Genomic DNA, 47816 nt, shown 5'->3' with positions numbered 1-47816 from the left:
TCATAATTCAGGTCAATTTAAACTATTAAGTCAAATTTATGAAATTTCTTACCCTGTATTTGGGTTGCCAGAAATCTATCCTAATTTAGATCTTAGCAGTTTACCTGCTTTTACTTGCAATTTTGTAGGTAGGCTCCCACCAGACTATCATACAGATTTCCTTACGTTGCGAACTTTGCTTTTGTCTCAGCCAAAAGTAAAAGAAATGGTTAGTACCACCTACAGAAAAATATTGTATGGAACTGGGGATGGAGTGAATCACAAAAAAGTGGCAGAAATAACTAACACTACTAATGGAATCGTTTTATTTCTTTGGTTGCCAACAGCAGTTAGTAAAAACATCAAAACACCGGTTACTCGATTTGGATTTGTTTTGAAAAAAGGAAGCCACCCTTTTTCGGAAAATTCTTCCATAGAATGGGTCGTCTGTACAAAAGATACTATCAACTTAAAAGAGCAACCTCAACCTAATACATTTTCAGGAATGACTAGGCATGGAATGTTAAAATGGTGTAAACCTAATATGTACTTGACGCAAGCTGCACTAGGTTATAATCATAATACTTTTTTCTTACTTTTGTATCTCCTTAAAGGAATTACTCCACCTATTGATAGCACTACTAGGGAATGGTGGGAAATTTACCAAAAGGAGACAGACTTTAATTTAGGATGGTTTATAGATTTAGCTATCAAAACCTGGAATTATCGCCTCAAGTAGAATTTTTATATACGGAGACATTCAGCAGCAAACAAAAAACAGCCCGCAATCCTTCAGGTGTTAGCATTTTCAATTATTCTCTAGTTTGAGCGATAATTTCTAGTAACTCTGGATTAGCTATGGATGACACTAACTGGGAATCCGCAGCAGCCAAAGCCGCGCGCAACTTTTCTGAAGTGAGTGCGGGATATTTCTCTAACACCTGCTGTTCCGTCCATCCCGCAGCAAAGAGCCCCAGCAAAAATTCTACAGACAATCGAGTTTCTGGCGCTGCTGGTTGACTTGTTGAAGCTTTTGGGTTTGGATGAATGAGCTTTCGCCAGTCCATTGTTTTACTTAAACGATTTGGGAAGATTCCGCCGATTATACTGCATTTGGACACAGTAGAAACACGGGCATCGTTGACTGACTTTGTAACAGTGCCACCGCAGGTCATACCATTTTAGATTTCAGATTTTAGATTTTAGATTGAGAATCACTGATGACTTAAGGGTTTGGAGTTTGGCTAGAGTCCCATTTTTTTTTGAACTGGTGTCATTTCCCGATTTTGCGATTAAATTGTTATTACGATCGCAGTACAGCACTTTCTTATAGACTAGAGTAATGGGGTAGCGAGGGGGCGATCGCCCTTTTGCTTCAGTCCGTTTCTATACCAAACCGCGTTAGCGAAGCCCTCGAAGAGGATCGCATTAAATCTCAACCCACTGTGCAACCCACTGTGCAACGGACAATACAACTACTTTAACTTCTTAAAACTATGGGAAAAAAGTCGAAAGCCAAAAAATCCCAGGTCAAAAAATCCAGTTTGCTCTCCCAGCGACTCCAAGAAGCTCTCGATCGAGGCAGCAAAGTTTGGATTAAAACAAATAATAGCAGTTTCGGCGGCATCCCGATTAATCTGTTCGGGGAGTTTGCGGAACTTTTGGTGATAGTTCCCCCTAACGAACAGGCGGAAAATATCGATGCTTACGGACAAGTTACGTGGCTGATTCGACTCTCTGATATTATTGCACTAGCTTATCCTACTGAATACTGGTCTAAAGATAGATTAGAAAGTTTGCTGCCACCCGATGCAGTTACTTCCGAAGTAGGAGATTAACTGTAAGGTGCGCAGTGCGCACCCTACTTTTAGCCGATTGGTATTCAGTAAGGTGCGCCCAGCGCACCTTAAACTTACTATTTTCTAACCTGTTTTACAAGCGGAAATATCCACCGATCCGACTAATTTTTATCAATTTAATTAGTTGTTGCAAGCTGAAAGTTGGACTTTACAGTTGCCGCCATCTAGTTCGCTGCAACCGGCGAGAGCTTGGGCTTCTGCTGCTGCTTTATCGTCGCCCCAGCCCGCACCTGCTCCTCCTTTCCCTACGGCGATCGCTCCACAATTATTACTATTAGATGTCAGGGGTTCGCAGTCGTTCGCACCTCCGCTTTGTTCATTGCAGACGGCTACTGCTGCGTTTAGTGCTTCTTTCTCTGTAGCATGATCCCAACTAATACCAGTGGCGTCAGAAGTCGCAGAATAAGCAGTAGCTCCATAGGTGTTCTGAGCTTTAGCTACCTGGACTGAGCCAAAAATAGGAAGTGTCAAAGCTGTGACTACAACCCACTTAGAAAAAAGCTTTTGCAGCATATTTACTTAAGATATTTACAATGTTAAGTTGCGAGGTTCGCTCAATATTAGATTAGGATATTGATTCGCGTCAACAGTATTTATAAATCTTTATATTTATTTGATTTAAAAGTGTGTTAGGTAAAAAAAAATTAAGATTACGGAGGTCAATTCAGTGGCAGATATCCGCAAAATCCTCAGCCAACTCGCGGCCCAAGAAGCGCACCTACTCGATACCCAATTCCTGGCTCCTTGCGTGCCCGGGGGAAGCGTGCGGATAAGGATTAGCTCAATGGTTTATACTTTTCAACCGCAGCCGCGCAACTTTGAAGGATGGGCTATTTTTGGGCCGATTAATAAGAAAATTGCTGCGGTAATTGAGGAGCCGAGTTTGCCGCAAGTGGCAGAGTATTTGCAACTGCTCGTACCCGTTCGCTTGCAGTTGGCTTGCCTGCTGCAAGGGCAAACTTGGCTGGCTTATCCTGTGAACGAATCTGACGCTAAACAGCGCACTGGTGTTGCCAAACCCGTACCAGTTCATTTAGTAACAGAAGGTTCGCAGTTTGAGCCGATTGTTGCGCGGTGGGACGGTCATTGTTTGTGGTTTGAAGAGATTGACAGGCGCGCCGATCCGCTGCCCACTGAGGAATTGAAAGCAGCTTTAAAAAAGTTGATTTTGCCTCAAGAAGTTCGCTTTAAAGGGATGACGCCGGAAATGCGAACTGTTTACGAATTGGTGTCCCGAAATATTAAAGATTTCGATCCGAAAGTGCGGGAGGAACAGCGTTTGCAGCGGGCGTTGAAGATGGGCGGCGGTGAATTGCGGGATTTTTTCGATCGCCAAAATTATTGGCTGGTTGAATGGACTAGCGGGAGTGGAGAACATCACACTTCTGCGATCGCCAAAAATGATTTGACAGTGATGAGTGCTGGCATTTGTCTCAGCGGATTGGACAAAGACTTCGACTTGCATTCATTGGTTGGAGTAGTCGAAAATCGATAATTCTTGATTACCATGAGTATATTTTTTCACGAACAACTTTACAGAAGTGCCGCAGTGATGTCGCTGATAAAAAATTTCCCGGTAACGGTGTGCGGCGCGGGCGCTTTGGGTGCGAATATAACAGAAAGTCTGGCGCGATCGGGCTTTGGCAATTTAAAAGTCATCGATCGCGATCGCATTGAGGAACGCAACCTTTCCACTCAACCCTATTATCGATCGGACATCGGGGCATTCAAAGCCAAAATTCTCGCCAACAACCTCTACCGCGCTTTGTCCGTCAGCATTGACGCGCACTCAAAAGAATTGACACCCGCAAATGCCGATCGGCTGCTGGCCAACAGCGCCACAGTCATCGATACTTTTGATAACAGTGTAGCGCGGCAAGCAGTCAAGGATTACTGTGCCAGTGTCTCCCTTCCCTGCGTACACGTCGGATTAGCTGCCGATTACTCGGAAATAATTTGGAACCAACACTATCGGGTTCCTTCAGCGGCGAATGACGACGTTTGCGATTACCCGCTGGCGCGAAACTTGGTAATGCTGACGGTTGCAGTTGCTTGCGAAGTAATTGTTACCTTTGCTGCTACCAAACAGCAACAAAATTTAACTTGCACGATCGGAGATTTTGCAGTTAAGCCACTTATATTGTAGAATGTCGGTTGACTGTTGCCAGAAACCCGGTCAAGATTGGATGCCTCCATCCCAGAAACCCGGTTTCTCACTCTCAAACAATCGTCAAACTTGCAAAAAACGCTTTAGAAAATTAACAGGGAAAGTATGTCCGAACAAGTTTGTACTGGTACTATTTCACTAGAATGCAAGCCAAAACCGACCCCTCCCCCGCCTCCGCCTCCGCCTCCGCCTAAGAAGAAGCCGGAGTCGCCTTTTTTGATTTTACTAGCAGTTCTACTTCTATTGATTTTGACTGGCATCGGTGGCGGAGCATATACTGCTTCATCAAGTGACGCAATTTGCGCGCCGCACGATGATTGCAACGAACCAGAAAGGAGACCCCATAAAAGGATTTTAAAACACGGATCGAGAGGGGCAGATGTGAAGAAACTGCAAAAGTTGTTGAACGCGCGGGGCTTGTCCCCACACCCGATCGCAATTGATGGCGTGTTCGGCCCGACAACTCTCACAGCAGTGAAGAAATTTCAGCGGCAAGCTCATATTCCTGTAGACGGAGTTGTGGGAGGCAAAACTTGGGACAGACTGTTTGCTAATTCGTAAATTTAAGCACCCGACAGCAAAAGTTCCTAAGTCATCATTTGAAAAATTAACAGGGAAAATATGGCCGGATCACAGACTTTTTATTTTTTACTAGGAGTTCTCGCCCTATTAGTTTTGACGGGCACAAGTAGAGCCAACTATGCAGCGGGTTCCGCAGTTTGCTACACTGATGATTGCCATCAACCAGCAGTGAGACACCATAAAAGGATTTTAAAATGCGGCTCGAAAGGGCACGATGTGAAGAAACTGCAAAAGTTGTTGAACGCGCGGGGCTTGTCCGCACACGCGATCGTAATTGATGGCGTTTTCGGTCCGACAACCGAAGATGCAGTGAAAAGATTTCAGCGGCAAGCTCATATTCCTGTAGACGGAGTTGTGGGAGGCAAAACTTGGGACAGACTGTTTGCTAGTTTGTAACTTTAAGCACCGGACAACAAAGGTTCCTAAGTCATCATTGCTAATCATTAATCGCTGCGGTTTGTAGTTGGACAGATAGCGCATTTTGTGCAACTACAGACACAGAAGCTTTAATCAACAATCAATCGCATACTAGATTGCTAATGAATGAAGTTTTAGATTTTTGGTTTGGTCGATCGCACTCTCCAGAGTTTGGCAAAGTCCAAAAGAAATGGTTTGAAAAAGATGCGGATTTTGATGCAGAAGTGCGATCGCGCTTTTTGCCGACATACGAACTAGCCGCCTCCGGTCAACTCGACTCATGGCAAGATTCCCCCGAAAACTGCCTAGCATTAATTCTACTGCTCGATCAATTTCCGCGCAATATGTTTCGCGCGACACCTCAAGCATTCGCTACAGACAGCAAAGCTTTAGCCACCGCCGAATACGCTGTTAATCATAACTTAGATGGCGAATTGCTGACTGTACAAAAATCGTTTATTTATCTCCCTTTTCAACACAGCGAAAACTTAGAAAACCAGCAAAAATCTGTCGAACTATTTAGCAAACTCAGCGGCGAACCTGACAGCGATTCACTCATTGAATACGCGCAGCAGCATTTGAAAATAATCGAGCGTTTTGGGAGATTTCCCCACCGCAATCAAATTCTCGGCCGCGAAACAACCCCCGAAGAAACAGAGTTTCTGAGACAACCCGGTTCGGGATTTTAAAGCGCGATCGCCAAACCTCGATCGTTCTGATATATTCGAGGCTTGTAGAGGCATTTTTAGCCGGCAATCACAACCAACAGCAGACAATCTCTGTAGGAAACCCGCCCCAACCCAGCAACTATCAAAATTGAATAGTGAAATTAGAAAAGAAGATAAATTGTTGATTCAACAAAAAGTATACGAGGGTGAAGAATTTATCGATCGCCCAATCCTCAGCCGCGATACTGCACTCGATAAATCCGGTTATTCGCTTCCTCAGTAAACAGCAAACTCCCGTCAGGTAAAACCAGCAAACCAACCGGCCGCCCCCAAGTTTTCGGGCCCGACGGATCTGTCAGAAAACCGGTCAGAAAATCCTCATAATAACCTTGAGGGCGTCCGTTCGCCGCATTAAAAGGTACAAACACGATTTTATAACCAGTTCCAGCGTTCCGGTTCCAACTGCCGCGAAACGCCACAAATGCCCCGTTCAGGAATCTTTTGGGAAACGTTTTCCCGTCGTAAAACTGAAGTCCCAAAGCTGCCGAATGCGCCTGAAACAGCACGTCCGGCATTAATGTTTTAGCCGCTAAATCAGGTCGATCGCTATTGCCGTTTCTGGCGTGGCGCGGGTCGAGCAAATTCGGCTTAAAATAAGCGTAAGGCCAGCCGTAAAACTCGCCTTGACGAATTCTTGTCAAGTAATCCGGCACCAAATCATCTCCCAAACCGTCGCGTTCGTTGACTGTCGCGTAGAGTTGATTGGTTTTTGGGTGAAAATCCAATCCCACCGGATTTCGCAAACCGGAAGCAAAAATTTGCTTGTTCTGGCCGTCCAAATTCATCACTTGAACAGACGCCCTCGGCAGCGGTTCGACATCGGCATTAGACTGCGATCCAACTGATACGAAAAGCTTGCTATTGTCAGGAGAAACGACAACATTTCGCGTCCAGTGTTGGTTGTAGCCCCCGCCCGGTAAATCGGCAATTTTTTGACCGGTACCTGTCAATTGTTCCTGCCCTTTTGTGTAGGGAAATCGGCGGACTTCAGCGGTATTTCCGAGGAAAAAATAGCGATCTGCAAAAGCCATACCAAAGGGAATATTTAACCCGTTTTGGGCATTTGCAAAAGTTTTGCGAACTTCAGCAACGCCGTCGCGGTTGGTATCTCGCAACAGCGTAATCCGATTCTGCCGCGTTTCTGTTACCAAAACATCGCCTGTGGGCGTCAAAGCCAGCCATCGAGGAGCGTCTAAATTGTCAGCAAAAACGTTGACGACAAAGCCAGGAGGCACTCGCAGCACTGGCGATGCGGGAATCGGTACTACTTGAGGAGGCTTTGAGGCGCTGTCGCTGGCTCCTGGCTGCGGCAAAGAAGTTGCCACAATGCGGATTGGCTGCGGCGAAAGCGTTTTGGTCGGTACAATTTGATTTGTCCCAACTTTTGTCAGCGGTGCAGGGGATGGAATTTGCGACAGGGGGCCGTTGTCGCCAACAGCAGGCGCGATCGCATCTGTAGCTCGATCGCACGCCATCACCGGCAACAGCAGAATTAGCAGCAAGAAACGCAGGTAATACATAGCAGCGATTTCTCAACAATTGCTGGACAATGCTATTATTCTAACTGCTAGTGAAATACCTAACACTAACCTTGCGGTGAGCGTGTAGGCTTCGTGTCTCATTTGCCGTTGCTCTGTTGGGTATCCCATTACTGGGTATTCGTCACCTAAGACGATCCGAGTCTTACACAGCATCTCTGGGTTTTTACACCCTTTATCCCCAACGCATGAGGAACCCACGCAGTCGCCCTGTTTCCCAAGGCAAAAAACTGTTTTCGTACAACAAACATGGTTTATTTTTTACGGCAGGGCGTTACCTTACCAACCAGCGGTCTGTTCTTTCCTCCTTTCTCTCGCAGTTTCCCGGTAAGCATATTACTGCTACTATGACCGTTCCGTATTGCAGCCGAGTGAGTGGGTCGCAACCAATTATATTATACAGGTTTCTGTTAGAAAATCCGCGAATTGTAGATTTCTTTATAGACCTTGCTCGGCTTATATCCCCGCGCTAAACGGAGTACCGTTATAGCGGGGGACTTACGCCGATTGAGTTAAACAGCTAAGCCACCGCCGGCGCGGTGGCTTAATTCCATTTACTGATACCAGTTGCAAACAAGAATGCAAGTGTAGGCCAGTGTTCCAAACCTTGAGCTCGATCGGTCAATCGATTTTAGATTTTAGATTTTAGATTTTAGATTGAAGAAAGCGACCCCACTGATAACTCCGAGGGCTTGCGATCCGGATTCGAGCTTTTTTCTCGCTCCACGAATGAATCACGCCGCTGGTGACCGCATTGCTTTTGGTCATTCCCATCGAAAATCAAAAATCAAAAATCGAAAATAGTATAACCTAGCTCTACCAAAGTCCTCTCACAGGAGCCGGACGGGGAGTCGGAGCCGGAATTGGACGGGGAGCCGGAATCGGAGCCGGAGCCGGAGCCGGACGAGGAGCCGGACGCGGTGGCGGTTCTGGGGCCGGACGAGGAGCCGGTGCTGGGGTTGGGGGACGAACAACCGTTGTCTCTACCACCTTATAATCCGGGATCACAACGATGTTTTCCACCTGAGAGCCGGCTATGGTGGCTCTGACTTTCATTCCCGGTACGAGACCAATAATTTTCAGGACGCATTTTTGAATCCTGAGAGTCCTGTACGGCGCGTTTTCTTCGCGAATAGTTACTACGTCGCCGACAATACTTTTGACAAAACCAACAATAGTTCGTGTGTTGGCTGTTGTGGTGGTCTGCGTTTGGGCTATTTGAGTTGCAGGGTTAGCCATCGCAGGATGTACTGAGACCACCGAAATTAGTACCGACAGGGTTGCACCTGTCAATAATTTTATGTTCTGAAGACGCATTGAAACCTCACATTAACTGCTATTGAGGGTCGGGTTTGCTTCCGCTGCGCGAAAGTCCCAACCTCTATACATAATCCAGTTTAATCCCCAGAGTAGGAAATTTATGACAATCTCAAAAAAAGATTATCGAACAAGTATTGAAAGACTAAATTTTACATCATAAGTTCCCGATTTACAACAAGTTCAGCAGTTCGTATCTCTCTCCGTGGAGGCGTGATATATTGAGTTTGTTCGATATACCGTTGCAGCTTTTTTCAGCCAACCTAACTGTTGCTGGCGGGAACTCTACCCAAAGACAGATTGTGCTTGCCTGATGCAGCAGCGCCATAGTTTCAATTCTCGATCGCCAGCCGGCCACTGCTAAAAAATCAAATTAGTCGGAGGTAAAATTTAATCATTTTCTTGCAAGATTTACGCATAAACCGGTTTTTTTCACGACAATCTATTGCGTAACTCCACTGATGCGCGTATAAAAACCTGGTTTTTTTGGTATTATTAGCTAAGCTTTGTGTTGAGTTACAAGTTATCAGTGGTGGAATTTAAACTAAAAACTGCGCAGCGCAGTTGCCGTCAAAAAGCCATCTCACAACTTTGCAGATCGGGTGCGGTTTGCGGATAATTAGATAGGAACTTTGTAGGAACTGCTGGTTAGGAGTTTAGCGAACAAAACAATGGTGAACAGCAAATTTTTATTTAACAAGTTAATTGTACTGAGCTTGAGTGCAGCGGCGCTGTCGCTCGCCCTACAGCAGCAGGCGGCTGCCGAACTGGTAGCTAATTCAAGTAATAGTGCGATCGCCGCGCAGGGGCCCACATCCGAGGCAAAATTGCCGAATCTCGCAGCCCCAGAATTACCGCCCTTGGGAGAACCATTTCTGTATATTCCCCAGGAACCAAAACCTCCGGTAAATCCAATTGAAGAAGTGCGTTTAGTGCTGAAATTGCGAGAACGCCGCGTCTATGTTTACCGACAAAATAAGGTGCAAGCCAGTTTCCCGGTTGCTGTGGGAAAAGGCGGCTGGGAAACTCCTACAGGCAATTTTAAAGTTATGCAAATGATCAAAGATCCAGTTTGGCAAAATCCTTGGACGGGAGAACTTATTCCTGCTGGGCCTGACAATCCATTAGGGAGTAGGTGGATGGGGTTTTGGACGGATGGCAAGAATGTGATTGGTTTTCACGGTACTCCGAATCCAGAGTCGATCGGGGGGGCGGCTTCTCACGGCTGCGTGAGAATGTTTGATAAAGACGCACAGGCTTTATTTGAGAAAGTCGCAGTTGGAACGCCGGTGATAGTTGAGCATTAATTATTCGGAGGTTGAGGTGAACAACAACATCATCTCAGCATAAAAACACCAATTACCGGCGATTTCAAGAGACTGTTGGCGAATGAAAAAAGGGTGGAAATCAAACATCCCACAATCATCGCCAGAGAACTGCGATCCGGCACAGGTAAAAAGAGCAGAAAAACTAGAGACACCGGTCAAACCAATCGGAATGTTGCGCCCTATTGCCCAGATTCTAGATAGATTCATCGCAGCAGCAGTCCCTATGTTGTAGAGGAGTTTTGGCAACACCCATGTAACGAGCGTCATGCAAACCAAAAACACGAGTTAAACAGAGAAAGCGAGCTCTCAATACCAGCCCGTAGGGCATAACGCTAAGAGGTTGAGGTTTCAGAGTCAGAACACCGGCTGAGGCAGGCGAACGAGTAAATTGAGAGCGAACAGGACAAGTGGCACAATCGGGCCGAGGTTTATCGCACTTGAATTACCTGATTGTCATAGCGATCCGAACGTGGTTCCCAGGATGGGCTGATGTGGCAAGGCGGACAAGTAGCACGATCGTCCTCTCAATCGACAGTAAAACCAGAAAGTTCAAAGCCAAGCTGGGCTTTTTCTTGCCTCGCACAAAAGATTAATCGCCCTGCGATAATCAGCTTTGAGATATCAAATACTACAAATCACACCTTGTCTGAATTGCCCTTAACTCCCGTGCCCGTATCCCCAGAACCCGATCGCCCAAACCTCCCTCACTGGCTAAACTCGTTGGATAGCTGTCCGAGTACCAACAGTTGGGCGATCGCCCGCGCGGCCCAACTCCACCACGGAGATGCAGTATTTACCAAGCGACAAACCAGCGGGCGCGGCCAACACGGGCGCACCTGGCACGCCCCAACCGGTGTCTTGACTGTTAGTTTTGTACTCGACAACCTAAACCCCAATCTGTTGCCGGGACTCAGTTTAGCAGCGGGTTTAGCCGTGATTTACGCGATCGAAGATTTGGTTCCCGACTGTCGCGATATGCTGCGCCTGAAATGGCCAAACGATGTCTGGATACATCGCCACAAATTAGCCGGAATTCTCTGCGAAGCTACTTCCGGCAATGTTTTGGGCAAAACTCGCGCCGTTGTCGGAATTGGACTCAACCGCTGCGTAGATTTCGCGGCTGCGGGATTGGATGAAAGGGATCTCGGCAATGCGGTAAGCTTGCATTCTATTGCTAGTACAGTACCAGATGAACTGTGTTTGGTCGATCGACTGCGCCACTATTTACTCGAACTAGCGGATATGTTTTCTACCACAGACAAGCCAGCCTCCAAGTCAGGTTTAGCGCTGCTTTTGCCGGAATTGCGCCGCCGCGATGCGTTGATTGGCTGCCCGGTGGCGATCGAACTTTCCTCCGAAACCATCTGCGGAGAAGCCGCCGGCATTGACGGAAGCGGCCGCTTGTTAGTATGCTTGGCGGGCGATCGAATACAAGCCTTTACCTCTGGGCGAGTTCGATTAATTTAAGAGTCAGTTGTCAGTGGGCAGTTGTCAGTTGTCATCACTCAACGCCGTCAACAGTCAACAGTCAACAGTCAACAATTCCCAATTCCCAATTCCCAATTTTAATTTATCACCTCAAATACTACCAATCTGCTCAGCCACAGCGGTTGATTGGCCTCCACACCTTCGGGACTACCCTTAGTAGAAGCAACTTGTATTCTGTTGCCATTTATCCCTTGTCTAACCAAAATATTTTTCACATTTGTCGCCCTTTCCAGTGCCAACTTTTGATTTTCTACCGGAGTGCTTTTAAAATCGCTGTAGCCCACTATCCTTAAATTCTTCGTGCGATTTTTCTCCATATATTCCTTGACTTTGCTAAGCTTTTGTGCTACGTCTTTCGCCTCCAAACTTGCCGAACCTGCACCGAAATACACCCGAACTGGCATTATTATCTTTGGCGGCGGTGGAGTTCCTATTATCACTGTATTTGTTACAGACTTCACCCCCGGAATTTTCTCAAAAGCTTGAGTTATTTTCTGAGCATCTGGCACTTTGCTTACGCTGCCTGCAACGGCTACTTTTCCCTCTGCATAGCGAGCTGAGATATCAATGCTTTCTACTTTATTCAAAAGAGCTGCCGTCCGCTTGACATCGGCTTCTACTAAAACCGGATCGGGAGGTACTTCAACGGCTATAATTTTATTTTCAATTCTTAATTTGGGAGCCGCTTGCTGAGCGATGTTTTCCGCTTTCGAGCGCAGCTTTTGATTGGGCACTCGTCCCGAAATCTCCAATAATTTATCTTTAACATCTGCCGCGATACGATAAACCGATAACTCAGGAGCAGATTGTAAAGCTAAATTCGTATTTGCTTCTAAGCTGGCTTCAACTCCGCTGCGGTATTGATGAATTCCCCAAGGTACGCCAATTAAACCTAACGCTGCCAAACCGATAATGGGTAAAATTGGAAGTTTAGGAGATTTGGCTTTTACCTCTGTATCAATTAATTTTTGCAATTTCGAGTTGACTTCGGGTGGCACAGTTGCTGGATCGCCGTTAAATGACTGAATTTGAGTTCCATATTCTTGAACAATATTGTTGAATATCGATCGCATTTTATACTTAAACCACTGGCGGGTTTCTCCTTGCATCACTACTGCTAGATAACAGGATCCCGCTACTTCCAATACGATCGTAGATGTGCCGTATTCTATAGCATCAATCTCTGCAATATTTCCCGACTGAGAGATGCAATCGTTGACAAAAGCACGAATAGCAGTCAGCATCCCCGCTACCATCTCGGATTCTAGCTGTTCGCGTTCAGACTGCTGCACTGCTGAAATTACTAAGCCCGATTGTGCTTGAATTAAAAAGACAGCTTTAACACTCAGTGGTGTTGTTTCTTTCATCAGCAATTCTGCTTCAGAAATTCCCTGCAATTTGGCTTTAATTTTACGACTAATTCCCTCGGGACTCAAAGATGATTCGAGTTTTTCATTAATCTCCCGCATCATCTCGGCGATGTATTTTAAAATCGTGCTGCCGATAATCGGATAAAGTGCATCCGACATTGCTTCTCGCTTGAGATGAATTTGCTGTTTGATCGCGGCGGCCATTTCCGGCGCGATCGCCATTGCAATTTCATCGGGCGATTCACTGACTCTGTGGCTGATTCCCACAGGAATAGCCGGGGATATGGCTACTCCCATTGATTGCCTGTTTTCTCGGGTTTTGGTATTAATTACTTCATCAATTATCGGGGCTATTGTTTCAGTAAATGATTTTTTTGACTCATTAATTGTTTGAAGCATCATTTCGGGAAAGAGGATTTTAATTCTGGCAACTAATTCTTCCCGATCGCCTCCCCATTCAGCATCAGTAATTTTGCGCTCTAGTTCCCCTACTTTATCGTTGAGCCGGTAATTATAATTTACGACTTCATCTAACAATGGTAAAATAGACTCGATGACCGACTTTTGCAGTTGAGCGTGATGGCTAACCATCAGCTCGTCAATCAAAGGTTTGAGTAAATCGGTAAACAAGTCTGTCGATTCATAAATCCGATGTTCGATCGCCACAATCTTTTGTTCGATAGTCCCGAGTCTTTGATCGATCCTTTTATTCTGAATGATTGCATCGACAGTCGGGGCGATCGCCGATTCTATCTCTAGCTTTGCTTCCCCGATGTTTCGGGACAGCATTTCTACAATCACTGGCATTATTCTTGCCATCAACCCTTCTATCTCGGCTAAAACTTGCTGCTGAACTTCAACAATCTTAGTTTCATTATTTAATATTTGTGCTGCAATACCGCTGTTTTGGATAGCCGTGTTGACACCGGGCGCGATCGCCTCTCTCACCTCTAACTTGGTTTCCTCGATTTTCCGGTTCAGCGACTCAATCATTAACGGCATTAACCTTGCCATTATATCTTCCGGCTGAGTTTTTTGCTGTCGCTGAAGATTATTTAGTCTACTTTCTACGTCGCTCAATTTTCCTGGAACTTCTCTTTGAAGAATTGCTGATTGTATCAAAGGTTCAATCGTCGCAGCTACTTGTAATTTTGATTCATCGATTTTCTGATTCAGCAAATCAGTTATTGCCGGCATTAGCATCGCCATTATCTCTTCTGGCTTCTGAGTTGGCGACTGTTGCGTAGCCAGTCGGCGTTCGATGATGCTCAATACTTTTTCTTCTATTTCTACCCAAGCTATTCTTACCTGTACTGAGGGGGTAACAGCTTCTACAACCTCTGATTTTAATTCACTAATTTTGCGGGTTAGCAATTCGCTAACTACTGGTACTAGCTGCTTGATTAAATCTTCCGGTTGCTGCTGGTAACGCTGCTGAATATTCGCAACTTTATCTTCAATCCTTACTACCTGTTCTTCAAGTCCGTTTTGATTGTGAATTACTTGATTGACTCTCGGTGCGATCGCCGAAGCTACCTCTAACTTAGACTCCTCTACCTTACGGTTGAGCAGATCGCCCACCACTGGCATCAGTCGTTGGATTAAGTGCTCTGTATTCGGCAGTGGCTGCTGGTTCAAGTTAGCAATCTGATTTTCCCAATCTGCTAATTTTGCCTCCAACTCGATGCGATTAATTTTATTATTGCGCGCGAGGTCGCTCGCCTTTTTTAATTCCGACTTCAACCCCTCTAATTCTTCTCTCACTAACTCAGGAATTAACGGCCTCAGTAAAGTCATCAACTCTTGAGGTTCAGACATCAACTTCTCAAAATTTTCTAACCTTTGTTCCACGCTCAAAACATTACTGTAAAATTCCGGTAAATCCCTTTCAAACAGTAATTGTTGCAACCGCTTAAACTCCTCTACTGCTTGTTCTAATTCTTCCTCCGACGGCCGAGTTTTTTTAGCTACCTTCCCGGCTATAGATAAATCGGGTTCCTCATTATTATTTTCTCGTCTTTGAGATGGGATCTCTTCTTCGTTACTTAATACTTCCGGTACAATACTCGGTGATTCGATCAGGAAAGACAATTGTTTGCGCCGATTTTCCTCATCCTCTAATCGCTGAACTGACTTTTCCGAAAGCGGTAATTTTACCTCGCTTGGCTCTTTTTTTGATTTCTTCAACAACTGAAATTCAGTCAGTATGGTTAGCAATTCCTGAAGTTGCTCTCCAGCTTTAGAACTTGCCAGATTTGCATCAGAAACCTCTTTTTCTGACTGATATATTTTGCCTGAATTATCATTAGATGCTGCCATACTGCGCTACCAAAAGTTGATTTTAATCGACCGAAGGAAATTACCAGCTTGCTTGCCGCCTCACCCCAGCGAAAATCAATAGGAATGACACAATTTTTCCAAGCGTCAGGCGTACTAAACCTATCGCCCTATTTTAACTGCTGTTCTGCGACTAGCCAACTGGGCCGCCAACTGCACTGCTGCCTTCATGCTGGAGGCATCGGCAATCCCTTGACCTACAATATCAAAAGCTGTGCCGTGATCCGGAGATGTGCGGACAAAAGGCAAGCCAATTGTAGTGTTGACTGCTCGATCGAAAGCCATCAATTTTACTGGAATCAACCCCTGGTCGTGGTACATTGCCAAGTAACCGTCGTGAGCTTCCTTGGCTAAACCGTACCAAACTTTAGCCGGTTTTACCCACAGGGTATCAGGGGGGACTGGCCCGTCTAACTGCACTTGAGGAAAGCGATCGCGCTGCGTTTCCAACCAAGGTATCATCCAGTCTTGCTCTTCATTTCCCAGCTTGCCGTTTTCGCCGCTGTGAGGATTTAAGCCAGAAATCGCAATTTTCGGTCTTTCTAGCCCAAAATCTTCCCGCAAACAGTCTATCAGTAATTCTAGTTTTTCACTCAGTAATTCGGGACTCAACGCATCTGGGACTTGACGCAGGGAAATATGTGTGGTAGCGAGTAAAGTTACGAGCGTCCAGCCACTGTGTGGAGATGTGGCGGCAAACAGCATTCCGAATCGCTGCGATTTTGCTCTTTCTGCGAGGAGTTCTGTTTGTCCGGGATAATTGTAACCGGCCGCCTGCCAGCAAGTTTTGGAAATCGGGCCGGTCACGATGGCGGAGAATTCGCCGGCGATGGTACGGTCGATCGCACTTTCCATGTAAGCAAAGCTAGCCGCCCCGCTAGCTGCACTCCCGACGCCGGGGACAATTTCGCCCCACTTGCTGTCTGGTTCAATATTAATAATGTTTAATGTTTCGGGATTTGCCGCTTGTGCTGCAGGATTGCTCGATCGCAACTTATCGTAAGTTTGCTGCAAAACTCTCCTAGAACCTATAACCGTTGCCCTCAAACCAGCAGCGGAATCTGCCAAGGCCTTGAGAATCACTTCCGGGCCAATTCCCGCCGGATCTCCCAGAGTTACAGCTAATTGTGATTCCCGATCGAGACTCAAGGCAGTTTTCTCCAACAAAATACAGCAATTTCGGCACTGAAATTTTAGCATTCATCTACCTGGTTGCCCCAAATTATATTATCTTTATTTAATGCGAGCGCCCAATTAGACATATCAAACCATGAATCCTGAAATTTTCAATGCAGCCTTTTTGTCCTTTTCCCTAATTTTCGTGGGTATAGGTGGAGGCTTCCTCCTCCTCAAACTGCAAGGCGGCGAAGAATAAGTTTTTTTCAACCAATCCTTCAGAAGCCTTCTACCTTCTGCCTTCTAGAGTCTACTTGCTGCCGAAAGCCAGCCTTCTGCCAAAGATCTCAAGCCTAAAATGAGAAAAATTCAGGTTTTTGTTAAGTTTTTATAAAAAACTTAACAAAAACCTGATACCATCTTATTGAAAGTTTAAGATTCATAATTAATCCCTAGATGACTTTATTGATTTTAGGTGCCACCGGCACTCTCGGTCGCCAAATAGCCCGCCGCGCCCTAGACGAGGGCTACCAGGTGCGCTGTTTAGTCAGAAGTTACAGAAAAGCTGCATTTTTGAAAGAATGGGGCGCTGAACTCGTACCGGGGAACCTTTGCCAGCCAGACAGTCTGCCTCCTGCCCTAGAAGGTGTCAGTGCTATTATCGATGCAGCAACAGCCAGTGCAGCCGATTCTGTCAGCATCAAAAGAGTAGACTGGGACGGAAAAGTATCGCTGATCCAAGCAGCAGCAGCAGCAGGCATCAAGCGTTACATATTCTTTTCCTTTCTAGACGCTGAGAAATATCCCCAAGTCCCCTTGTTGGAAATCAAGCGCTGTACCGAATTGTTTTTAGCAGAATCCGGTCTAGACTACACAATCTTGAGACCTTGCGGCTTTTTGCAAGGACTGCTGAGCCTGTATGCAATGCCGATTTTGGACAATCAGGCAGTCTGGCTGCCCAACAAACCATCCGCCCTTGCCTACATGAACACTCAGGACGTTGCTAAATTTGCCGTCCGGGCCCTTTCAGTTCCTGAAACCGAGAAAAAAAGCTTTCCGGTGGTGGGGAATCGCGCTTGGGATGCTGACGAAATCGTGCGGTTGTGCGAACGGCTGTCAGGGAAGCAAGCTAAAATTACGCGCACCCCAGACGCCTTATTGAAGGCTACTCGTCAATTTGCTAAGTTCTTTCAGTGGAGTTGGAACGTAGCTGACAGGTTGGCTTTTTCAGAAGTTTTGGCAGCCGGAAAACCCTTGAAAGCTCCGATGGATGATGTTTACAGTGTCTTCGGAATCGACCCCAAAGAAACTACTACTTTGGAGTCTTATCTCGAAGAATACTTTAATCTGATTATGAAGAAGCTCAAGGAAATAGAGTACGAGCAGCTTAAAACTAAAAAACGGAGTAAACAAAAAATGCCCTTTACATTTTAAAGTGCCGAAAGCTGGGATTATATACAACGACGTTAAACCTGTGGCTTGTCGCATCGCCGCAGAGTTGGAAGACAAGCTGACTGCCCGCGGCTGGGAGGTTTGCTCGGTTTCTGGTTCCGGAGGAATTCTGGGCTATTCTAGCCCCGATCGCCCCCTGTGCCACACTCAGATCGAACAACTCGTCCCCCCCGGTTTTGACAGCGACATGGAGTTTGCAGTGGTTTTGGGCGGCGACGGTACGGTGCTGTCGGCATTTCGCCAAGTCGCTCCGATTGGAGTGCCGCTGCTGACTGTCAATACCGGTCACATGGGCTTTTTAACAGAAACTTACCTGAACTTGCTGCCGCAAGCTTTGGAAAAGGTGATCGGCGGAGAATATGAAATAGAAGAAAGATCGATGCTGGCGGTGCGGCTGTTTCGAGAAAACGACTGCCTTTGGGAAGCTCTTTGTCTCAATGAAATGGTGCTGCACCGGGAACCGCTGACTTGTATGTGTCATTTTGAAGTGGCGATCGGTCAGCACGCCTCTATTGACATTGCCGCAGATGGAGTCATCATCGCGACTCCCACAGGATCGACAGCTTACGCCCTTTCTGCCGGTGGGCCTGTCATCATTCCCGGAGTGCCGGTGTTGCAGTTGCTGCCTATTTGCCCGCATTCAATGGCTTCGCGGGCTTTGGTGTTTTCCAACACTGAGCCGGTCAAGATTTTGCCGGCGAGTCCGAACCGCCTGGTAATGGTGGTAGACGGGAACGGCGGATGTTATGTTCTGCCCGAAGATTGGGTGCAAGTCGAGCGATCTCCGTACCCAGCCCGCTTTATTCGGGTGCAATCTTTTGAGTTTTTCCACATTTTGCGGGAAAAATTGGGCTGGGGCTTGCCTCATATTGCTAAACCAAGTTCGGTTGAGTTGCCTTGATAGTTGTTGTTGACACTCCCCGACTATCAAGGTACGGGGATTGTTGGCTCAACCAGTTGGCTTGCTCGTAGATATCATATCAAGTCCTAGCCGTAGGAGACCGCAATTCCCGTTCCCGTTTTTCACCGATTGAAGGGATTTTGATTTTTTTATCTGTTGATAAATCGTAGAATAAAGCAGCAATTAGTGTTGGTAATGTAGCGCGGCATTTATCTACCGGAATCCTTAATTCTCGATCGAGCTTCCGAATCATCTCCAAAGTCAGGCAGCGTTTACGAGATAACGTTCGCGCTCACCGGACGCAAATAACCTTTGCAACCAAACTAATTTCACCAATTCGTTCCGGTGCAGCGCGGTTGTTAGGTCGCTGTCGGCAACTGAATTGTATCGCAACACCTTCAGTTACCTGTTGGACGAATAATGAGTGGACTAATCTCATTGATAGCTCCAAGATCTTTGAAAAATTCTTCTACCCCTTCAAGCGTGGAAAAAACGACTTGAGGAAGTTCTTCCCCAATAACCAAAGCTTCTCTAGCCCGTATATACTCACTTCCTAAATAGTCTTTACATTGTAAAAGCCTTTCTGTATGATCTAGAATTTCTCTACTTAAAACAGCTAAAGTCAATACACAGTCAATTCTTGTGTAAATAATTTGGATGCAAAGCCTCTGTAGTGTCGAGTCATTCTCAAGGCTTAATGGATTACCCACTGCTTTTTCTAAAACATTTAGAAACATTGAAAAATTTAGATCATAGGTAGATACATGATTCAACACTTTTCTAGGCAGCACACCAATTCTTAAACGAGCGATTTGATATATTTCATCTTGTTTTATTTGCTGCAAGTTGAATTCAAGGGTTTGAGCTTTTAAGTCTACGCTGAGTTCATAAGGCTTACTTAGAAAACTTATAAACAATTGCTGCAAGTAACTCAGGTAATTCCAATGTTGTTCTAATCTACTTGCAAAAGCTTGTGCTATCTCTTGAACTATGGATGTCTCTTCATTGGATATCAAGTTATTTTCTACATCTAGCAAAGCAGCTTGCTCTGATAACTTCTTCCATTCTTGTAACAGTGCAACACTATAACGTTTGTCATCACTATCAACTAACTTCCCGCAATTCTGACATAACCAGATACCATTCTCTGGAGACTTACGCTCTGTAGCAGAAAGTTCCGAATCAAAGCGCGGCCCACCTGAAGCAGCAGCAGTAATATGTGCGGCTACCCCAATGTTAATTGCTTTTGCAGGATCTGTTTGAGGTCCACTGGTCAATTTACGACAGTTTGGGTTTGAGCAACGATACCCCACTCGTCGGGCTAATACTTGTTTAGTTTTTTCATCGAAGTCATCTCTCATAAGCTCTACTTGCCAACTTGCTGGATAACTAAAGGAAACCTTATTTGAGCAATCTAGCCTCTGCATCTCACAGATAACCTACAAGTACAGTCCTAACCTAAAACCGAAGCGACCTAACTTATAATTATGCCGCAGTTGCGGTACAATACTGCATACCGACGCTCGCGGTCAGCAGCATAAGCAATGCAGGCTTTTAAATCTTCTCGCGTCAGATCGGGAAAATCGTCAAGAATTTCTGCTTCGGTCATCTCGGAAGCCAGGTACTCAAGCACTTCATAAACTGTAATTCGCAAGCCGCGTACACAAGGCTTACCACCGCGTTTATTTGCTTCGATCGTGATGTGGTTTCGGTAGTTCATAGTTTGATATGGGATTTTTAGCAGACCAGTTTAGAGAACAGATTTCAGTCCAAGACGATCGACGAATGGAAGAAAGTCCCGATCGCAAAATAAGAGTTCGTGATTGTTTTCGATGCAGAAGGTGGCGATAATGACATCGATCGTTTTGCGAACTGTGATGCCTTGCTTTCTGAGGGTGCGAAAGTTGTCAGCACTTTTGATGGCGATGTCGGCTTCGAGAAAATTGAAGACGGTGAGATTGGTGAGGAGATGCTTGGCGGTGTTGTAGTCGGAGTCTTGGCGAAACCCTTGGAGGACTTCGGTGAGGATAAGGTTGCCGATCGCGATCGGTTGGGTGGTGAGGAGTTGGTCAAGGAGATCGGTTTGTGGGGTGGATTGTCCGTTAAAGTAGTCAATCCAGACGCTGGAATCAACAATAATCATGGGCTTACTATTGTTCCGTATCCGTTCTCATGCGATTGAGGTCGCCGTCCCAGGCGAGTTTACCCCGTAGCGCACGTAGGTTCTCTTGGTTTTTCATTTGGATCAGCAGGCTCAGGGCCAATTCGATGACTTCTTGTTGTGCAGTCAGTCCGGTGACTTGGAGCGCATTGGTGATAAGGGAGCTATCGATTTCGATCGTGCTTTTCATAGGTGTTTTTGGGGTGAGTTTTATCGATCGCGCTTTCATCCGATTATAAGCGATCGCCCATCGGCAGCGATCGACATCTAGCGTATCTATTTATTCTACCAATTTTCTTTAGGTCAAGCTCTCGATCGAGCTTCCGAATCATCTCCAAGGTCAGGCAACGTTTGCGAGATAACGGTATAGTTGGAGTGTCTTCATTTCTATTCACTCTGCTTAGGACGGATTTCAAATTCTGAACGTGCCCGGAAGAAACAGACATCAAACTCGAAGAAGAAATTAGCTTGCCCCAAAATCAAAGGTACATTGGTTGCTTGTGTCCAGGCAAATGCCAGGTTAAGCGTTGGGAATGAACTAACTCGAGCATTAACAACGACTGCGCGGGCTTCAAATCGAGCCAAATTCCCAGCCAATACGACTGAGAGTGTCTCATTTTCCCAGACTAAGCCCAGTTGTAGCCCTAACTCGTAGGGCAAAACATTAACGCTTGCGCCTGTATCTAGTAAGCCCTCAGCGTTCAAGGATTGACCGTTGAGGCTGAGTGTCAATGGCAGATACGGCATTCGATCGACCATGCCAAGACTGCTGTCAATGATTTTGTAGGGAAATCTCTGAGCGTCAATCATTCTGTTCTTGTTGTTTTGTCGTCAGAAGATTCATTAAAACATTGGCAGCCTCAGAGCAATTGTAAGGCGACCAGACCGGATACTCTTGATTGGCAACAAAAAAGTTTGTTGCATCTTCTTCTTTGACCAGTTCTGTTGCAAGAAACTGCATCAGCCGAAGCTTGTCAATTTTTGAAAGTTCCTGGATTTTGGACATTAGTTCAGTTAATGGCATTTGAGAATCTCCTCGTTTGACGTTTGGCGAAAAGATTGGATCTACTAGCTTGTTGCATGGGTGCGCGATCGAAGTGTATTTATTTTACCAATTTTCTGTATGTCAAACTCTCGATCGAGCTTCCGAATCATCTCCAAGGTCAGGCAGCGTTTGCGAGATAACGGCTCAAATCAGCGGCGGCAAGCAGCCTTGAACTCAACGCAAGCAGAGCTCGAACGTCCGCTGCATTTGAAGTGTTAGCCTGATGCTGCACTTTTCTAAATCTAGCAGTAATCAAGGCTCATCTAGATTTATGAAACCCCAAATTCGATTGTCAGTGTCACTAATATAGTCAGCCATCTCTGGAAAAAGAACAGTGGTTTGCGAAACACCCATAAAAAGGTAAGTGGCAAATAACTTATAATGCATAACCCCATCATCAGTCGGTTGCATGAATCTGTTTTTCAAGCATTCATAGCCTCGAAGAGTAGGATACATCATGGGTCTACGTTCTTTAGGCTCGTAATAGAGTAATAACCCATCCTCTAGACTCAAAATTAAATTATGTTTGTATCTACCGGGTAAATTAATGTCATATAGCTGGTTGATTTCGCTAGCTATGTTTTGAATATCAAAGTTAAGCTTTTGGCATACAATAAATGTGAACAATTGGTCGTATGGACAAATCTCTGGATTATAATCACCTGGAATCACTTTTCTTATAATTGTTTTAGTTCCAATATTTTCTCTTTGCTTCTTAACATTAGTGAGCTTATTTATTGCATTCTTAAAATCCTGCTTAGATAAGACTGACTTTATTTCTCCAATGGCGCACACTGTCTCAACAGGGAAGAATCTTTGTCTGCTCTCAGACTGTATTAGAGGAGTAACTCGCGCATCATAAATAACTATGTCGCATTGTGTACTAATTTCGTCATTGGGATTGATGATGAAACCCTGAGAAATGTCTAAATTCAAAGGGACTACAAACTTTAAAAAATCTTTTACTATTGCTTCCCTGTACGAACCGTATTCACCGGGATGAATCAGTTTACCCTGTTTTTCATCATAGAAGAGATTTTTAGAAACGTTAGAAAATGAGTTTCTAAAAATCTCTATTTGTTCTAATAACAGTTGCTCAAATATTTTACTTACCACGATCAATATTTGACTCTTCGTTTCAATTATACTGTTTCATTGATAACCTGTCTGTAATCTAACTTTAAACACGAATAAGGTAATTTTGGCGTACCGCCCTCACCAAAAAACGAAGCAGGCTAACTTATAATTATATCGCAGTTGCAGTAAAATACTGGATATAGTCGAATAATACCGCAGAACAAGGATATATGTCAACCCCTTCTTACTCTCCATCAGAATCTCCTTTCCTCAATCGAGTTCGCCGCACGATTCGACTCTAGCACATGAGCCGTCGCCCTGAAAAAAGTTATCTTTATTGTATTTTAGATGAGAGTGGAGCGCACACTTTCGGCGATCGCCAGAACCAAAACATTCATCAGAACTTCTTCACGCACGAATAACTGTAACGGTTCGCCCCATTGGTGTCAGATGAATTTCAGTATTCAATCGTTCTTCTAATTCGATCGCATTCTCGCGTCGATCGAATATCACCAACCACCCTTCATCTTCTCCCAATCGAGCCAAATATCCATCTAACTGTTCCAAGCCTTTACTCAACGGATCGACTTTCCGAGTTCGCCAAACCTTCAGTTCAATTCCCAATGTTACCTCACCATAACGCAAACATAAATCCATTCTGTCGCGTCCGATCGCATATTCCCGTTCCAACGTTCCCCCACCATTAATCACCCGATGCAGAAACGCCATCAATACTAAATGTGGTGCAATTTCGGGATAAGAAGCACTTTTGAGTAACGGTTCACCATGTTGCAGCCAAAACGCGAGAAAAGTTTTGAGTAACGCTTGGGTGTCTAATGTCCCCTGGGACGTTAACCAACTCGGTGCAATTTGTGGCAGAGAAGCCATTGGCGTTACGGTGAGGACGCGGGGCAAAACTTCCCGATAAATTGGATTGGCGATCGTCAATCCACCCTGAACATCCATCTTACACAAACCCAAATCGATTAAAAACTGAATATCATCATTGGGGATATTGCCCAGTTCCAAACCCGCCAACATCGGCTCGATAATGGCTTTGACTCGGTTTTCTCGCAGTCGTTCTGCCAAACTATCCAAATGCGTATCTTGCCGTTGTATTAAAATTTCTTTAGCTGATAAAATATGTTCTGGTGTAATTTCTATAGATTCATCTGTTACTAATTCTTCTACAATTTCCTTAGCTAAAGCATTCACCAACCAAGGTTGTCCCTGAGTCAGTTCAAAAGCTAAGGCTACGGCTTCAGGTGTAAAAACTTGTCCGGTATCTTGGGTATGTTGCGCGTAGAGTTCCGCGACTTCTGAGGCATTAAAATCTCTGAGAGTAATCGATCGCACTTTAATATTAAACGGACTGGATGTATTGAGTCGATCGCTTCCCCCCGCAGCCACTTTGTAATCGCGAACATCCCGCAAACCAATTAAACCCACCGATTGCGGAAACGCTTTCGGGCGATTGGGATAACCATCGCGTAATTGGCGCAGAATAGAAATCAAAGCTTGGTCTTGTAGTGCGTCAATTTCATCGATGAAAACCACCAAAGGACGAGGAGAAGATTGTGTCCACAGGCTGAGTACATCGCCGATTTGCTGTCCCGGTTCCGACGAGGGCCAAGCAGGTGGCTGCAATTCTGGGGGAAGTCGAATCGAAATCGCCCGTCGCCAAGCACCGAGAATGGCATCCTCTGCACCCGCGATGTCTTGACTGAAGGGTGCGCCCACTTCTACCGACAGCATCACGGCGGTGTATTGTCCGCTTTCGGTGAGTTGTTTGGCTAACGCCAGCATAGCGGTGGTTTTCCCCACTTGCCGGGGTGCGTGGATGACGAAATAGCTTTGCTGAGCAATCAGTCGCTCTAAATTTGGGAGGCGACGGGTGGCAGGAAGCTGATAGTGAATGTCATCGCGGCAGGGGCCAGCAGTATTGAACCAACGCGGCATAGGTCAACTGGGGCGAATGGGGCTGCTCTCAGTTTAGTGTACTGTTGTTGGAATGGCGTTCTAGTTGTTAAGCGGGGGTTTGTATCGACTCTCCGGCCCCGATGAAACTCTCTCAGAGCGAAAGTCGTGCTCGATTCTTGATTCATAGAACGGAAGAACCCCAACTGCCAACTGCCAAAGTTTCACTCTTCCACGCGATCGCCCAATTCCGCCAAACGAGTGCGAGACTGCCACCATTTCGGCTGCACTTTGACAAATAACTCCAAATATACTTTGCCCTCAATTAACTTTTGAATCTGTTCTCGCGCCGCACTGCCGATCGACTGTAAGCGGAAACGATAGAACTCAAATGAGTGACACTCCAATGTGTGAACTCACAAAAGTGTCACTATAAAAAGCGACTGTGAAGCCATCGAAGACAGCAGTTATACCTGAAATATCAAATGAAAACACTCGAATGCACAGAGGATTCCCATCATGTTTACAGAAGAAAAAACTCTCAATAATCAAGCTATCGCTGTCGTCGCCGATACAACTTCTCAATCAACTCTTGCAGTTGCTGAAGCGTCTAAACTCATGAAACCCACTTTAAAACGGGGTTCTACTGGTCAAGCCGTCAAGGAACTGCAACAGCTTTTATATCATTGGGGATATTATTACGGTTTTGCGATCGATGGTATTTTCGACACCTATGTTGAAGACGCCGTTAAAGACTATCAACACCGCGTCTTTTTACCTGAAGATGGGATTGTCAGTCCTCTAACCTGGCAAGCACTATACTCGGGTGCACCTGTGAATATGCCGACTCTCATGATTGGTAGTTCAGGTAATGCTGTCAAAATTGTTCAGAATGTCTTGAAATTGAATGGATACTATTTCGGTTTTGTTGACGGATACTTCGGGGTTATGACCAAAGTAGCGGCGATCCAGTTCCAAACGATTAAGGGTTTACCAGCCGATGGAATTGTCGGGCCGAGAACTTGGCACGCTTTGAGCAAGTTACGGCACTAAACAACGGTATATCTCACTTGTATAGGACTTACGTGCCGACTCTAATTGTAGGGTGCGAAACCCGCACCTTACAACTACAGGTAGTGTAGTTTCTCAGTTATTGCGTAAGTCCTGTTAGTTAAGCTTTAATCATGTATGAGGTTAATCAAATGACACATTCTGCTATCCTTGAAGCTCCAGCAAATTCTTCTGAACCCGGACAAGAGCTGGCTGAATTTTTGCAGGAAGATAATGGACACTACTCGGCAATGCGAGCGATGAGTTTTATTGCACTGATTGCAGCAATTGTGTTTGGCGCAATCACAATAACTATCAAGAATGCTGATGGCAAATACATTACAACTTCTTTTTTAGTTGCTGCTTTTGCACCAAAAGCTGTTCAAAAATTTGCCGAACGTCCTTAAAGAGTTGACAGTTGACAGTTGACAGTTGACAGTTGCGGGCGGAGTTTTTAGGACAATGATTTCAACTGAACTTCTGCCTACGAGGGGAAGTTCAGTTGTAAAATCTCTCAACGATCGCCCTTATTTGCTCCATCAGTTCGCTTTATTCTTCCACCCGATAGCCCAATTCCGCCAAACGAGTGCGAGACTGTCGCCATTTCGGCTGTACCTTGACAAATAGCTCCAAATATACTTTGCCTTCAATTAACTTTTGAATCTGTTCCCGGGCCGCACTGCCGATCGACTTGAGCATACTGCCGCTTTTACCGATTAAAATGCCTTTTTGCGAATCTCGTTCGACGTGAATTGTCGCTAGAATGCGGGTAATTTTTGCTTCTTCTTGAACAATGTCGATCGCAATTGCTACGGAATGCGGCACTTCTTCCCGCGTCAGCAGCAAAATCTGTTCCCGAATCAATTCGCCCATAATAAAGCGTTCCGGCTGGTCAGTCACCAAATCTGGCGGATAATAATAAGGCCCAACCTCCAAATGTTCGATTAACAATTGTTGCAGCGGCTCGACACCCTCGCCCGTGAGAGCGGAAAATTTCACCACCGGCCACTCAGGATTGACAATTTGCTCGTAAGTTCGATCGATCAACACGGAATCCTCCGGTTGTTCGTCCAACTTATTCATCCCCAAAATCACCGGAACTTTGCAATTGCTGAGAATTTCGACAATATATCGATCGCCCCCTCCCGATTCCACCGAACCATCCACCACAAACAGCACCACATCCACTGACTGAATCGCTGTGCGGGCATTCTGCACCAAAACCTTGCCCAATTGGTGATGCGGCTTGTGAATTCCGGGAGTATCTACAAAAATAATTTGTGCTTCCGGTGTCGTTAGGATGCCCCGCAGCCTGTTACGTGTCGTCTGAGACACCGGCGAAGTAATCGCAATTTTCTGCCCCACCAACTGATTCATCAGCGTTGATTTTCCGACATTCGGGCGTCCGACAATACCCACAAAGCCCGATTTGTAACCCGCCGGAGCCACGGGAACACCCATAATGTCCGATACGTCGATAAATTTACTATCTTCCACTAAAATCACCTATTTTCAAGCCCCTTCTCTGTCTATTGTCGCCTGAAAATACTCAAACGCCCATCGATGCACTCTACCATCTTTCTCGCCCTGGTATAGCGCGCCACACTCAAACCTCGATCGAGCCGCAAACCAGTGTTAAAACCTGATACGCGAGCGGCAAAACTTGATATCTGAGACAAAATTTGATAAAGTTCCAATGACATCGCTCGAAAATGAATTATTCTGGTAAAACCGACACCCAAATGCTGTAACAACTTCAGATGTGTAAATGTTTAACTCAACTGAAACTATTCTACAGTTTGTCAGGCAAACCAGTTTTAACATTTTTGAGAATGTTTGGTAATAAATTAGGTAGGTTAAACTCAAACTCAAAAGCTGAATATCACCAGGCGCTTTTTCCATAAAAGCTAGTGTTTGGGAGCATACCTAATTAGTGCTAATCGTCATAAAGTTGAGGAGATGAATCAGATGAAATCGAAATTATTTTGGAGTTTTTGCACCGTTTTGGTAGCAAGCCTGCCTGTTCCAGCCTTCGCTCAAACCAGCCCTCCCACAAGCCCTCAAGCAGAGATTGACTACAAGGGCGGCTCGATGAAATACCAGTTGCTACCGGGCAAAAGACCTGACAGAACCTTGCCCAAAGCTTTTGACTTTCCAATTATTACCAATGTTGCTACTGACACTAGCATCACCACAGATTACCTAATTACAGATCAGTTTCGCGCCCCATCCACTCGTTCAGAATACACCGCAGCTCTCACCGCGTGGTCACAATCAATCAGAGAATGTCTGGCAAAACAGCCCCGCTTGATCCGAGCCAGCACCAAGAACCCGATTAAGATTAATGGTACAGTAGGCACGATTGTCAGAAACGCAAATAACCGTGCAGTTTGCAAATAAACCAGCAATATCATGGTGGCTAAATTGACCGTAATTGCTGTAAGGGCGGGTTCGCCCATATCTCCCATCCAAGCATCGACACAGTAAACCCGTCACGGCGGCGATATTGGGGTCAATCGAGGCCACTTGATGTAACTTCCGCTATCTAAAGATCAAAACTAGAGAGTGTTTTTGAACAAAAAGAGCAATAGGTTTTCTATTGCTCTTTTTGGTGGGGAAATTTCTATTAATATCTATTAGGACTTACAGCAATCCTAAATCATTTGTGAATTTCTTACTCCCTCCCCGCGGGTTCGGGGAGGGTTGGGGTGGGGTAAAAATTTTACGACTCCTGCAAGGATTGCTATATATGATATTGGCTGGAACAACATCATATAAGAGGTTTGTAGTGAGGAATGCAAGTCCTGATCGAAGCTTGAGGACTTGCATTCCTCACTGCAAACAAGATAATTACGCAGAAACCAGCTTGTTGCCAAAAAATCCCGTCGAACCCGAGGGATATGGATTATAACACCTGGTTTATGAAAGTTTGTATGCGTCATTCCCGATTAAGTAGCGCAAAATTCATGTGTACTCAGTAAAATTTCGCCATAATCAGGAATCCAAGCCAGCCACTTTTCCTCCGAACATTCACACAACAGCCACGCCTCGTCAAAGCTGAATGCGGTTGGCGGATTGAACAATTTAACCCACATAGAAGGAGCCAATTTGGGTGCAGGTACGGCGCAGCCAAATTTTTCCCAGTCGCGGGCACTGGCGACGCTTCCTGACATTGGTTGGGATTGCCAAGTACGAATATCTGTTTGCAGTTTCATCACAACTCCTTTTGAGCTAAGAGTCTGCACCAGGTCGGGGTTGCAACAACCCAGAGCGAAGGCGCAGAAAAAATCTATTATGTAGTCTATGCTACGGAATTTCCCAGGCAAATGTGTAGCCTTGTAGCAAAAATTTACAATCGAGAGCAAAAAACGGGTTCAAAGCTGAAAAGGTCGATCTTTTATTGTTGGGTTCGGCAACGATCGCCTACCATAACAAACAACATCTGATTTATTTCAAAAATTCCGACATGAACCAAAGTGCAGAATCCCCGTGGAAAACTCTAGACCGCTTTTTAGAAATCAACTCTCTATGGGTAGAACTAATCGCCGAACATCTCGAAACAAGCGAAGGGCAAATAGTAGAATATTGGCGAGTTGAAAGAGCCGATTCAGTTGTAATCTTGACAATTCAATCTGAAAAATTACTGTTTCCCCCACCGATGTATCGCCCCGGTGTAGCAGAAGCAACCCTTGATTTTCCCGGCGGTCGCGTAGAAGCCGAAGCCACGCCAGCAGCGGAAGTTCCAGCTATACTCAAGAAAGAACTAGGCGTGACAGAAAGTGCGATCGCCCGCATCGAACCGATTAACACCGTCGGCTGGGAAATAAACAGTTCCTTCTCCAATCAAAAACTCTACGGTTTTGTTGCAGAATTGCACCCTACAGCAACAGTAAACCCCGAACGGATCGGTGCTGAATATCCTGTCACCCCAGACGGAATTCGCGACTTGCTCAAAAAATTAACTTGCCTGCAATGTCGAGCCTTACTGCTAGAATGGCAAAATCAAGTCGATTTTAGATTTTAGATTTTAGATTTTAGATTTTAGAATTGGGAATTGTCCCCCGAGACTCGCTGATTTGAATTTTAGGACTTACGCTCATAAACCAGGTTTCTCTGACAAATCTTAGGTGAAGCAGCAAATTATCTGAGAAAAAAACCTGGTTTCTCGCCCCTTGTCTGTAAGTCCTAAAATTCCTGAAAACCCAAATCACCGGAACTAATCATGCCTCTCAATCATGAAGTTGCTGTCGAATGCCTCGACGTTACATATCGTCTCAACCGCAGGCATTTAGTAGACAAACTCAATTTCAAAGTGCTGCAAGGAGAAGTTTTAGTATTGCTGGGACGCAGCGGCAGTGGCAAAACTACCACCATGAAATTGATTAACAATTTACTGACGCCAAGCAGCGGCGAAGTTCTTGTCATGGGAAAACCGACAACTCAGTGGAACCCAATTCAACTGCGCCGAAAAATTGGCTATGTGATTCAAGAAATAGGTTTGTTTCCCCATTTTACCGTCGAGCAAAACATCGGTTTAGTGCCGAAATTGGAAGGTTGGGAGGGCGATCGCATTAAATCTCGCGTCCGCCAACTGTTAGAATTAGTCAACCTCGACCCCCAGCACTTCGCCAAACGCTATCCCCATCAGTTATCCGGCGGACAGCGGCAGCGGGTAGGCGTCGCTAGAGCACTGGCGGCTGACCCTCCGATATTGTTAATGGACGAACCGTTTGGTGCTTTAGACCCCATTACTCGTCTGGAATTGCAGCGAGAATTCGGTCAATTGCAGCAGCAACTCGGCAAAACTGTGATTTTTGTGACTCACGGCATTCAAGAAGCTTTTTTGTTAGCTTCTAGAATAGGTTTGATGCAAGATGGACGGTTGATTGAATTGGCATCGCCCGATAATTTTATAAAATCTCAGCATCCAGAAGCTCGCGCATTTCTTGAATGTTTGCAAGTAGCTAGATTTGAATGATTTTAGCAAAAATTTGATAATATAGTTTTAGTAACTAAGCTGATAATCAAACGATGCACAGTCTTTACGAGACAGACTTCTATGCTTGGACGCAAGAACAAGCCAAGTTACTTCGCAAGTGTCAGTGGAGTCAACTTGACTTGCCAAATTTAATTGAGGAGATTGAATCTTTGGGCAAACAGGAACGTCAAGAACTTAGAAATCGTTTGAGCATTTTGCTGGGACATTTGCTGAAGTGGCAATATCAGCCCCAGCAGCGCAGTCGTAGCTGGTTGTCTACAATTCGAGTGCAGCGGCGGGACACTCAGAGACTGATACAGGAGAACCCAAGTCTGAAACCTTACTTGCAAGAAGCTTTCCCAGAAGCTTATCAAAATGGTAGAGATTTGGCAGTAGGAGAAACCGATTTACCTCTCAAAACATTTCCTCAAAATTGCCTTTACAGCTTAGAGGAAATTCTGGACTCTCGCTTCTATCCTGGTGAAGCAAGTCCTGAAATAGAAAATGATTTATAAGATTGACAGCAATCAGGAATAACCAATTACCCAATGATAATTTTTATCAACCGCTATGGTGCCCAAATAATTCAGCGCGCCGTCGAACACTTATATTTAGTAACTGTGGCAATTTTTATAGCTATTATTGTGGGGATTCCCCTGGGAATTTTAGCCACCAGAAAACCAAAATTGAAAAAGCCAATTTTGGGATTTGCTAATATTATGCAAACAATTCCCAGTTTAGCTTTGTTTGGCTTGCTAATCCCGTTGCCGGTATTGGGTGGAATAGGCGCTCGCACGGCAATTATCGCCCTCACTCTGTATTCTTTACTGCCAATTATCCGCAATACTTATACTGGTATTGTCGGCGTCGATCCAGCGATTGCGGAAGCAGGAAGAGGCATGGGGATGACCGATATGCAACTGTTATGGCAAGTGGAAATCCCCCTGGCACTGGGCGTGATTCTGGCGGGGGTGCGAGTTGCTGCGGTAATTGCGATCGGACTGGCAACAATTGCCGCGGCAATTGGTGCTGGCGGCTTGGGGGTGTTTATTTTTCGCGGCGTTGCTACAGTCAACAATCAGTTACTTTTGGCTGGGGCAATTCCGGCAGCTTTGATGGCATTAGCTGTGGATTTTGGGCTGGGTTTGGTAGAAGCCCGCCTCTCTAAAAGTACATTAAAAACTCTTAATCAGGACTAAAATCCTGACTGCCATCTGTCAGCGTTGTCACTCTCTGCGAACCAGAATCATTCGCAGGATTCGCTATCAGATTGCGGATTTGATTTGAGCGTTCAATGTACTCTCGATCGCTCAAAACAGCTTTGGTTCCGTCCAGCAAAATTGGATCTGCCAAATCGATCCAAGAACGGCAACCGCCGTATTCAGGAATGTACGGAATTTCGCGGATTTCTGCAAGGCGATAAACCCGCAGCAATAAAATATAAATTGGCTGATTTTGTTTCCATTTCAGGCGGTCGCTGACAAATTTTTCATTCCAAATATGGTAAGGAAACAGCGCAGTAATGGCCGGTTCCCAAGCTACCAAAAAAACATCGGTAATCTCCGCCCAACTGCCAATTTTAATAACTTCAGGATGCCAGCCCGATTCGACAGTTTTTACTCGATCTGCAAACTCCGGTTTTAATAAATCCGGCTGTTGGTGTTCAAAAGTTGGATATAATAAAACCTGTTTGTCACCGACATTGAAATGTCCTGCTTGCTCGCGAATTCCCCCCTTCCGCAACAGCATAATCGTTTGGCCTTGTTCCAAAGCATTAACTGCTACATTCCATTCTTTCAGTGCGCGAGTAGTTGATTTCATAGAAACTTAGTCTTGTTTTAACAATAGTAACAAAATCCGTACTTTCAAGCAAGTACAGCACCTTGATTCTGCTAAAATTATATGGCGTCCGAATAAATGATAATGAAAAAAAGCAGGGTTGAAGATATGAAAAATCGGCAATTGGGCACTTCGGAAATTTATATCACCCCGATAATTATGGGGACTTGGCAAGCTGGGAAGCGGATGTGGGTGGGAATTGAGGATGCTGAAACTGTCAAAGCAATGCGCGCCGCTTTTGATGCCGGTATTACCACCTTTGATACGGCTGAGGTTTACGGAGAAGGCCATTCGGAACAAATTATCGGTGAAGCACTTTCAGATGTACGATCGCAAGTAGTTTATGCTAGCAAAGTTTTCGCCAACCACTTGAAACCCGATTTGTTAATCGAAGCGTGCGATCGATCTCTAAAAAACCTCAACACCGATTATATCGACCTTTACCAAATCCACTGGCCCGCTGGCACTTGGAATTCCGAGTTAGTGCCAATTGCAGACACAATGGACGCCCTGAACAAGTTAAAAGAACAGGGAAAAATTCGGGCGATCGGCGTTTCCAACTTCTCCCGCGCCCAAATAGAAGAAGCCGCCCAATACGGACGCATTGACAGCTTGCAACCGCCCTATTCTCTGTTTTGGCGCTGGGTAGAAAAAGATGCTATGTCATATTGTGTGGACAATCATATCTCCATCATTGCCTATTCATCTCTAGCTCAAGGAATATTGACAGGTAAATTCGGGCCAGAACACAAGTTTGAAGAAGGCGACCACCGCGCCAAAAATAAGCTGTTCATCAAAGAAAATTACGACCGAGTGCAAACAGCATTAAATCAACTCAGGCCAATTGCCGATCGCCACCAGACAAGCTTAGGAAATTTAGCTTTAGCTTGGTTGATTTCCCAGCCACAAACAAATGCAATTGTCGGCGCGCGCGACGGGGAACAAGCAGCCCAAAATGCTAAAGCTGCTGAGGTAAAATTGAGTGAAGAGGAATTAAAAGAAATTGACGCGATCGGGCGCACCGTCACCGATCATTTAGACGATAACCCCGTTATGTGGAATTTCTAAAATAGTTAATTCAAGACTAGCAAAACCTCTATATGTAGGGTGCGCCGCACCGCGCACCTTACCCCTATAAGTAGCGCGTAAAACCCCTTTGAGAATAAGTCCTATAAATTTTATAGCGTCGGGCAAGAGGTATAATATTTACTACCTAGTGCAAATATTCAAAAACATAAAATATAAAATCCGTAATCGCAAATCTAAAATCTAAAATCGAATGAGTTACTGCCTAAACCCCAACTGTTCCAAGCCACAAAACCCTCCCGCCGCCAAAATTTGTAGGGATTGCCGTTCAAAACTGCTGCTGCGCGATCGCTACCGGGCTATAAAGGCGATCGGACAAGGCGGTTTTGGTAGAACATTCCTCGCCGTTGACGAAGACAAACCCTCAAAACCTCGCTGCGTCATCAAACAATTTTTACCCCCAGAAATCCAACTCATCCCATCAGCAAGCAATCGCAACAGCAAAAAAGCAGCCGAACTTTTTGAACAAGAAGCAATGCGATTAGACGAATTGGGCAAACACCATCAAATTCCCGAACTATTAGCCTATTCCATCCAAGAGGGCCGACAATATGTAGTCCAAGAATTTATCGACGGGCAAAATTTAGCACAAATTGTAGAAACAGAAGGCACATTTACAGAAAATCAAATTCAAGACTTACTCAATAGCTTATTACCCGTCCTTCACTTCATCCATTCCCACAACGTTATTCACCGAGACATCAAACCCGGAAACATTATCCGCCGCGCCGACAAACAATTAGTTTTAGTAGACTTTGGCGCTGCCAAAATTGCCACAGGTACGGCTTTACTCAAAACAGGAACCAGCATCGGCAGCCCCGAATACATCGCCCCCGAACAAGCCAGAGGCAAAGCATTTTTTACCAGCGATTTGTACAGTTTAGGGGTAACTTCTTTGTATTTGCTAACTCAAGTTTCCCCTTTTGACCTGTTTGACCCTGGTGAAGATGCCTGGATATGGCGGCAGTATTTGGCTAACAACCCGGTGAGTGAACAACTCGGGAAAATTTTAGATAAAATGATTGCAAATGCTACCAACCGCCGCTATCAAACGGCTGTTGAAGTATTAAAAGAAATTAATCCCCAAGTTGCGATCGACCTAGCAATTCCCCAAACAATTTCCAAGTTAGTCAAACCCGCCCCAACACCCACCCCGTCCCAACAGCAAACTTATAACTGGCAATGTATTCACACTCTAACAGGTCACAAAAACTTAATTTACTCTGTCGCTTTCAGCCCCAACGGAGAAGTCGTAGCCAGCGGCAGCGATGACAAAACAATCAAGCTGTGGGGAGTTGAAGACGGGCAAGAAATTGTCACCCTCACAGGACACGCTAACTCGGTTTATACAGTAGCTTTCAGCCCGGACGGACAGATGCTAGCCAGCAGCAGCCACGACAAAACTGTCAAACTTTGGCGGATGAAAGATGGACAAGAAATCCGCACCCTGATCGGTCACAGTAACTCAGTTTACGGCGCAGCTTTCAGTCCCGATGGCGAAATTATTGCTAGCAGCAGTTGGGACAGAACAATCAAGATTTGGCGAGTCAAAGACGGGCAAGAAATTCGCACGCTTGCGGGTCACATCAATTTAGTTTATTTTGTTGCTTTTAGCCCGGATGGAGAAACACTTGCTAGCTGCAGTTGGGACAGAACAGTCAAAATTTGGCGAGTTAAAGATGGGAAGCTAATTCGCACAATTACAGGTCATACAGACTCCGTTCGCTGCATAGCTTTTAGTCCAAAGGGAGAGTTTATGGCGAGCGGCAGCCATGACAATACTATTAAAATTTGGTGGGTCAAAGATTGGCAAGAAGTTTTAACTATCACAGGACATTCTTGGTATGTTGATTCTATTGCTTTTAGTCCCGATGGCGAGATTCTGGCTAGTAGCAGCAATCAAACAATCAAGATTTGGCGAGTGAAAGACGGTCAAGAAATCTGTAATATTGCAGGTCATACTAACTCGGTTTATTCGGTTAATTTTAGCCCGGAAGGAGAGTTTTTAGCGAGCGGCAGCAGTGACAAAACTATTAAGATTTGGCAGAATATGATGTTTGTTTAATGGCCCACAATTAAAGTTGTAAGTTATGATAAAGATTGTAACCAAAAGATTTCTGCTGCGTGACTTTGTAGATTCCGATCGATCGCCATTCTTGGACTATCAAGCCGATCCGCGCAACCAGACATTTTACGAACCCGATCGGTCTAGTCCCGACCATGCCGCACGTTTATTTGAGATGTTTCAGGCATGGGCTGGCGATCGCCCTCGACTAAATTACCAACTGGCGATCGTACAACGACAGGAACCTTACGCGCTTGTCGGTTGCTGTGGACTGCGGGGAAAATTGTCTGAAACTGGCGAGATGGAATTTGGTCTAGAACTGGCACCAGCCTATTGGGGGCGATATGCCTACGCGATCGAGGTGGGGCGTGCGCTGCTCGACTTTGGGTTCACGGAACTCGATCTGAAGGCGATCTCCGGGTCTACTGTGAGTGCAAATACCCGGATCGCTCGGTTGGCCCAGTGGATAGGAGCAGAGGTGGTTGCTACCCGCCCAGGGTCATCATGGATGTCCGATCGCGGTTGGAGCGAGGTCGATTGGCGGATTGCACGGGCGCAATGGGAGCATCGTACTCTGCGGCACGGCCGATAATATATGTTTTTTTTGTGAACGCTTTATGAATGAGACAGCAGCCAATCAAATCCGTCAGCAGGTGGAAGCTGTGTACCGGTCCGAATCGCGTCGCGTTTTAGCCACACTGATCCGCTTGCTCGGTGACTTCGATCGCGCCCAAGAGGCGATGCACGAAGCCTTCGCTGCGGCTGTAGCGCAATGGCCCCGCGACGGCATTCCCGCTAACCCGCGATCGTGGCTTGTTTCAGTGGGTCGCTTTAAAGGGATCGACACCATCCGCCGTCGCGCCCGCTTTGATACGCACTTGGCAGAACTCGCTCAACAACTCGATCCGAGTGACACCACAATCGAGGATGACGAGGACGTTGAGGACGATCGCCTGCGCTTGATTTTCACTTGCTGTCATCCGGCCCTGTCGCCAGAAGCTCAGGTGGCGTTGACGCTGCGGGAAGTCTGCGGACTCAGTACCGAGGAAATTGCCAGCGCCTTCCTGATGGCTCCCCCCACATTGGCGCAGCGGATCGTGCGGGCCAAGGCGAAGATCCGCGACGCACGCATTCCTTATCAAGTGCCGTCGATAACCGATTTGCCCGATCGATTGGATACCGTGCTTCAAACGATCTACCTGGTGTTTAACGAAGGGTACGCGGCCTCATCTGGCAGATCGCTGACGCGGGCCGATCTCGCTGACGAAGCGATCCGTTTGGGACGGCTGGTAATGGAACTGTTGCCAGACTCCGAGGTGATTGGACTCCTGGCGCTGATGCTGCTGCAAGAATCGCGGCGCACCGCACGCACTTCCTCCACAGGCGACCTCATCCTTCTAGAAGACCAAGATCGATCGCTCTGGAATCAAGCACAAATTTCTGAAGGCAGGTTACTGGTTCAGCAATCGCTATCATCAGGACGGTTTGGTTCGTACACGCTTCAGGCTGCGATCTCAGCGGTGCATTCAGAGGCCCAGAGTGCTGCTGCAACGGACTGGGCGCAGATTGTGGGCTTATACGACCTGCTCGTGCAATTAGAGCCGTCCCCCGTTGTTGCCTTAAATCGGGCGGTGGCAGTGGCAATGCGTGATGGCCCCTTAGCGGGACTGCAATCGATCGACCAAATATTAGCGCATGGGGATTTGGCAGACTACCATCTGGCACACTCCGCACGAGCCGATTTGTGTCGGCGGCTGGGCAGAACGGCTGATGCCAGAGAATCCTACCAAAAGGCGCTGGCGATCGTGAAACAGGAACCAGAGCGTCGTTTTCTCGAAAAACGCCTTCGCGAGTTAGGCTGAAAAAATTTTTTGCTCCCCTGTCGATTTGCAGTTTCGCCGAACGACTACTAAATGAAGGCGACTATCTCAGATCGAATTTTGGAGTAACGATGAAATACATATTGCTGATTTACAGCGACGAAAATGCCTGGACTGAAAGCGAGCTGCAACAATGCTACGCAAAGTCTTTGCAGCTAACCCAAGAACTGCAAGCGAACGGTCAATATTTGGGTGCTTCGCCGCTACACTCGATCGCCACAGCAACCAGTATTCGAGTGCGTGACGGCAAAAAACTTGTCACCGATGGACCGTTTGCGGAGACGCGCGAACAACTCGGCGGCTACTTTCTGATCGAGGCCAAGGATCTTGACGAAGCGATCGCGATCGCAGCACGCATACCAAGCGCCAGTAGAGGTACGGTTGAAATTCGCCCGATCGTGGAACTGTCGGGCTTGCCATCAGACCAGTAATTGCCGTCAATACCGCTCAACGCAGACTTCCACATCCGCACTGACAAACTTTTTCAGAAAAAATGTTCAACTTGTCGATCGCGCGCACCTCTATTCGACTAGATGGTAGAGCAAGGGTTAGCAGTTTTCAATCTGCGCCCCGAAAACCAATCGACATTAATAAGGAGATACCACCATGACTGTGACAACCGAAACCACCAAAACACAAGATGAAGCCCAGATTCGACAAATCATCGCAGATACGGCCAGTGCCATCTGCGCCAAAGACCTCGATCGCATCATGGCGCACTACGCCCAAGATGTGATTGTTTTCGATGCAATACCGCCGTTCCAAACCAAAGGTGCAGATGAATTTCGACGGACGTGGGAGGCGTGCCTGCCTTGCTTCCCCGACTCCTTCGGGATTGAGATGCGAGACCTCAGCCTCACCGTGAGCGGTGATTTGGCAATCGCGCACTGGTTTTTTCACTTCACAGGGATGGCACCAGAGCACCCAGCGGGGCAGATGTGGATGCGAATCACCTCTGCGTGCCAGCGGAAACAGGGCAGATGGCAGATTGTGCACGAGCATTGCTCTGTCCCCTTCGATCCAGAAACGTCTAAAGCCGTTTTCTCGATCGCACCTTAACCCAGCTCAACAACCACAAACAAAAGGAGATTTCACGATGAAAGTCATGGTTCTAGTCAAAGCTACCGAAGACTCAGAGGCAGGCGTCATGCCCAGCGAACAGCTTCTGACGGAAATGGGGCAGTACAACGAAGCATTGGTCAAGGCGGGAATTATGCTCGCTGGCGAAGGGCTGCATCCCAGCTCAAAAGGAGCGCGGGTGATGTTTTCAGGCACAAATCGCAGCGTGATTGACGGGCCGTTCACAGAGACAAAAGAGCTGATTGCCGGATTCTGGATTTGGCAAGTGCAGTCGATGGAGGAAGCGATTGCCTGGGTCAAACGCTGCCCCAACCCGATGCCAGGAGAATCCGCGATCGAAATTCGCCCGATCTTTAGTGCAGAGGACTTCGGCGAATCCTTGACGCCCGAACTCAGGGAACAGGAAGAACGAATTCGGGCGGGGGCAGAACAACTCCAGCGTTCTTGAGGGCATACATACTGCCTAAATTTTCGTCCGGCAGCCACATCATTTCCCCTGAATGGATTGCTCGATCGACTAACCAAAGGAGTACATGATGCAATTGAATACTTATCTCTTTTTTGACGGTGAATGCAAAGCTGCATTTAAATTCTACGAACAGTGTTTAGGTGGCAAAATCGACGAGATGATGACCTATGGGGATGCACCCCTGTCTGAGGAAATTCCCTCCGAACAGCGCGATCGAATCATACACGCCAACTTAACTGTTGGTGGAATGGTATTGATGGGTTCTGACACTCTACCCGATGACTTTAAAAAACCACAGGGATTCGCTGTGCATCTTGAATTTGACGAGCTGGTCGAAGCGGAGCGGATCTTTCAAAAATTGGCAGAAAACGGAACGGTAAATATGCCATTCCAAGAGACCTTCTGGTCTACCGGTTTTGGACTGCTTGTCGATCGATTTGGCACACCGTGGATGATTAATGTCCAGCCAGCTACCTAACCCTTTCAAATTTGCTCACAGGCCTTACCCTTCAATTCAAACATTAGCGAAAAATCGTTAATGTTTCACCTTGCGATCGAAGTTAAAAAGGAGAAAACATGGCCACTAAAATTTTCGTGAATTTACCCGTCAAAAATCTCGATCGGTCTGTCGAATTTTTTACTAAACTTGGATTCAGTTTTAACACCCAATTTACTGACGAAACTGCCACTTGTATGGTTGTGAGCGAAGACATCTTCGTCATGCTCTTGACAGAAGCCAAGTTCAAGGAATTTACACCCAACGCAATTTGCGATGCCACCAAGAGTACAGAAGTGCTGGTGTGCTTGTCTTCCGAGAGCCGAGAAGAAGTGGATAAAATGATTAGCAAGGCAGTTGCTGCTGGCGGAACGACCTACAATGAACCGCAAGACTACGGATTTATGTATAGTCATGGCTTTCAGGATTTAGATGGCCACATTTGGGAAACTGTGTTCATGGAACCCAGCGCAGTCAATCAAGGTTAGGCATTTTCTATCTGCTTCCTGAAAACAATACAAAGCTCTTCTCAATTGATCCAAGTTAGTGATTGCATTGAGAAGAGCTATCGAATATCCAAAAATCCAAAAAGGGTGCATCTCAGTTTGGCAAATCCCTGAAAAAATGGCTAAAATAAAAAATCTAGTAAAACTGTAAAAAAAGGATGAGATAAAGAAAATGACACTCTCAGATAAACAGCAGCTCAAAGCATACTTAAAAGGGGCAGCATAAATTCTTTACAGAAATACAGATTCAGCCGCTCTCTCAACTTTTGAAAGTATCGAGAAATCTCTACGTCAAAAAATGTTAAAACAAGTGGGTACAGAACTAGGTAGCTTTTCTTTCAACAGTATCAGGAATTCAAACAGGAAGAAGCAGAAAAGTAAAATCCGTAATCGGCTTCCTCAACAGCGGTTCTCGTAAAACAATTGAGTTGATGAACCCTTACTACACTTTTAATAAACTCATTTTTTTCAATCCATCTGCTTCACCATCTCCAAGGCTAGTCCTAACACCTCTGCAATTTGCTCATCCTTCAATCCCAACTGTCGTAATTTACCAACCATTTCAATTTTAACTTGATTTGTGCTGGCCTGGTAGTCAGGAGTCGCAGGCTGACTTTTATCTAGGGTAGGAGTGGGTAATTCTGAGCAACTATTGATATATTTAATTGTGTTGCTATCCCAAAAATTAGTAGTGTTGCGGTCGCCAACATTTAGATTCAGATTTAATTGCCGTTCTAGAACAGATTCCAGATTACCTTTATCAACTGATTCGCCAAAAACATCAGATAACATTTGCAAAAGCTCGTAACCTACATCCTTAGCATGACCAGCCGTACAACCGTAAGTATCTGCAATATCAGAATACTTTTGTCGCTTAAGTATTCCCTCGATAATTTTACGCTCCAAGTCATTGAGGCGTTTGTCTGTCTTCGCGCAGACTACTTCATCTACAAATTGCAAAATATGGGCAGTGTCCATCAGTAGGGGTTTTAGAGAACTAGAGTTAGTATAACCGACTTTTTCCGTCTTTTTCCGTCTTTTTCCGTCTTTTTCCGCCTTGCACCCCTCTTTTAGAAATACCCGTCTTTTTCCGTCTTTTTTCCCTTTTCAGTTTTGGGCGATCGGTCTATGATGCTCAAAAGCATAAAATTAGCTTCGTAAGAAAAACATTAATTGTCTGTAGTGATTGTCTTTTTGAGATAGTCGCGGATTTAGACAGGATTTTTATTTTAAAGCAAACTAAGATGAAAAAACTAAGTTTATGGGCGGAAAAACTCACCCTAATTTTTGGGGGAATTATGGCGGGTGTTTTTCTGGGAGAATTAGCTCTTCATCAGGCGGGAATTCAAGGTATAAAAAAGCCCAGCGATCTTGTTTCTTTTGATAGTTACAGATTAGACGACCCCGCTGGTTGGTCATTGAAACCGGGCGCGTATTTCGAGTGGCAGGGTGAAGGCGATCGCTCCTTCATTCGCGCCAATAAAGATGGTTTACGCGATCGCGAACATACCAAGGAGAAACCACCAAAAACTTTTCGGATCGCAGTGTTGGGAGATTCCTTTGCCGAATCTTTACAAGTGCCGATGGAAAATACTTTTTGGTGGAAAATGAGAAAGCAACTCAATAAACAATGTACTGCTTTAGGCGATCGCAAAGTTGAGGTAATTAATTTTGGGGTTCAGGGCTATGGGACGGATCAAGAACTAATTACTCTGCGCCATAAAGTCTGGCAATATTCTCCAGATTTAGTGATATTAGCTTTTCTTCCTGGAAACGATATTATTAATAATTCAAAAAAACTTGAATTTTCTAAACGTAAGCCATTTTTTGTCTATAAAAAGGGGGAATTAGTTCCAGATATGTCAGGGCTGAAACTGTCACCAAGAGAACATAACTATTTGGAGTTTTCATCTGTTGATTATCTTCCGACTTGGTTGGTCAATAATTCACGCATTTTGCGGGTAGTCAGACAAGTTGATTTAAATAATAAGAAACGTCTAGTCGATGCCGTAGACAAAAAACGAGCCGCTAATAACTTTAAAGAACCTATCGATCCAGTATGGAAAGAGGCTTGGCAAGTGACAGAAGGATTAATTACACTAATGAGTCAGGAAGTCAAGGCAAAAAAGGCAGATTTTATGGTTTTGATTGTCAGTACGGGAGTTCAAGTCAATCCCGAGCCTATACTTCGTCAAAAGTATATGAAAAAATTTGGCATTAAGGACTTGTATTATCCTAATTGGAGAATCAAAGCCTTTGGCGATCGCCTCAATATTACAACATTGGATACAGTCCCGCGATTGCAAGAGTATGCAGAAAAAAATAAAACTTGCGTACATGGCTTTCCCAATGCTATGCAGTGTGACGGTCATTGGAATAGTCAAGGCCATGAGCAAGTTGGTAAACTTATTGCACAAGACTTATGCGATAAGTTCAAACTTGTTGGGCCCGTCGATCGCGATCGCAAAGCCTACAATCGTTGACAGGGCGATTGATGAGGAGTGTGGATGCGATCGCCCCTGACTTTTTTGATGGATAGGCGATCGATAAAGGGTGTGGATGCGATCGCCTATAGCTGATAATAGTAAATGGCTGTATACTACAACAAAAACAGTTCATTTTTGCTAAAAAAGATGGGGTTTAATATAACAGTCGATCGCGACGCGGATGGGCATAAATCGTAACGCTATCTGTTTTTAAACAGAAGTACGATCGCCCTTTTTAAACCTCTTCAACAACTCCGGCGTCACCAACCCTTGCGGAAAAAATATCGTCCCCAAAACAATCAGCAACCCAAAAATAATTAACCGCCCATCCCGCAGGAATTGCGCCAACCAAATCGGTAATCCCTGAATAGTCGCCATTCCCCTCAAAACTTCCGGCAAAGCAGTAAACACCATCCCACCCAAAACTGCCCCCAAGAAACTTCTGCTACCACCAATTAACACAGAAGTCAAGTAAATAATACTAGCATCAAAAGTACCTTGACGGGCGTTCCAAGTATTGAGGAAATGAGCGCTAACAGCACCCACAACCCCAGCTAAAACAGCACCTAACGTGAAAGCCAGAACCTTATAAAAAGTTGGGTTAATCCCGATCGCATCAGCCGCCAACTCATCAGCGCGGATTGCAGCAAAAGCGCGCCCCACCCGAATCCGTTCCAGCCGATACACAATCGCCATACTTACCAATAGTAAAGGTACTACAATCCACAAATACTCGATCGGCGTCGCAAACGGTTGTGGAATCCCAAAAATGCCCACAGCCCCGCCCGTGATATCTAAATTTAGCGATAAAACCCGCAAAATTTCCACAAAAGCAATAGTTGCGATCGCCAAATAAATCCCGCTTAACCGCAGCGCCGGAATTCCCACTAAAATCCCCAGCAACCCCGAAACAGCCCCTGCAATTATCATCTCTAATAACAACAACGGCAGTGGAAATAAACCCCCTGTCTGTTGAAAAACCGTCGTAGATAAAATCGCCGCAATATACCCACCCAAAGCATAAAAACCAGGGCTAGCCAGAGACAACTGTCCAGTCATTAAAGGCAAATACAGCGACATTCCCAACATTGCACCCAGCAACATCGAGACAATCAGAAACCCATAAGTAGTCAAAAATGTAGCCATTTGATTTTAGCTATTTTAGATTAGAAGTTATTAAGGAAAATCGGGTTAGCTTGGTTTCCAATTTGGATTGATTAAGCTAGTCTGAATATGGTCTTCCCACCGACCATTTATCAACAAATAGTCTCTAGAGTAACCTTCTACCACAAATCCCAATTTTTTAAGTAGATTACCGCTACGCTGATTGTGAGGTATATAATTTGCTATTATGCGATGTAAATTTAACTCTCCAAAAACATATTGAATTGCAACTCTCACAGCTTCCGTCATGTAACCTTTACCTTGTTGCGCTTCTGCCAGATTATATCCCAAAAAGCAAAACTGACCGGCACCTCGTACAAAATTATCAAAATTAACGTTACCGACAATATACTCAGGATTAGCCTTCTCAAAAATCCACATCTTTAAAGATTTGTCAGACTTAAAGCCTTGGAAATCTTTCTCTACTTGTTTTTCCCAATAACTTTCCGTTAAAAAATCCTCCGCCCAATATCGATGCCAGGGAGCAAAAAACTTTTGATTGTCACTGTAAAATTTAATGATTTCGCAGATATCGTCTTGATTTGCTAATCGCAAAAAAAGACGCTCGCTGACCATTAATGGAACTTCCGAATTCATCAAACTGCCTCAGAGGTATGAATAAGTTTTCTAGGTACGTCTATAAAACTCCACAAGAGTTTATACGGGCTGGTTTAGGTACAGTCTTTGCTGGAAACCAGTTTTCCCTTCTTAAAACCGCCCTGCCTTATTAGATGTCTTGCAAATAATACTATACCTTTTGAATCAAACGCCGTCCAAACAAACCCTGGGGTCTAACCAAGAGCATAATAAACAATATGGCAAAAGCAACCGCATCCTTATAAGCCGAAAAATCTCCCGGTACAAAAGCCTCCACCAAACCAATTATAAAACCTCCCAAAACTGCCCCAGGAATACTCCCCAACCCACCAAGCACAATCACCGCCAAACCCTTCAAACCAAAAGCAATACCAAAATACGGCCCAGCAATACTCACACTTGAACCCACCAAACTACCCGCCAAACCAGCCAGAAAACTGCTCACAAAAAACGTCAAAACAATATATCTGTCAGTATCAATACCCAACAGACTAGAAGTAGTAGCATCTTCAGCCACCGCCTGCATTGCTTTGCCAAATTTAGTGAAATTTATTAAGTAAGTTAGAAGACTAACAATCGCAATAGCTACGCCAAAAATCACTATTTGAACAGTGCGAATAGGAATCTGTTTATCCGCCGTACCAAAGTTAATAGCTACCGGCAAATTGCCGTAAGTATTAGTAGGAAAAGTGTAAATTTCTGCACCGACAAGATACTGGATGATATTGGCGATCGCCACCGCCGCCCCCAAACTCGAAACCACCGTCAGCAGTGGATCGGAGTTTCTGCGGCGCAAAGGCAAAAAAGCAACTCTTTCAACAATTACTCCCACCAAACCAGCCAGCGTACTGCCCAAAATTAGTGCCACAGCAAAAGGAAACTGCACGGGAATTCTCGCATTAGCCAACAACCCGTTAAAACCGAAAGCACCGCCCATCAGTGCATAAGTGAAATAAGCACCCAAAGTAAACACTGCACCGTGAGCAAAATTAATAATTCCGAGAATAGAAAACACTAGGGTGTATCCCAGGGCAAAAATAGCATACACGCTGCCGATCGACAAACCATTCAAAAATTGTTGCAGAAACAGAGTTAAATCCATCACCAGTTAAGAATCGAGCCTCACACCGAAATTATTCAACAACAAAAAACATACAATTTTTACTCTGACTTCTGACTTCCCCCCTTGGGGGGCCGGGGGGTGACTTCAGAATCACACTCAATAACTCATCCGTGTATCCGTGTCAAAATCATTGTCGTGCCTGACTTCATTTCAAAAACTCAAATTTACCGTTATTTCCATCAGCATCCATTTTTATCTGTGCCACATAAAACTCTTTCTGATTGATTTCACCTTCCGGCGTAAAAGAAATTTCCCCCAGAGGCGTATCGTACTTTCCACTCAACAACTGCTGATTCAAATTTGTACGCAATTCTGCCAAAGGCTTTTGGCTAACCTTCGACTTAGCATTAATTTCTTTTAATGACTCAACAAAAACTTGTACGCCAGTAAAAGCTTGAGCGCTAAACTGAGGCGGTTCCTTCTTAAATTGAGCGCGATAAGCATCACGAAAAGCCTTATTAATCTCATTCTGATACTCTGGGCTGTATGCTTGGGCAATTAAAACCCCCTCGCAAAGAGCCTTGCAAACCGAAAATACATTGGAAGTATTCAGACCGTTGCCCCCAATGATAACGCCTTTGTAGCCCAACTCCCGCAACTGCTTAATTAAATTGCCTCCATCTGCCGCCAACCCAGAAATAATTATCAAATCGGGCTTGACATTTATCCCATTAGTGGCTTGAGATTGGAAATCTGTATCAGTAGTCAAGAATTTTTGGACTGTTGCCAATTCCAGTCCCATATCTTTAACCGTTGTCTGAAAAGTTTCAGTCTCAGATTTGCTAAAAGCATCATTCTGAGCAAAAAACACGGCTACTTTCTTAATATTGGGATTTTGCTTCAGGGCCGCCTTAACCGCATTAGGTGCTACCACGGCGACAGGGGCGGAGACTCTGGCCACATAATCGCCAATCTGGGGAATGCCTTTAGCGGTGTTGGATGGTCCGAGTACGGGAATTTTTGCGCGATCGGCGATCGGATCGGCACTAAAAGCTTGTTGTGACAGGGTTGGCCCCACAATACCCACGACCTTATCCTGATTGATCAGAGTATTAAAAGCATTGATCGTCCCTTGTTCGTCTCCACCGGTATCTTGGAATACCAGTTTAATCCGCGTCCCATCCACACCGCCCTTATCGTTGAAATATTTCTCAGCTATTTTTGCCCCAGCCACCTGTTCCTGACCCAGTAAAGCCACATTGCTAGTTTGGGCCACCCCAATACCTATAGATATAGTGTTGGAACTACCCCCACTAGGCGAACCCTCTGGCAAAGCACCGGGAGAGGGCGAAGTCGCCGGAGATGCTGTAGTAGAGGTTTGGGGAGTGTTCGTCTGACTGCAAGCGATCAGCAGTGAAGCGCAGGTAACGAACAAGGCGCTAGGGCGAGCAGTAGGGTTTTTCATGAGCGGGCGATCGAACATCTATATATAGAACATCTACACGTAGAGATATTCTACCCATGCGCGGTAGATACTCCCCCCAAAAGCCCCATCTTGCAAAAAAAAAGACCCCTTCCCGAAAAGAGGAGTCAGCCAGCGGAAGCAGTAGCGGAAATAAACAGCTCAAACCCTGACGGTGTATGGCTTCAAAAAATAATCAAAAATACTTTCACAAAACGCTTGACAACATCTTGCGGAATCAGTATATTAATAAAGCGCCAGAAGGGAAGCGGTTCACTGAACCACAACCGGAAGGTAAAAAACTGAACCTAGAAAAAAGAATAGTTTGAAAGCTTAAAGCACTATTAACCTCGTCAAAAAAATCAAGGTAGAGAGTGAGAGCGAGAGCTAATACTCAATATCACAAACAACGAGAAAAAAGTCAAGGGGAAAAAACCAGCCTTCATGCTGAGTGGAAAGAACTTGACTAAAGCCAAAAAAACAATCCAACACGGAGAGTTTGATCCTGGCTCAGGATGAACGCTGGCGGTCTGCTTAACACATGCAAGTCGAACGGAGTAGAAATACTTAGTGGCGGACGGGTGAGTAACGCGTGAGAATCTGCCTTCAGGACGGAGACAACAGTTGGAAACGACTGCTAAGCCCCGATGAACCGAAAGGGAAAATATTTATAGCCTGAAGATGAGCTCGCGTCCGATTAGCTAGTTGGCGGAGTAAAAGCCCACCAAGGCGACGATCGGTAGCTGGTCTGAGAGGACGATCAGCCACACTGGGACTGAGACACGGCCCAGACTCCTACGGGAGGCAGCAGTGGGG

The 47816-nt window shown here is 45.5% G+C and carries 54 protein-coding genes, 1 rRNA gene and 2 pseudogenes; 32 read left to right on the top strand and 25 right to left on the bottom strand.

All coding sequences use genetic code 11. From position 1 onward, the window contains the following. Positions 1-718 (top strand): hypothetical protein (locus QUB30_RS08645; RefSeq protein WP_333331928.1); only part of this gene is annotated, 718 nt, incomplete at its 5' end. Between the two features lie 73 nt (positions 719-791). Here QUB30_RS08645 and QUB30_RS08640 read toward each other — a convergent pair. Next, a complete protein-coding gene (locus tag QUB30_RS08640; protein WP_333031675.1) occupies positions 792-1046 on the bottom strand; it encodes a DUF433 domain-containing protein in 255 nt (84 codons plus the stop codon). 429 nt (positions 1047-1475) lie between these two features. On the opposite strand from QUB30_RS08640, the gene QUB30_RS08635 reads away from it, so the two are divergent. Then, the gene (locus QUB30_RS08635) at positions 1476-1817 is read left to right on the top strand and encodes a hypothetical protein (RefSeq protein WP_333149124.1); all 342 of its coding nucleotides are present in this window, start codon (positions 1476-1478) and stop codon (positions 1815-1817) included. A 141-nt stretch (positions 1818-1958) separates the two neighbouring features. Here QUB30_RS08635 and QUB30_RS08630 read toward each other — a convergent pair whose 3' ends face one another. Next, the gene (locus QUB30_RS08630) at positions 1959-2351 is read right to left on the bottom strand and encodes a DUF4189 domain-containing protein (protein WP_333331926.1); all 393 of its coding nucleotides are present in this window, start codon (positions 2349-2351) and stop codon (positions 1959-1961) included. A 154-nt stretch (positions 2352-2505) separates the two neighbouring features. On the opposite strand from QUB30_RS08630, the gene QUB30_RS08625 reads away from it, so the two are divergent. The 5 genes from QUB30_RS08625 to QUB30_RS08605 all read left to right on the top strand — a co-directional run bounded on the left by QUB30_RS08625 (position 2506) and on the right by QUB30_RS08605 (position 5693). After that, positions 2506-3333, top strand: a complete 828-nt coding sequence (locus QUB30_RS08625; RefSeq protein WP_333331923.1) for a hypothetical protein — start codon at positions 2506-2508, stop codon at positions 3331-3333. Between the two features lie 12 nt (positions 3334-3345). After that, positions 3346-3984, top strand: coding sequence for a ThiF family adenylyltransferase (locus QUB30_RS08620; RefSeq protein ID WP_333331920.1), 639 nt, complete (start codon positions 3346-3348; stop codon positions 3982-3984). 126 nt (positions 3985-4110) lie between these two features. Beyond that, positions 4111-4566 (top strand): peptidoglycan-binding domain-containing protein, encoded by a 456-nt coding sequence (locus QUB30_RS08615; protein ID WP_333331917.1) that lies wholly within the window; start codon positions 4111-4113, stop codon positions 4564-4566. 60 nt (positions 4567-4626) lie between these two features. Further along, positions 4627-4983: a peptidoglycan-binding domain-containing protein gene (locus QUB30_RS08610; RefSeq protein WP_333331914.1), complete on the top strand. Its 357-nt coding sequence runs from the start codon at positions 4627-4629 to the stop codon at positions 4981-4983. A gap of 143 nt (positions 4984-5126) precedes the next feature. Further along, on the top strand, positions 5127-5693 hold the full coding sequence (locus tag QUB30_RS08605; RefSeq protein ID WP_333331910.1) for a DUF924 family protein: 567 nt from the start codon (positions 5127-5129) through the stop codon (positions 5691-5693). Positions 5694-5905: 212 nt separating this feature from the next. Here QUB30_RS08605 and QUB30_RS08600 read toward each other — a convergent pair whose 3' ends face one another. Then, the gene (locus QUB30_RS08600; protein ID WP_333331908.1) at positions 5906-7252 is read right to left on the bottom strand and encodes a sorbosone dehydrogenase family protein; all 1347 of its coding nucleotides are present in this window, start codon (positions 7250-7252) and stop codon (positions 5906-5908) included. Between the two features lie 834 nt (positions 7253-8086). Continuing rightward, the gene (locus QUB30_RS08595; RefSeq protein ID WP_333331905.1) at positions 8087-8587 is read right to left on the bottom strand and encodes an autotransporter; all 501 of its coding nucleotides are present in this window, start codon (positions 8585-8587) and stop codon (positions 8087-8089) included. 671 nt (positions 8588-9258) lie between these two features. Here QUB30_RS08595 and QUB30_RS08590 point away from each other — a divergent pair. Continuing rightward, positions 9259-9894: a L,D-transpeptidase gene (locus tag QUB30_RS08590; protein ID WP_333331902.1), complete on the top strand. Its 636-nt coding sequence runs from the start codon at positions 9259-9261 to the stop codon at positions 9892-9894. Here QUB30_RS08590 and QUB30_RS08585 read toward each other — a convergent pair whose 3' ends face one another. Beyond that, positions 9895-10182, bottom strand: coding sequence for a hypothetical protein (locus QUB30_RS08585; protein ID WP_333331899.1), 288 nt, complete (start codon positions 10180-10182; stop codon positions 9895-9897). It abuts the gene before it with no gap. Positions 10183-10557: 375 nt separating this feature from the next. Here QUB30_RS08585 and QUB30_RS08580 point away from each other — a divergent pair, with 375 nt between their 5' ends. Next, a complete protein-coding gene (locus tag QUB30_RS08580; protein WP_333331896.1) occupies positions 10558-11382 on the top strand; it encodes a biotin--[acetyl-CoA-carboxylase] ligase in 825 nt (274 codons plus the stop codon). Between the two features lie 98 nt (positions 11383-11480). Here QUB30_RS08580 and QUB30_RS08575 read toward each other — a convergent pair whose 3' ends face one another. After that, entirely contained in the window at positions 11481-15092 is a 3612-nt protein-coding gene (locus QUB30_RS08575) for an OmpA family protein (protein WP_333331893.1), read from the bottom strand. A 120-nt stretch (positions 15093-15212) separates the two neighbouring features. Next, positions 15213-16310, bottom strand: coding sequence for a 4-hydroxythreonine-4-phosphate dehydrogenase PdxA (gene pdxA, locus QUB30_RS08570; RefSeq protein WP_333331891.1), 1098 nt, complete (start codon positions 16308-16310; stop codon positions 15213-15215). Between the two features lie 70 nt (positions 16311-16380). On the opposite strand from pdxA, the gene petM reads away from it, so the two are divergent. From petM to QUB30_RS08555, 3 genes are all read left to right on the top strand, one after another. Then, entirely contained in the window at positions 16381-16485 is a 105-nt protein-coding gene (petM, locus tag QUB30_RS08565) for a cytochrome b6-f complex subunit PetM (RefSeq protein ID WP_172189541.1), read from the top strand. Positions 16486-16682: 197 nt separating this feature from the next. Beyond that, on the top strand, positions 16683-17660 hold the full coding sequence (locus QUB30_RS08560; protein ID WP_190657002.1) for an NmrA family NAD(P)-binding protein: 978 nt from the start codon (positions 16683-16685) through the stop codon (positions 17658-17660). 1 nt (position 17661) lies between these two features. Continuing rightward, positions 17662-18579, top strand: coding sequence for an NAD(+) kinase (locus tag QUB30_RS08555; RefSeq protein WP_333331888.1), 918 nt, complete (start codon positions 17662-17664; stop codon positions 18577-18579). Between the two features lie 398 nt (positions 18580-18977). Here the strand turns inward: QUB30_RS08555 and QUB30_RS08550 are convergent, their stop codons facing one another. From QUB30_RS08550 to QUB30_RS08525, 6 genes are all read right to left on the bottom strand, one after another. After that, positions 18978-19940 carry a hypothetical protein gene (locus tag QUB30_RS08550; RefSeq protein WP_333331885.1) on the bottom strand — a complete coding sequence of 321 codons (963 nt, stop codon included), beginning with the start codon at positions 19938-19940 and terminating at the stop codon, positions 18978-18980. 113 nt (positions 19941-20053) lie between these two features. Further along, positions 20054-20299: a DUF433 domain-containing protein gene (locus QUB30_RS08545; RefSeq protein WP_333331882.1), complete on the bottom strand. Its 246-nt coding sequence runs from the start codon at positions 20297-20299 to the stop codon at positions 20054-20056. Between the two features lie 30 nt (positions 20300-20329). Next, a complete protein-coding gene (vapC, locus tag QUB30_RS08540; RefSeq protein ID WP_333331879.1) occupies positions 20330-20722 on the bottom strand; it encodes a type II toxin-antitoxin system VapC family toxin in 393 nt (130 codons plus the stop codon). A 7-nt stretch (positions 20723-20729) separates the two neighbouring features. Beyond that, entirely contained in the window at positions 20730-20930 is a 201-nt protein-coding gene (locus QUB30_RS08535; RefSeq protein ID WP_333331876.1) for a type II toxin-antitoxin system VapB family antitoxin, read from the bottom strand. 197 nt (positions 20931-21127) lie between these two features. Continuing rightward, positions 21128-21550: an aspartyl protease family protein gene (locus QUB30_RS08530; protein ID WP_332954395.1), complete on the bottom strand. Its 423-nt coding sequence runs from the start codon at positions 21548-21550 to the stop codon at positions 21128-21130. Then, positions 21543-21764 (bottom strand): hypothetical protein, encoded by a 222-nt coding sequence (locus QUB30_RS08525; protein ID WP_333331873.1) that lies wholly within the window; start codon positions 21762-21764, stop codon positions 21543-21545. Before QUB30_RS08525 ends, QUB30_RS08530 begins: the two co-directional genes overlap by 8 nt. A gap of 99 nt (positions 21765-21863) precedes the next feature. On the opposite strand from QUB30_RS08525, the gene QUB30_RS08520 reads away from it, so the two are divergent. After that, positions 21864-22004 (top strand): hypothetical protein, encoded by a 141-nt coding sequence (locus QUB30_RS08520; protein ID WP_333331870.1) that lies wholly within the window; start codon positions 21864-21866, stop codon positions 22002-22004. 33 nt (positions 22005-22037) lie between these two features. On the opposite strand, the gene QUB30_RS08515 is transcribed toward QUB30_RS08520, so the two are convergent. From QUB30_RS08515 to QUB30_RS08505, 3 genes and pseudogenes are all read right to left on the bottom strand, one after another. Then, a complete protein-coding gene (locus QUB30_RS08515) occupies positions 22038-22901 on the bottom strand; it encodes a DUF6602 domain-containing protein (protein WP_333331867.1) in 864 nt (287 codons plus the stop codon). Between the two features lie 369 nt (positions 22902-23270). Further along, positions 23271-24821, bottom strand: coding sequence for an ATP-binding protein (locus QUB30_RS08510; RefSeq protein WP_333331864.1), 1551 nt, complete (start codon positions 24819-24821; stop codon positions 23271-23273). A 182-nt stretch (positions 24822-25003) separates the two neighbouring features. Further along, a pseudogene (locus QUB30_RS08505) lies at positions 25004-25150 on the bottom strand (GTPase Era); the annotation flags it as partial. A gap of 148 nt (positions 25151-25298) precedes the next feature. On the opposite strand from QUB30_RS08505, the gene QUB30_RS08500 reads away from it, so the two are divergent. Both QUB30_RS08500 and QUB30_RS08495 read left to right on the top strand, forming a co-directional pair. Next, complete coding sequence (locus tag QUB30_RS08500) at positions 25299-25832, top strand: peptidoglycan-binding protein (RefSeq protein WP_333331861.1); 534 nt, start codon at positions 25299-25301, stop codon at positions 25830-25832. A gap of 131 nt (positions 25833-25963) precedes the next feature. Further along, complete coding sequence (locus QUB30_RS08495) at positions 25964-26236, top strand: hypothetical protein (protein ID WP_333331858.1); 273 nt, start codon at positions 25964-25966, stop codon at positions 26234-26236. Between the two features lie 142 nt (positions 26237-26378). Here the strand turns inward: QUB30_RS08495 and era are convergent, their stop codons facing one another. Together era and QUB30_RS08485 are read right to left on the bottom strand one after the other, a co-directional pair. Beyond that, entirely contained in the window at positions 26379-27290 is a 912-nt protein-coding gene (era, locus tag QUB30_RS08490; protein WP_333040924.1) for a GTPase Era, read from the bottom strand. A gap of 68 nt (positions 27291-27358) precedes the next feature. Further along, positions 27359-27532, bottom strand: a complete 174-nt coding sequence (locus QUB30_RS08485; protein ID WP_333331855.1) for a hypothetical protein — start codon at positions 27530-27532, stop codon at positions 27359-27361. A 265-nt stretch (positions 27533-27797) separates the two neighbouring features. On the opposite strand from QUB30_RS08485, the gene QUB30_RS08480 reads away from it, so the two are divergent. Further along, positions 27798-28229 (top strand): hypothetical protein, encoded by a 432-nt coding sequence (locus QUB30_RS08480; RefSeq protein ID WP_333331851.1) that lies wholly within the window; start codon positions 27798-27800, stop codon positions 28227-28229. Positions 28230-28777: 548 nt separating this feature from the next. Here the strand turns inward: QUB30_RS08480 and QUB30_RS08475 are convergent. Further along, a complete protein-coding gene (locus QUB30_RS08475) occupies positions 28778-29044 on the bottom strand; it encodes a hypothetical protein (protein ID WP_333331848.1) in 267 nt (88 codons plus the stop codon). A 251-nt stretch (positions 29045-29295) separates the two neighbouring features. Here QUB30_RS08475 and QUB30_RS08470 point away from each other — a divergent pair, with 251 nt between their 5' ends. The 4 genes from QUB30_RS08470 to QUB30_RS08455 all read left to right on the top strand — a co-directional run bounded on the left by QUB30_RS08470 (position 29296) and on the right by QUB30_RS08455 (position 32006). After that, positions 29296-29853, top strand: coding sequence for an NUDIX hydrolase (locus QUB30_RS08470; protein WP_333331845.1), 558 nt, complete (start codon positions 29296-29298; stop codon positions 29851-29853). Positions 29854-30051: 198 nt separating this feature from the next. Then, a complete protein-coding gene (locus tag QUB30_RS08465; RefSeq protein WP_333331842.1) occupies positions 30052-30807 on the top strand; it encodes an ATP-binding cassette domain-containing protein in 756 nt (251 codons plus the stop codon). 53 nt (positions 30808-30860) lie between these two features. Then, a complete protein-coding gene (locus QUB30_RS08460; protein WP_333331839.1) occupies positions 30861-31322 on the top strand; it encodes a DUF29 domain-containing protein in 462 nt (153 codons plus the stop codon). Between the two features lie 33 nt (positions 31323-31355). Beyond that, the gene (locus QUB30_RS08455; protein ID WP_333331836.1) at positions 31356-32006 is read left to right on the top strand and encodes an ABC transporter permease; all 651 of its coding nucleotides are present in this window, start codon (positions 31356-31358) and stop codon (positions 32004-32006) included. Here QUB30_RS08455 and QUB30_RS08450 read toward each other — a convergent pair. Next, entirely contained in the window at positions 31993-32628 is a 636-nt protein-coding gene (locus tag QUB30_RS08450) for a DUF1802 family protein (protein WP_333331833.1), read from the bottom strand. The two genes, QUB30_RS08455 and QUB30_RS08450, sit on opposite strands and share 14 nt — an antisense overlap. A gap of 126 nt (positions 32629-32754) precedes the next feature. Between QUB30_RS08450 and QUB30_RS08445 the strand changes: the two genes are divergently transcribed. The 10 genes and pseudogenes from QUB30_RS08445 to QUB30_RS08400 form a co-directional block, all read left to right on the top strand. Beyond that, the gene (locus QUB30_RS08445; protein WP_333332201.1) at positions 32755-33714 is read left to right on the top strand and encodes an aldo/keto reductase; all 960 of its coding nucleotides are present in this window, start codon (positions 32755-32757) and stop codon (positions 33712-33714) included. A 211-nt stretch (positions 33715-33925) separates the two neighbouring features. Then, positions 33926-35797 carry a serine/threonine-protein kinase gene (locus tag QUB30_RS08440; RefSeq protein WP_333331830.1) on the top strand — a complete coding sequence of 624 codons (1872 nt, stop codon included), beginning with the start codon at positions 33926-33928 and terminating at the stop codon, positions 35795-35797. A 25-nt stretch (positions 35798-35822) separates the two neighbouring features. After that, on the top strand, positions 35823-36389 hold the full coding sequence (locus QUB30_RS08435) for a GNAT family N-acetyltransferase (protein ID WP_333184104.1): 567 nt from the start codon (positions 35823-35825) through the stop codon (positions 36387-36389). Between the two features lie 25 nt (positions 36390-36414). Further along, positions 36415-37659, top strand: a complete 1245-nt coding sequence (locus QUB30_RS08430) for an RNA polymerase sigma factor (RefSeq protein WP_333331826.1) — start codon at positions 36415-36417, stop codon at positions 37657-37659. 89 nt (positions 37660-37748) lie between these two features. Further along, positions 37749-38108 carry a YciI family protein gene (locus QUB30_RS08425; protein ID WP_333331823.1) on the top strand — a complete coding sequence of 120 codons (360 nt, stop codon included), beginning with the start codon at positions 37749-37751 and terminating at the stop codon, positions 38106-38108. Between the two features lie 175 nt (positions 38109-38283). Continuing rightward, on the top strand, positions 38284-38736 hold the full coding sequence (locus QUB30_RS08420) for a nuclear transport factor 2 family protein (RefSeq protein ID WP_333331820.1): 453 nt from the start codon (positions 38284-38286) through the stop codon (positions 38734-38736). Positions 38737-38773: 37 nt separating this feature from the next. Beyond that, positions 38774-39205, top strand: a complete 432-nt coding sequence (locus tag QUB30_RS08415) for a YciI family protein (RefSeq protein WP_333331817.1) — start codon at positions 38774-38776, stop codon at positions 39203-39205. Between the two features lie 85 nt (positions 39206-39290). Then, a complete protein-coding gene (locus tag QUB30_RS08410) occupies positions 39291-39704 on the top strand; it encodes a VOC family protein (RefSeq protein ID WP_333331814.1) in 414 nt (137 codons plus the stop codon). A gap of 98 nt (positions 39705-39802) precedes the next feature. After that, the gene (locus tag QUB30_RS08405; RefSeq protein WP_333331811.1) at positions 39803-40210 is read left to right on the top strand and encodes a VOC family protein; all 408 of its coding nucleotides are present in this window, start codon (positions 39803-39805) and stop codon (positions 40208-40210) included. A gap of 244 nt (positions 40211-40454) precedes the next feature. Beyond that, positions 40455-40629, top strand: a pseudogene (locus tag QUB30_RS08400) (ISKra4-like element ISMiva1 family transposase); the annotation flags it as partial. A gap of 67 nt (positions 40630-40696) precedes the next feature. On the opposite strand, the gene QUB30_RS08395 reads toward QUB30_RS08400, so the two are convergent. Beyond that, positions 40697-41206: a hypothetical protein gene (locus QUB30_RS08395; protein ID WP_333331807.1), complete on the bottom strand. Its 510-nt coding sequence runs from the start codon at positions 41204-41206 to the stop codon at positions 40697-40699. Between the two features lie 266 nt (positions 41207-41472). On the opposite strand from QUB30_RS08395, the gene QUB30_RS08390 reads away from it, so the two are divergent. Further along, entirely contained in the window at positions 41473-42711 is a 1239-nt protein-coding gene (locus QUB30_RS08390) for an SGNH/GDSL hydrolase family protein (RefSeq protein WP_333331804.1), read from the top strand. 213 nt (positions 42712-42924) lie between these two features. Here QUB30_RS08390 and QUB30_RS08385 read toward each other — a convergent pair whose 3' ends face one another. From QUB30_RS08385 to QUB30_RS08370, 4 genes are all read right to left on the bottom strand, one after another. Beyond that, positions 42925-43860: a branched-chain amino acid ABC transporter permease gene (locus QUB30_RS08385; RefSeq protein WP_333331800.1), complete on the bottom strand. Its 936-nt coding sequence runs from the start codon at positions 43858-43860 to the stop codon at positions 42925-42927. Between the two features lie 45 nt (positions 43861-43905). Then, positions 43906-44475, bottom strand: a complete 570-nt coding sequence (locus tag QUB30_RS08380; RefSeq protein WP_333331798.1) for a GNAT family N-acetyltransferase — start codon at positions 44473-44475, stop codon at positions 43906-43908. 151 nt (positions 44476-44626) lie between these two features. Next, positions 44627-45577, bottom strand: coding sequence for a branched-chain amino acid ABC transporter permease (locus QUB30_RS08375; RefSeq protein ID WP_333332198.1), 951 nt, complete (start codon positions 45575-45577; stop codon positions 44627-44629). 166 nt (positions 45578-45743) lie between these two features. Next, positions 45744-47003 (bottom strand): ABC transporter substrate-binding protein, encoded by a 1260-nt coding sequence (locus QUB30_RS08370; protein ID WP_333331795.1) that lies wholly within the window; start codon positions 47001-47003, stop codon positions 45744-45746. Positions 47004-47487: 484 nt separating this feature from the next. Here QUB30_RS08370 and QUB30_RS08365 point away from each other — a divergent pair. Then, positions 47488-47816: ribosomal RNA gene (locus QUB30_RS08365) — 16S ribosomal RNA — on the top strand; the annotation flags it as partial.

Source organism: Microcoleus sp. BROC3 (assembly GCF_036702515.1).
Lineage (GTDB): Bacteria > Cyanobacteriota > Cyanobacteriia > Cyanobacteriales > Microcoleaceae > Microcoleus.
This window is presented reverse-complemented; position numbering and strand designations above follow the sequence as displayed.

Bases quoted from the DNA above. Each gene is read 5' to 3' on its own strand.
- QUB30_RS08380 (WP_333331798.1), bottom strand. From the start codon at position 44,475: ATGAATTCGGAAGTTCCATTAATGGTCAGCGAGCGTCTTTTTTTGCGA.
- QUB30_RS08470 (WP_333331845.1), top strand. From the start codon at position 29,296: ATGAACCAAAGTGCAGAATCCCCGTGGAAAACTCTAGACCGCTTTTTA.
- QUB30_RS08375 (WP_333332198.1), bottom strand. From the start codon at position 45,577: ATGGATTTAACTCTGTTTCTGCAACAATTTTTGAATGGTTTGTCGATC.
- QUB30_RS08410 (WP_333331814.1), top strand. From the start codon at position 39,291: ATGATGCAATTGAATACTTATCTCTTTTTTGACGGTGAATGCAAAGCT.
- QUB30_RS08460 (WP_333331839.1), top strand. From the start codon at position 30,861: ATGCACAGTCTTTACGAGACAGACTTCTATGCTTGGACGCAAGAACAA.
- QUB30_RS08450 (WP_333331833.1), bottom strand. From the start codon at position 32,628: ATGAAATCAACTACTCGCGCACTGAAAGAATGGAATGTAGCAGTTAAT.
- QUB30_RS08610 (WP_333331914.1), top strand. From the start codon at position 4,627: ATGGCCGGATCACAGACTTTTTATTTTTTACTAGGAGTTCTCGCCCTA.
- era (WP_333040924.1), bottom strand. From the start codon at position 27,290: ATGGGTGTTCCCGTGGCTCCGGCGGGTTACAAATCGGGCTTTGTGGGT.
- QUB30_RS08480 (WP_333331851.1), top strand. From the start codon at position 27,798: ATGAAATCGAAATTATTTTGGAGTTTTTGCACCGTTTTGGTAGCAAGC.
- QUB30_RS08530 (WP_332954395.1), bottom strand. From the start codon at position 21,550: ATGATTGACGCTCAGAGATTTCCCTACAAAATCATTGACAGCAGTCTT.
- QUB30_RS08545 (WP_333331882.1), bottom strand. From the start codon at position 20,299: ATGAACTACCGAAACCACATCACGATCGAAGCAAATAAACGCGGTGGT.
- QUB30_RS08635 (WP_333149124.1), top strand. From the start codon at position 1,476: ATGGGAAAAAAGTCGAAAGCCAAAAAATCCCAGGTCAAAAAATCCAGT.
- QUB30_RS08405 (WP_333331811.1), top strand. From the start codon at position 39,803: ATGGCCACTAAAATTTTCGTGAATTTACCCGTCAAAAATCTCGATCGG.
- QUB30_RS08415 (WP_333331817.1), top strand. From the start codon at position 38,774: ATGAAAGTCATGGTTCTAGTCAAAGCTACCGAAGACTCAGAGGCAGGC.
- QUB30_RS08535 (WP_333331876.1), bottom strand. From the start codon at position 20,930: ATGAAAAGCACGATCGAAATCGATAGCTCCCTTATCACCAATGCGCTC.
- QUB30_RS08525 (WP_333331873.1), bottom strand. From the start codon at position 21,764: ATGCCATTAACTGAACTAATGTCCAAAATCCAGGAACTTTCAAAAATT.
- QUB30_RS08465 (WP_333331842.1), top strand. From the start codon at position 30,052: ATGCCTCTCAATCATGAAGTTGCTGTCGAATGCCTCGACGTTACATAT.
- QUB30_RS08510 (WP_333331864.1), bottom strand. From the start codon at position 24,821: ATGCCGCGTTGGTTCAATACTGCTGGCCCCTGCCGCGATGACATTCAC.
- petM (WP_172189541.1), top strand. From the start codon at position 16,381: ATGAATCCTGAAATTTTCAATGCAGCCTTTTTGTCCTTTTCCCTAATT.
- QUB30_RS08495 (WP_333331858.1), top strand. From the start codon at position 25,964: ATGTATGAGGTTAATCAAATGACACATTCTGCTATCCTTGAAGCTCCA.
- vapC (WP_333331879.1), bottom strand. From the start codon at position 20,722: ATGATTATTGTTGATTCCAGCGTCTGGATTGACTACTTTAACGGACAA.
- QUB30_RS08370 (WP_333331795.1), bottom strand. From the start codon at position 47,003: ATGAAAAACCCTACTGCTCGCCCTAGCGCCTTGTTCGTTACCTGCGCT.
- QUB30_RS08395 (WP_333331807.1), bottom strand. From the start codon at position 41,206: ATGGACACTGCCCATATTTTGCAATTTGTAGATGAAGTAGTCTGCGCG.
- QUB30_RS08430 (WP_333331826.1), top strand. From the start codon at position 36,415: ATGAATGAGACAGCAGCCAATCAAATCCGTCAGCAGGTGGAAGCTGTG.
- QUB30_RS08560 (WP_190657002.1), top strand. From the start codon at position 16,683: ATGACTTTATTGATTTTAGGTGCCACCGGCACTCTCGGTCGCCAAATA.
- QUB30_RS08445 (WP_333332201.1), top strand. From the start codon at position 32,755: ATGAAAAATCGGCAATTGGGCACTTCGGAAATTTATATCACCCCGATA.
- QUB30_RS08600 (WP_333331908.1), bottom strand. From the start codon at position 7,252: ATGTATTACCTGCGTTTCTTGCTGCTAATTCTGCTGTTGCCGGTGATG.
- QUB30_RS08595 (WP_333331905.1), bottom strand. From the start codon at position 8,587: ATGCGTCTTCAGAACATAAAATTATTGACAGGTGCAACCCTGTCGGTA.
- QUB30_RS08485 (WP_333331855.1), bottom strand. From the start codon at position 27,532: ATGTCATTGGAACTTTATCAAATTTTGTCTCAGATATCAAGTTTTGCC.
- QUB30_RS08630 (WP_333331926.1), bottom strand. From the start codon at position 2,351: ATGCTGCAAAAGCTTTTTTCTAAGTGGGTTGTAGTCACAGCTTTGACA.
- QUB30_RS08475 (WP_333331848.1), bottom strand. From the start codon at position 29,044: ATGAAACTGCAAACAGATATTCGTACTTGGCAATCCCAACCAATGTCA.
- QUB30_RS08590 (WP_333331902.1), top strand. From the start codon at position 9,259: ATGGTGAACAGCAAATTTTTATTTAACAAGTTAATTGTACTGAGCTTG.
- QUB30_RS08500 (WP_333331861.1), top strand. From the start codon at position 25,299: ATGTTTACAGAAGAAAAAACTCTCAATAATCAAGCTATCGCTGTCGTC.
- QUB30_RS08420 (WP_333331820.1), top strand. From the start codon at position 38,284: ATGACTGTGACAACCGAAACCACCAAAACACAAGATGAAGCCCAGATT.
- QUB30_RS08605 (WP_333331910.1), top strand. From the start codon at position 5,127: ATGAATGAAGTTTTAGATTTTTGGTTTGGTCGATCGCACTCTCCAGAG.
- QUB30_RS08615 (WP_333331917.1), top strand. From the start codon at position 4,111: ATGTCCGAACAAGTTTGTACTGGTACTATTTCACTAGAATGCAAGCCA.
- QUB30_RS08585 (WP_333331899.1), bottom strand. From the start codon at position 10,182: ATGACGCTCGTTACATGGGTGTTGCCAAAACTCCTCTACAACATAGGG.
- QUB30_RS08455 (WP_333331836.1), top strand. From the start codon at position 31,356: ATGATAATTTTTATCAACCGCTATGGTGCCCAAATAATTCAGCGCGCC.
- pdxA (WP_333331891.1), bottom strand. From the start codon at position 16,310: ATGCTAAAATTTCAGTGCCGAAATTGCTGTATTTTGTTGGAGAAAACT.
- QUB30_RS08520 (WP_333331870.1), top strand. From the start codon at position 21,864: ATGTCAAACTCTCGATCGAGCTTCCGAATCATCTCCAAGGTCAGGCAG.
- QUB30_RS08385 (WP_333331800.1), bottom strand. From the start codon at position 43,860: ATGGCTACATTTTTGACTACTTATGGGTTTCTGATTGTCTCGATGTTG.
- QUB30_RS08435 (WP_333184104.1), top strand. From the start codon at position 35,823: ATGATAAAGATTGTAACCAAAAGATTTCTGCTGCGTGACTTTGTAGAT.
- QUB30_RS08575 (WP_333331893.1), bottom strand. From the start codon at position 15,092: ATGGCAGCATCTAATGATAATTCAGGCAAAATATATCAGTCAGAAAAA.
- QUB30_RS08390 (WP_333331804.1), top strand. From the start codon at position 41,473: ATGAAAAAACTAAGTTTATGGGCGGAAAAACTCACCCTAATTTTTGGG.
- QUB30_RS08640 (WP_333031675.1), bottom strand. From the start codon at position 1,046: ATGGACTGGCGAAAGCTCATTCATCCAAACCCAAAAGCTTCAACAAGT.
- QUB30_RS08425 (WP_333331823.1), top strand. From the start codon at position 37,749: ATGAAATACATATTGCTGATTTACAGCGACGAAAATGCCTGGACTGAA.
- QUB30_RS08620 (WP_333331920.1), top strand. From the start codon at position 3,346: ATGAGTATATTTTTTCACGAACAACTTTACAGAAGTGCCGCAGTGATG.
- QUB30_RS08550 (WP_333331885.1), bottom strand. From the start codon at position 19,940: ATGAGAGATGACTTCGATGAAAAAACTAAACAAGTATTAGCCCGACGA.
- QUB30_RS08440 (WP_333331830.1), top strand. From the start codon at position 33,926: ATGAGTTACTGCCTAAACCCCAACTGTTCCAAGCCACAAAACCCTCCC.